The organism is Agrococcus lahaulensis DSM 17612 (assembly GCF_000425105.1).
GTDB lineage: Bacteria > Actinomycetota > Actinomycetes > Actinomycetales > Microbacteriaceae > Agrococcus > Agrococcus lahaulensis.
Genome location: NZ_KE384303.1, coordinates 282,727 through 338,012, shown reverse-complemented (window position 1 = coordinate 338,012; position 55,286 = coordinate 282,727). Strand labels below are relative to the sequence as shown.

59 protein-coding genes (2 of these 59 only partly in view) are annotated in these 55,286 nt (G+C 72.8%); 7 read left to right on the top strand and 52 right to left on the bottom strand.

Going from position 1 to position 55,286, the window contains the following annotated elements; translation table 11 throughout:
• The 10 genes from pheT to infC form a co-directional block, all read right to left on the bottom strand.
• Positions 1-1,358: the 5' portion of a phenylalanine--tRNA ligase subunit beta gene (pheT, locus tag H508_RS0111030; protein WP_026374098.1), read on the bottom strand. 1,126 nt of this gene lie to the left of the window's left edge; the window shows 1,358 of its 2,484 coding nt (coding positions 1-1,358); its start codon is at positions 1,356-1,358; its stop codon lies off the left edge, out of view.
• Entirely contained in the window at positions 1,358-2,404 is a 1,047-nt protein-coding gene (gene pheS, locus H508_RS0111025) for a phenylalanine--tRNA ligase subunit alpha (RefSeq protein WP_051223291.1), read from the bottom strand. Before pheS ends, pheT begins: the two co-directional genes overlap by 1 nt.
• A 43-nt stretch (positions 2,405-2,447) precedes the next feature.
• Positions 2,448-3,386, bottom strand: a complete 939-nt coding sequence (locus H508_RS15995) for an amino acid ABC transporter permease (RefSeq protein WP_051223289.1) — start codon at positions 3,384-3,386, stop codon at positions 2,448-2,450.
• Entirely contained in the window at positions 3,383-4,030 is a 648-nt protein-coding gene (locus tag H508_RS0111015) for an amino acid ABC transporter permease (RefSeq protein ID WP_026374096.1), read from the bottom strand. The genes H508_RS15995 and H508_RS0111015 overlap by 4 nt, the downstream gene beginning before the upstream one ends.
• Positions 4,031-4,093: 63 nt before the next feature.
• The gene (locus H508_RS0111010) at positions 4,094-5,023 is read right to left on the bottom strand and encodes a glutamate ABC transporter substrate-binding protein (RefSeq protein WP_026374095.1); all 930 of its coding nucleotides are present in this window, start codon (positions 5,021-5,023) and stop codon (positions 4,094-4,096) included.
• Between the two features lie 38 nt (positions 5,024-5,061).
• Entirely contained in the window at positions 5,062-5,799 is a 738-nt protein-coding gene (locus H508_RS0111005) for an amino acid ABC transporter ATP-binding protein (protein ID WP_026374094.1), read from the bottom strand.
• A 64-nt stretch (positions 5,800-5,863) separates the two neighbouring features.
• Positions 5,864-6,673 carry a TrmH family RNA methyltransferase gene (locus H508_RS0111000; protein WP_026374093.1) on the bottom strand — a complete coding sequence of 270 codons (810 nt, stop codon included), beginning with the start codon at positions 6,671-6,673 and terminating at the stop codon, positions 5,864-5,866.
• A 1-nt stretch (position 6,674) separates the two neighbouring features.
• Positions 6,675-7,061 carry a 50S ribosomal protein L20 gene (gene rplT / locus H508_RS0110995; RefSeq protein ID WP_026374092.1) on the bottom strand — a complete coding sequence of 129 codons (387 nt, stop codon included), beginning with the start codon at positions 7,059-7,061 and terminating at the stop codon, positions 6,675-6,677.
• A gap of 39 nt (positions 7,062-7,100) precedes the next feature.
• Positions 7,101-7,295: a 50S ribosomal protein L35 gene (gene rpmI, locus H508_RS0110990; protein WP_021011813.1), complete on the bottom strand. Its 195-nt coding sequence runs from the start codon at positions 7,293-7,295 to the stop codon at positions 7,101-7,103.
• A gap of 9 nt (positions 7,296-7,304) precedes the next feature.
• Entirely contained in the window at positions 7,305-8,321 is a 1,017-nt protein-coding gene (infC, locus tag H508_RS0110985) for a translation initiation factor IF-3 (protein ID WP_245569524.1), read from the bottom strand.
• Between the two features lie 284 nt (positions 8,322-8,605).
• Between infC and H508_RS0110980 the strand changes: the two genes are divergently transcribed.
• Positions 8,606-8,965 carry a DUF1844 domain-containing protein gene (locus H508_RS0110980; protein WP_026374090.1) on the top strand — a complete coding sequence of 120 codons (360 nt, stop codon included), beginning with the start codon at positions 8,606-8,608 and terminating at the stop codon, positions 8,963-8,965.
• A gap of 12 nt (positions 8,966-8,977) precedes the next feature.
• Here the strand turns inward: H508_RS0110980 and H508_RS15990 are convergent, their stop codons facing one another.
• The 6 genes from H508_RS15990 to H508_RS0110950 all read right to left on the bottom strand — a co-directional run bounded on the left by H508_RS15990 (position 8,978) and on the right by H508_RS0110950 (position 13,378).
• A complete protein-coding gene (locus H508_RS15990; RefSeq protein WP_051223287.1) occupies positions 8,978-9,811 on the bottom strand; it encodes an SseB family protein in 834 nt (277 codons plus the stop codon).
• A gap of 3 nt (positions 9,812-9,814) precedes the next feature.
• Positions 9,815-10,564 carry a bifunctional 1-(5-phosphoribosyl)-5-((5-phosphoribosylamino)methylideneamino)imidazole-4-carboxamide isomerase/phosphoribosylanthranilate isomerase PriA gene (priA, locus tag H508_RS0110970; protein ID WP_021011810.1) on the bottom strand — a complete coding sequence of 250 codons (750 nt, stop codon included), beginning with the start codon at positions 10,562-10,564 and terminating at the stop codon, positions 9,815-9,817.
• A gap of 59 nt (positions 10,565-10,623) precedes the next feature.
• Entirely contained in the window at positions 10,624-11,262 is a 639-nt protein-coding gene (gene hisH / locus H508_RS0110965; protein ID WP_026374089.1) for an imidazole glycerol phosphate synthase subunit HisH, read from the bottom strand.
• Complete coding sequence (hisB, locus tag H508_RS0110960) at positions 11,259-11,858, bottom strand: imidazoleglycerol-phosphate dehydratase HisB (RefSeq protein WP_026374088.1); 600 nt, start codon at positions 11,856-11,858, stop codon at positions 11,259-11,261. Before hisB ends, hisH begins: the two co-directional genes overlap by 4 nt.
• Before the next feature lie 9 nt (positions 11,859-11,867).
• Positions 11,868-12,947: a histidinol-phosphate transaminase gene (locus H508_RS0110955; protein WP_026374087.1), complete on the bottom strand. Its 1,080-nt coding sequence runs from the start codon at positions 12,945-12,947 to the stop codon at positions 11,868-11,870.
• A 65-nt stretch (positions 12,948-13,012) separates the two neighbouring features.
• Positions 13,013-13,378, bottom strand: coding sequence for a hypothetical protein (locus H508_RS0110950; protein ID WP_026374086.1), 366 nt, complete (start codon positions 13,376-13,378; stop codon positions 13,013-13,015).
• A 239-nt stretch (positions 13,379-13,617) separates the two neighbouring features.
• On the opposite strand from H508_RS0110950, the gene lexA reads away from it, so the two are divergent.
• Positions 13,618-14,241, top strand: coding sequence for a transcriptional repressor LexA (gene lexA, locus H508_RS0110945; RefSeq protein WP_051223285.1), 624 nt, complete (start codon positions 13,618-13,620; stop codon positions 14,239-14,241).
• A gap of 89 nt (positions 14,242-14,330) precedes the next feature.
• On the opposite strand, the gene hflX is transcribed toward lexA, so the two are convergent.
• Positions 14,331-15,791: a GTPase HflX gene (hflX, locus tag H508_RS0110940; protein ID WP_245569523.1), complete on the bottom strand. Its 1,461-nt coding sequence runs from the start codon at positions 15,789-15,791 to the stop codon at positions 14,331-14,333.
• A gap of 68 nt (positions 15,792-15,859) precedes the next feature.
• Here hflX and H508_RS0110935 point away from each other — a divergent pair, with 68 nt between their 5' ends.
• The gene (locus H508_RS0110935) at positions 15,860-16,465 is read left to right on the top strand and encodes a class I SAM-dependent methyltransferase (RefSeq protein WP_026374083.1); all 606 of its coding nucleotides are present in this window, start codon (positions 15,860-15,862) and stop codon (positions 16,463-16,465) included.
• Here H508_RS0110935 and dapF read toward each other — a convergent pair.
• The 20 genes from dapF to dapB form a co-directional block, all read right to left on the bottom strand.
• Positions 16,449-17,306, bottom strand: coding sequence for a diaminopimelate epimerase (gene dapF, locus H508_RS0110930; protein WP_026374082.1), 858 nt, complete (start codon positions 17,304-17,306; stop codon positions 16,449-16,451). The genes H508_RS0110935 and dapF overlap by 17 nt on opposite strands.
• A 2-nt stretch (positions 17,307-17,308) precedes the next feature.
• Positions 17,309-18,217, bottom strand: a complete 909-nt coding sequence (gene miaA, locus H508_RS0110925; protein WP_026374081.1) for a tRNA (adenosine(37)-N6)-dimethylallyltransferase MiaA — start codon at positions 18,215-18,217, stop codon at positions 17,309-17,311.
• On the bottom strand, positions 18,214-19,698 hold the full coding sequence (gene miaB / locus H508_RS0110920; RefSeq protein ID WP_026374080.1) for a tRNA (N6-isopentenyl adenosine(37)-C2)-methylthiotransferase MiaB: 1,485 nt from the start codon (positions 19,696-19,698) through the stop codon (positions 18,214-18,216). The genes miaA and miaB overlap by 4 nt, the downstream gene beginning before the upstream one ends.
• Before the next feature lie 37 nt (positions 19,699-19,735).
• The gene (locus H508_RS0110915) at positions 19,736-20,179 is read right to left on the bottom strand and encodes a hypothetical protein (protein ID WP_026374079.1); all 444 of its coding nucleotides are present in this window, start codon (positions 20,177-20,179) and stop codon (positions 19,736-19,738) included.
• 68 nt (positions 20,180-20,247) lie between these two features.
• Positions 20,248-20,901 (bottom strand): regulatory protein RecX, encoded by a 654-nt coding sequence (locus tag H508_RS15985; protein ID WP_051223280.1) that lies wholly within the window; start codon positions 20,899-20,901, stop codon positions 20,248-20,250.
• Complete coding sequence (gene recA / locus H508_RS0110905; RefSeq protein WP_026374078.1) at positions 20,898-21,956, bottom strand: recombinase RecA; 1,059 nt, start codon at positions 21,954-21,956, stop codon at positions 20,898-20,900. The genes H508_RS15985 and recA overlap by 4 nt, the downstream gene beginning before the upstream one ends.
• 158 nt (positions 21,957-22,114) lie before the next feature.
• Positions 22,115-22,336 (bottom strand): DUF3046 domain-containing protein, encoded by a 222-nt coding sequence (locus tag H508_RS0110900; RefSeq protein WP_026374077.1) that lies wholly within the window; start codon positions 22,334-22,336, stop codon positions 22,115-22,117.
• A 10-nt stretch (positions 22,337-22,346) separates the two neighbouring features.
• Positions 22,347-22,676 (bottom strand): helix-turn-helix domain-containing protein, encoded by a 330-nt coding sequence (locus H508_RS0110895; protein WP_021011796.1) that lies wholly within the window; start codon positions 22,674-22,676, stop codon positions 22,347-22,349.
• Between the two features lie 116 nt (positions 22,677-22,792).
• Positions 22,793-23,329, bottom strand: a complete 537-nt coding sequence (locus tag H508_RS15980; protein ID WP_084155289.1) for a CinA family protein — start codon at positions 23,327-23,329, stop codon at positions 22,793-22,795.
• Positions 23,329-23,928, bottom strand: coding sequence for a CDP-diacylglycerol--glycerol-3-phosphate 3-phosphatidyltransferase (gene pgsA, locus H508_RS0110885; RefSeq protein WP_026374076.1), 600 nt, complete (start codon positions 23,926-23,928; stop codon positions 23,329-23,331). The genes H508_RS15980 and pgsA overlap by 1 nt, the downstream gene beginning before the upstream one ends.
• 43 nt (positions 23,929-23,971) lie before the next feature.
• Complete coding sequence (locus tag H508_RS0110880; protein WP_026374075.1) at positions 23,972-26,794, bottom strand: FtsK/SpoIIIE family DNA translocase; 2,823 nt, start codon at positions 26,792-26,794, stop codon at positions 23,972-23,974.
• 49 nt (positions 26,795-26,843) lie between these two features.
• On the bottom strand, positions 26,844-28,049 hold the full coding sequence (locus H508_RS0110875) for an ABC transporter permease (protein ID WP_026374074.1): 1,206 nt from the start codon (positions 28,047-28,049) through the stop codon (positions 26,844-26,846).
• Complete coding sequence (locus H508_RS15975; protein ID WP_031224426.1) at positions 28,046-28,753, bottom strand: ABC transporter ATP-binding protein; 708 nt, start codon at positions 28,751-28,753, stop codon at positions 28,046-28,048. The genes H508_RS0110875 and H508_RS15975 overlap by 4 nt, the downstream gene beginning before the upstream one ends.
• 2 nt (positions 28,754-28,755) lie before the next feature.
• Positions 28,756-29,934 (bottom strand): efflux RND transporter periplasmic adaptor subunit, encoded by a 1,179-nt coding sequence (locus tag H508_RS15970; RefSeq protein ID WP_051223278.1) that lies wholly within the window; start codon positions 29,932-29,934, stop codon positions 28,756-28,758.
• 113 nt (positions 29,935-30,047) lie between these two features.
• Positions 30,048-31,721 (bottom strand): ribonuclease J, encoded by a 1,674-nt coding sequence (locus H508_RS0110860; RefSeq protein WP_021011789.1) that lies wholly within the window; start codon positions 31,719-31,721, stop codon positions 30,048-30,050.
• Between the two features lie 103 nt (positions 31,722-31,824).
• On the bottom strand, positions 31,825-32,796 hold the full coding sequence (dapA, locus tag H508_RS0110855) for a 4-hydroxy-tetrahydrodipicolinate synthase (RefSeq protein WP_035254761.1): 972 nt from the start codon (positions 32,794-32,796) through the stop codon (positions 31,825-31,827).
• The gene (locus tag H508_RS15965) at positions 32,793-33,320 is read right to left on the bottom strand and encodes a dihydrofolate reductase (protein WP_035254895.1); all 528 of its coding nucleotides are present in this window, start codon (positions 33,318-33,320) and stop codon (positions 32,793-32,795) included. Before H508_RS15965 ends, dapA begins: the two co-directional genes overlap by 4 nt.
• 9 nt (positions 33,321-33,329) lie before the next feature.
• Positions 33,330-34,145, bottom strand: a complete 816-nt coding sequence (locus H508_RS0110845) for a thymidylate synthase (protein WP_026374072.1) — start codon at positions 34,143-34,145, stop codon at positions 33,330-33,332.
• Positions 34,142-34,621 (bottom strand): hypothetical protein, encoded by a 480-nt coding sequence (locus H508_RS0110840; protein ID WP_245569510.1) that lies wholly within the window; start codon positions 34,619-34,621, stop codon positions 34,142-34,144. Before H508_RS0110840 ends, H508_RS0110845 begins: the two co-directional genes overlap by 4 nt.
• The gene (dapB, locus tag H508_RS0110835) at positions 34,618-35,322 is read right to left on the bottom strand and encodes a 4-hydroxy-tetrahydrodipicolinate reductase (protein WP_026374070.1); all 705 of its coding nucleotides are present in this window, start codon (positions 35,320-35,322) and stop codon (positions 34,618-34,620) included. The genes H508_RS0110840 and dapB overlap by 4 nt, the downstream gene beginning before the upstream one ends.
• A 65-nt stretch (positions 35,323-35,387) precedes the next feature.
• Here dapB and H508_RS15960 point away from each other — a divergent pair, with 65 nt between their 5' ends.
• Complete coding sequence (locus H508_RS15960; RefSeq protein ID WP_245569509.1) at positions 35,388-35,861, top strand: GNAT family N-acetyltransferase; 474 nt, start codon at positions 35,388-35,390, stop codon at positions 35,859-35,861.
• Positions 35,862-35,999: 138 nt separating this feature from the next.
• Here the strand turns inward: H508_RS15960 and H508_RS0110825 are convergent, their stop codons facing one another.
• The 6 genes from H508_RS0110825 to H508_RS15945 form a co-directional block, all read right to left on the bottom strand.
• A complete protein-coding gene (locus H508_RS0110825; protein WP_026374069.1) occupies positions 36,000-36,602 on the bottom strand; it encodes a histidine phosphatase family protein in 603 nt (200 codons plus the stop codon).
• A 67-nt stretch (positions 36,603-36,669) separates the two neighbouring features.
• The gene (locus H508_RS15955; protein WP_021011781.1) at positions 36,670-38,043 is read right to left on the bottom strand and encodes a M16 family metallopeptidase; all 1,374 of its coding nucleotides are present in this window, start codon (positions 38,041-38,043) and stop codon (positions 36,670-36,672) included.
• A 74-nt stretch (positions 38,044-38,117) separates the two neighbouring features.
• Positions 38,118-40,409: a polyribonucleotide nucleotidyltransferase gene (locus H508_RS0110815; RefSeq protein WP_026374068.1), complete on the bottom strand. Its 2,292-nt coding sequence runs from the start codon at positions 40,407-40,409 to the stop codon at positions 38,118-38,120.
• 268 nt (positions 40,410-40,677) lie between these two features.
• Positions 40,678-40,947 carry a 30S ribosomal protein S15 gene (gene rpsO, locus H508_RS0110810; protein WP_021011779.1) on the bottom strand — a complete coding sequence of 90 codons (270 nt, stop codon included), beginning with the start codon at positions 40,945-40,947 and terminating at the stop codon, positions 40,678-40,680.
• Positions 40,948-41,044: 97 nt separating this feature from the next.
• Entirely contained in the window at positions 41,045-42,295 is a 1,251-nt protein-coding gene (locus H508_RS15950; RefSeq protein ID WP_051223274.1) for a PrsW family intramembrane metalloprotease, read from the bottom strand.
• A 48-nt stretch (positions 42,296-42,343) separates the two neighbouring features.
• A complete protein-coding gene (locus H508_RS15945; protein WP_051223361.1) occupies positions 42,344-43,825 on the bottom strand; it encodes an aspartate ammonia-lyase in 1,482 nt (493 codons plus the stop codon).
• A 131-nt stretch (positions 43,826-43,956) separates the two neighbouring features.
• Here H508_RS15945 and H508_RS0110795 point away from each other — a divergent pair, with 131 nt between their 5' ends.
• On the top strand, positions 43,957-44,577 hold the full coding sequence (locus H508_RS0110795) for a hypothetical protein (protein WP_026374067.1): 621 nt from the start codon (positions 43,957-43,959) through the stop codon (positions 44,575-44,577).
• On the opposite strand, the gene H508_RS0110790 is transcribed toward H508_RS0110795, so the two are convergent.
• The 3 genes from H508_RS0110790 to H508_RS0110780 are packed head-to-tail and all read right to left on the bottom strand — an operon-like array spanning position 44,574 to position 47,709.
• Positions 44,574-45,818, bottom strand: a complete 1,245-nt coding sequence (locus H508_RS0110790) for a kynureninase (protein WP_026374066.1) — start codon at positions 45,816-45,818, stop codon at positions 44,574-44,576. The genes H508_RS0110795 and H508_RS0110790 overlap by 4 nt on opposite strands.
• Complete coding sequence (locus H508_RS15940; RefSeq protein WP_051223272.1) at positions 45,815-46,846, bottom strand: amidohydrolase family protein; 1,032 nt, start codon at positions 46,844-46,846, stop codon at positions 45,815-45,817. The genes H508_RS0110790 and H508_RS15940 overlap by 4 nt, the downstream gene beginning before the upstream one ends.
• Positions 46,843-47,709, bottom strand: a complete 867-nt coding sequence (locus H508_RS0110780; RefSeq protein ID WP_026374065.1) for a tryptophan 2,3-dioxygenase — start codon at positions 47,707-47,709, stop codon at positions 46,843-46,845. Before H508_RS0110780 ends, H508_RS15940 begins: the two co-directional genes overlap by 4 nt.
• 73 nt (positions 47,710-47,782) lie before the next feature.
• Here H508_RS0110780 and H508_RS0110775 point away from each other — a divergent pair, with 73 nt between their 5' ends.
• On the top strand, positions 47,783-49,078 hold the full coding sequence (locus tag H508_RS0110775; RefSeq protein ID WP_245569508.1) for a M20/M25/M40 family metallo-hydrolase: 1,296 nt from the start codon (positions 47,783-47,785) through the stop codon (positions 49,076-49,078).
• Positions 49,078-49,494, top strand: a complete 417-nt coding sequence (locus H508_RS15935) for a hypothetical protein (protein WP_051223270.1) — start codon at positions 49,078-49,080, stop codon at positions 49,492-49,494. Before H508_RS0110775 ends, H508_RS15935 begins: the two co-directional genes overlap by 1 nt.
• Positions 49,495-49,673: 179 nt before the next feature.
• Here H508_RS15935 and H508_RS0110765 read toward each other — a convergent pair whose 3' ends face one another.
• The 6 genes from H508_RS0110765 to H508_RS0110740 form a co-directional block, all read right to left on the bottom strand.
• On the bottom strand, positions 49,674-50,603 hold the full coding sequence (locus H508_RS0110765; RefSeq protein ID WP_026374063.1) for a cation diffusion facilitator family transporter: 930 nt from the start codon (positions 50,601-50,603) through the stop codon (positions 49,674-49,676).
• 8 nt (positions 50,604-50,611) lie between these two features.
• Complete coding sequence (locus H508_RS0110760) at positions 50,612-51,487, bottom strand: aldehyde dehydrogenase family protein (RefSeq protein WP_035254758.1); 876 nt, start codon at positions 51,485-51,487, stop codon at positions 50,612-50,614.
• On the bottom strand, positions 51,484-52,926 hold the full coding sequence (locus tag H508_RS0110755; RefSeq protein ID WP_026374061.1) for an aldehyde dehydrogenase family protein: 1,443 nt from the start codon (positions 52,924-52,926) through the stop codon (positions 51,484-51,486). Before H508_RS0110755 ends, H508_RS0110760 begins: the two co-directional genes overlap by 4 nt.
• 7 nt (positions 52,927-52,933) lie before the next feature.
• Complete coding sequence (gene deoC / locus H508_RS0110750; protein ID WP_026374060.1) at positions 52,934-53,944, bottom strand: deoxyribose-phosphate aldolase; 1,011 nt, start codon at positions 53,942-53,944, stop codon at positions 52,934-52,936.
• A 112-nt stretch (positions 53,945-54,056) separates the two neighbouring features.
• Positions 54,057-55,007 (bottom strand): bifunctional riboflavin kinase/FAD synthetase, encoded by a 951-nt coding sequence (locus H508_RS15930; protein WP_245569507.1) that lies wholly within the window; start codon positions 55,005-55,007, stop codon positions 54,057-54,059.
• Positions 55,004-55,286, bottom strand: the 3' portion of a protein-coding gene (locus H508_RS0110740) for a hypothetical protein (protein ID WP_245569522.1). It continues 56 nt past the right edge of the window; the window shows 283 of its 339 coding nt (coding positions 57-339); its start codon lies off the right edge, out of view — the gene reads right to left on this strand; the stop codon is at positions 55,004-55,006. The genes H508_RS15930 and H508_RS0110740 overlap by 4 nt, the downstream gene beginning before the upstream one ends.

The window sequence follows — 55,286 nt, the reverse complement described above, 5'->3', positions numbered from 1 at the left end:
TCGATCGTCGCACCGACGCTCTCGAGCGCGGCGCGCGCCTCGTCGTCGGCGTAGTCGCCGCCGAGCAGCGCGCTCCAGTAGCCGACCGGGATCGTGATGGGCTCCATCGACGCGACCTCGCCGACCTCGGTGCCGAGCTCGTCGAGCGTGCCGCCCGCGAGCTCGACGAGCAGCTGCGCGACGCGCGCGGCGGCGGCGTCGGCGACCGCGGGGTCGACGCCCCGCTCGTAGCGCTTCGACGCCTCCGAGAACAGCTTGTGCCGACGCGCGGTGCGGCTGATCGAGACGGGGTCGAACGTCGCGGCCTCGATGAGCACGTCGGTCGTCGACGCATCCATCTCGGTCTCGGCGCCGCCCATGACGCCCGCGAGGCCGATCGCGCCGCGGTCGTCGGTGATGAGCAGGTCCTCGGGGTCGAGCGTCCGCTCCACGTCGTCGAGGGTCACGAGCGTCTCCCCCGGCTCCGCGCGGCGCACGCGGATGCCGCCGCGCAGCTTCGCGAGGTCGTAGCCGTGGATCGGCTGGCCGAGCTCGAGCATGACGTAGTTCGTGATGTCGACCGGCAGCGAGATCGAGCGGATGCCCGCGAGCCGGAGGCGCGAGGCGAGCCACGCGGGGCTCGGGCGCGTCGGGTCGATGCCGCGCACGACGCGCACGACGAAGCGCGAGCAGCCGGCGCGGCCGCGGATCGGCGCGTCGTCGGCGAGCGTGACGGAGAAGCCGGATGCCTCCGGCCCGGCGTCGCGGGCGAGCGCGGTCTCGGCGGGGTCGGTGAACGCCTGACCGGTCGCGGCGGCGACCTCGCGCGCGATGCCGCGGAGCGAGAGCGCGTAGCCGCGGTCGGGGGTCACGTTGATCTCGACCGCCTGGTCGTCGAGGCCCAGGATCGCCAGCGCATCCGCCCCGACCTCGCCCTCGATGCCGAGCTCGTCGAGGCGCATGATGCCGTCGTGGTCGTCGCCGAGACCGAGCTCGCGCTCGGAGGCGATCATGCCGTCGGAGACGTGGCCGTAGGTCTTCCGAGCGGCGATCTCGAAGCCGCCCGGCAGCGCCGAGCCCGGCAGCGTCACGACGACCCGGTCGCCCTCGACGAAGTTGAGCGCGCCGCAGACGATGCCGCGCACGCCGCCGTTCGCCTCGCCGACGTCGACCTGACACCAGCGGATGGTCTTGCCGTTCTTCTGCGGCTCCTCCTCGATCGAGAGCACGCGGCCGACGACGATCGGGCCGCGCAGCTCGCCCCCGTGCACCGCCTCCTCCTCGAAGCCGACGCGCACGAGCGTCGCGTGCAGCCACTCGGCTGCGCCCTCGGCGGGCAGCTCGACGTGCTCCGCGAGCCATGACAGCGGAATCCGCATCAGATCACCATCCCGAACTGCTCGGTGAAGCGCACGTCGCCCTCGATCATGTCGCGCATGTCGTCGAGCTGGTACCGGAACTGGAGCGTGCGCTCGACGCCCATGCCGAACGCGAAGCCCGAGTAGACCTCGGGGTCGACGCCCGTCGCGCGCAGCACGTTGGGGTTGACCATGCCGCAGCCGCCCCACTCGACCCACCGCGGTCCGCCGCGCATGCCTGGGTGCCACACGTCCATCTCGGCGCTCGGCTCGGTGAACGGGAAGTAGTTGGGGCGCAGGCGGATCTTCGCCTCCTCGCCGAACATGATGCGGGCGAGGTGCTCGAGCGTGCCGCGGAGGTGCGCCATCGTGAGCCCCTTGTCGATCGCGAGCCCCTCCATCTGCGTGAAGACGGGCAGGTGGGTCGCGTCGATGTCGTCGGTGCGGTAGACGCGGCCGGGCGCGACGATGTAGATCGGCAGCTCGCGCGTGAGCATCGAGCGCGCCTGCACGGGGCTCGTCTGCGTGCGCAGCACGAGGTGCCGCTCGGCGGGCGCGACGTAGAACGTGTCCGACTCGCCGCGAGCGGGGTGGTCGGGGTCGACGTTGAGGGCGTCGAAGTTGTACCACTCGTGCTCGAGCTCGGGGCCCTCCGCGACCTCCCAGCCCATGCCGACGAAGACATCCGTCATCTCGTCCGCGAGCATCGAGAGCGGGTGCCGGCCGCCGGGCGCGCGCAGGCGCGGGAGCGCGGTCACGTCGACGCGCTCGGCCTCGAGCTGCGCTGCCTCCTCGGCCGCGGCGAGCTCGCCCTGGCGCGCGGCGATCGCCTCGGCGACGCGAGCGCGGCCGGCGCCGATCGTCTGGCCGGCGGCCTTGCGCTCCTCGGGCGCGATGTCGCGGAGGGATGCGTTGAGGCCGGCGAGCTCGGAGCCCTGCCCGTTGTGGGCGGACTTCGCGGCCTGCAGCTCGGCGGTCGTCGAGGCGGCGTCGATCGCGGCGAGCGCGGCCTCGACGGCCGCGTCGACGCGCGCGCTCAGGTCGGGGGATGCGTCGGGTTGGGGCACCGGACGATCCTACCGGCGCGCTCGGCGCGCGCCGGGCCGCCTGCTAGCCCTGGCCGCCCATCCCGGCGCCGGGGAGCCGTGTGATCTCTGCCTGCGGGTCCTTCACCTCGCGCATCGCTTGGGTCGAGACCGGGATCGCCTCGGTCTTCGTGCCGTCGAGGTTCGGTCCGCCGCGGCGCGGCTGCGCCATGCGGCGCGCGAGCACGCGCACGAGCCACGAGAGCGTGATGTTGATCGCGAGGAAGATCGCGAGCATGACGAAGAACATCGACAGCGCGTACGGGCCGCCCTGGCGGTCGTAGAAGTCGACGAGCTGGCGACCGATGCGGATGATCTCGGGCGAGCCGACGATGTAGCCGAGCGAGGTGTCCTTCAGCAGCACGATGAGCTGCGCCAGGATGATCGGCAGCATGATGCGGAACGCCTGCGGCAGCTCGATCAAGAGCGTGGTGCGGAGCGGCGTGAGGCCGATCGCGAGCCCGCTCTCGCGCTGCCCCTTCGGGAGCGACTTCATGCCGGCGCGGAGCGCCTCGCCGATGATCGCGCCGTTGTAGACGATGAGGGCCCAGACGACCGCCCAGTAGGCGCCGGTCGAGAAGACGATGAGGATGAAGAGCATCATCAGCAGCACGGGCATGCCGCGGAAGAACTCCAGGACGATCGTCACCGGCACCCGCACCCACTTCGAGGGGGCGCTGCGGAGGATCGAGAAGATCACGCCGAGGATGAGCGCGCCGACGGCGCCGATCGCGGCGATCGTGAGCGTCGTGCGGAGGCCCACCATGAGACCGCGCGCGCCGAACCAGAGCTCGGGCGTGAGGAAGATGTCCCAGCGGTCCTGGTAGAACGCGCCGCCGAGCCAGAGCTGGTAGATGCCGAGGCCGAGCGCCGCGACCGCTGCGACGGCGAAGACGATCGAGAGGATGCGCGAGCGCCGGATGGCGTTCGGGCCCGGGGCGTCGAAGAGGACGGAGCCGCTCATCGCTGCACGCTCCACTTGCGCTCGAGGTGGTCGACCAGCTGGCCGAGCGGCACCGTGAGGATCAGGTAGCTGAAGGCGATGCCGACGAAGATCTGCAGCGCCTGGTCGCCGTACGTGTTCGAGAGCCGGTGCGCGACCGAGACGAGCACGAAGACGAAGAAGCCCATCGCGACGGACGAGTTCTTGATGAGCGCGATGACGACGTTGATGAGGGGCGGCAGCACGCTGCGGAACGCCTGCGGCAGCACGACGAGGCTCATCGTCTGGCCGAAGGTCAGGCCGATCGAGCGCGACGCCTCGGCCTGGCCGATCGGCACGGAGTTGATGCCCGACCGCACGGCCTCGGCGAAGAACGCGCTCGTGTAGTAGGTGAGCGCGATGATCGCGCCGATCTGGAAGTCGAGGATGAGGCCGAGCTTCGGGAGCACGAAGGCCGTGAAGAAGAACACGAGCGTGAGCGGCGTGTTCCGCGCGACCTCCGTCCACACCGTCGCCACGACGCGCAGCGCCGCGACGGGCGAGACGCGCATGCCGGCGAGCAGGATGCCGATCGGCAGCCCGAACAGCGTGGTGGCGCCGGTGAGCAGCAGGGTCATCCACATGCCCTGCAGCCACAGCGGCCAGTTCTCGAGTAGTGCTTGCATCAGTCCCTCATCCGAGCACCGGGTGCGGGAGGAGGTCCTCCCGCACCCGGCGCCGTGGATCGATCAGTAGCGGTCGACCGCCGGGAACTCCGGCGTGGGCAGCACGGTGCCGGCCGTCTGCTCCCACAGCGAGTCCATCGTGCCGTCGGCCTGGGCCTCCTCGAGGACGTCGTTGATCCAGTCGCGGAAGGCGTCGTCGCCCTTCGTGAGGCCGATGCCGTAGGGCTCGGACGTGAAGGTCTCGCCCTCGTTGACGAGCTCGAACTCGCCCGCGTTCTGGTCGACGAAGCCGGCGAGGATGACGTTGTCGGTCGTCACCGCGACGACCTGGCCGTTGCGCAGCGGGTCGAGGCAGTTCGAGTAGGTGTCGGTCGCCTGGAGGTTGGCGCCGTACTCGTCGACGATGCGCGCCGCGGGCGTCGAGCCCTCGACCGAGCAGACCGAGAGGCCCGCGACGTCGTCGGGGCCCGTGATGCCCTCGGGGTTGCCCGCCTGCACCATGAGCGCCTGACCGGCCTCGTAGTAGGGGCCGGCGAAGTCGACCTTCTCCTTGCGCGCGTCGTTGATCGTGTACGTCGCGACGACGAGGTCGACGGTGCCGTTCTCGATGAACGTCTCGCGGTTGGCGGAGACCGTCTCCTCCCACTGGATGTCCTCGAACGCGATGCCGAGCTCGGCCGCGATGAGCGAGCCGACCGCGACGTCGAAGCCCTCGGGCGCGCCGTCGGGACCGACGAGGCCGAAGAGCGGCTGGTCGAACTTCGTGCCGATCGTGATGGTGCCCGCCTCGGCGAACTCCGCCATCGACGTGCCTGCCTCGAACTCGGGCGACTCCGCGACCTCGAGGCCGTAGGGGTGGTCGGACGTCGTGGCCGAGCCGGTGTCGGTCGGCTCCTCCGGCGCCTCGGACGAGGTCGTGCCGGCGGGGCCGCCGCACGCGGTGAGCGCGAGGACCGCGAACGCGGCCACGCCGAGCGTGAGCTTGCTGCGCATGGTGCTTCTCCTTCTTCGGGGTTGCTGGGACTTGCGGATCAGTGCGTGAGGATCTTCGAGAGGAAGTCCTTGGCGCGAGCCGACCGGGGGTTCGAGAAGAACGACTCGGGCGTCGAGTCCTCGACGACCCTGCCGTCGGCCATGAAGAGCACGCGGTCAGCCGCCTTGCGGGCGAAGCCCATCTCGTGCGTGACGGTGATCATCGTCATGCCGCCGTGGGCGAGCTCGACCATGACGTCGAGCACCTCGTTGATCATCTCGGGGTCGAGCGCGCTCGTCGGCTCGTCGAAGAGCATGAGCTTCGGCTCCATCGCGAGCGAGCGCGCGATCGCGACGCGCTGCTGCTGCCCGCCCGAGAGCTGGGCGGGCATCTTGTGCGCCTGGTTGGCGATGCCGACGCGCTCGAGCAGGTGCATCGCGCGCTCCTCGGCGTCCTTGCGCTTCAGGCCGCGCACCTTGATGGGCCCGAGCGTGACGTTCTCGAGGATGGACTTGTGCGAGAAGAGGTTGAACGACTGGAAGACCATGCCGACGTCGGCGCGCAGCTGCGCGAGCGCCTTGCCCTCCTTCGGCAGCGGCACCCCGTCGATGCGGATCTCGCCGGAGTCGATCGTCTCGAGCCGGTTGATCGCGCGGCAGAAGGTCGACTTGCCCGAGCCCGAGGGGCCGATCACGACGACGACCTGGCCCTTGGGGATCGAGACGTCGATGTCGTTCAGGACGTGGAGGTCGCCGTAGTGCTTGTTGACGTGGTCGAGCTCGACGAGGGGCTGCATGCGCTCATCAAAGCACGGCGCGAGCGGTCGATCCGGCCGCGCGCGCCCGATCGCAATGGAATGGTTACACGCCGCGCTGGGCGAAGGCGCTCTGGTACAGGCACACGGAGGCGGCGGTCGCGAGGTTGAGCGACTCCGCGCGGCCGTAGATCGGCAGCCGCGCCGCGCGATCGGCGAGCGCGAGCGTCGCCTCGTCGAGGCCGCGTGCCTCGTTGCCGAACAGCCACGCGGTCGGGCCCGACAGCATCCCTTCGCCCTGGAGCGCGACGAGGTCGTCGCCCGAGACGTCGGCGGCGAGCACGGTGAGGCCCGCCGCCTGCGCGGCCGCGACGGCATCCGCGGTCGAGGCACCGACCGAGACGTCGAGGTGGAAGAGCGAGCCGGTCGTCGAGCGCACGACCTTCGGTGAGAAGGCATCGACGGAGTTCGCGGTCACGATGACGGCGGATGCGCCGGCCGCGTCGGCGGCGCGGAGGATCGTGCCGAGGTTCCCCGGGTCGCGCACCTCGTGGAGGATCGCGATGAGCGGGTGGTCCGCCGCCGCTGCCCGCTCGATCGCGGTCTCGAGGGCGACGGGCGACTGCTTCGCGACGGCGACGATGCCCTGCGGCCGCACGGTGTCGGTCATGGCCTTCAGGGCGCGGTCGGAGACCGCGGTGAGCTGCCGCGCGTCGACGCGGCCGAGCAGCTCGGCGTGGCGCTCGCGCGCCTCGTCGGTCGCGAAGACCTCGACGAGCGACGCGGGCGCGAAGCGCAGCGCCTCGTCGAGCGCGGCCGGTCCCTCCAACAGGAACAGCCCGGTCTCGGACCGGGCTGTTCGCTGCTGGAGCTTGGCAGCCGCTCGCACGCGAGGCGCGCGGGGGCTGTCGAGCACGTCAGGCCGCGCTCTGCGGAGCCGACGTGTCGGTGGGCAGGGCGGCCTTGGCCGACTCGACGAGCGCGGCGAAGGTCGCGGGCTCGTTGACCGCGAGCTCGGCGAGCATGCGGCGGTCGACCTCGATGCCCGCGAGGCCGAGGCCCTGGATGAGGCGGTTGTACGTCAGGCCGTTCGCGCGCGACGCGGCGTTGATGCGCTGGATCCACAGGCGGCGGAAGTCGCCCTTCTTCGCCTTGCGGTCGCGGAACGCGTAGACGTGCGAGTGGAGCAGCTGCTCCTTCGCCTTGCGGTACAGCCGCGAGCGCTGCCCGCGGTAGCCCTCGGCCTGCTCGAGGATGACGCGGCGCTTCTTGGCGGCGTTGACGGCCCTCTTGACACGTGCCATGAGTGGTTCTCTCTCTTCGTCTCTACTTCGTCGCGCGCGTCAGCGGGCGAGCAGCTTCTTGATGGTCTTGGCGTCGGCGGGCGCGAGCACCTTGTCCTTGTTGAGGCGGCGCGTCTGGACCGACGACTTGACCTCGAGGTTGTGGCGCATGCCGGCCTGCTGCTTGCGGATCTTGCCGGTGCCGGTCACCTTGAAGCGCTTCTTGGCACCGGAGTGCGTCTTCTGCTTGGGCATTCTTCTCTCCTACTCGGATGCTGGCTTGTCCGCGGGCTTGCCTGCGGGCTTGGCCTTGGGTGCCGCGGGCTTGGCCGCCGAGGGCGCCGCGGGCTTGGCCCCGGGCTTCGGGGCCGCGGGCGTCGCAGCGGGCTTGGGCGCTGCGGGTGCAGCGGGGGTGCCTGCCGCGGGCGCGGCAGCGGGCTTGGGCATCGACGCCGGGCGCGGCGCGTTGGCCGGCGTGGGCGCGATGGTGCGGGGCGCCTGACGCGGCCGCGAGTCGCTCGAGCGCTCGGAGCCGCGCTCCGACGACGGGCGCGACGGGCGGTCGCTCGAGGAGCGGTCGCTCGACGGGCGCGACGAGCGGTCCGGGCGCGACGAGCGATCCGACTCGGTGCGCGGCACGCGCAGCGGCTCGCCGCTCGGCGGCGCGGGCGTGCGCGCCGGTGCCGGCCGGGGCGCGGGGCGCGATGCCTCGAGCTCGGCCTGGCGCTGGGCCTTCCGCTCCGACTCCTGACGACGCTTCTCCTGCGCGGCCTTGCGCTGCTCGGAGCGCACGGCGTTCTGCTCGGTCTTCGCGTCGGCCTTCGAGCGCAGCGGGCCCACGACCATCGTCATGTTGCGGCCATCGAGCGTCGGCGACGACTCGACGACGCCGTACTCGCGGATGTCCTCGGCGAAGCGCTGCAGCAGCTTGGCGCCCATCTCCGGTCGCGACTGCTCGCGGCCGCGGAAGAGGATCATCGCCTTGACCTTGTCGCCGCCCTCGAGGAACCCCTGCGCGCGCTTGCGCTTCGTCTCGTAGTCGTGCTCGTCGATCTTGAGGCGGAATCGGACCTCCTTGAGGACCGTGTTCGCCTGGTTGCGACGAGCATCCTTCGCCTTCTGCGCCTGCTCGTACTTGAACTTGCCGTAGTCCATGATCTTGACCACGGGCGGCCGCGCGGCGGGAGCGACCTCGACGAGGTCGAGCTCTGCCTCGCGGGCGAGGCGAAGGGCATCCTCGACCCTCACGACGCCGACCTGCTCGCCGCCGGGGCCGACCAGTCGTACTTCTGGGACGCGGATGCGCTCGTTGATGCGGGGATCGCTGATCGCGGGCTCCTTCTCGTTGCTGCTGTGTGCTGGTGCACGGCGAACGAGGAGCCGGATACGCGCGATGTGCCACGTGGCTCAGCACGAGCCCCGGCGCATCGAGTGACGCGCGACGCCGTGCCGCTGACCCGTTAGCCTGGAACGGCTGCGGGTGGGATTGCTCCTCTTTCACCTCCGGGCGAGAGCCCGAAACCTGCAGAACTCTACCAGAGCCCAGCCTTCAGGAGAAGAGCGCGATGACCGACGCGATCGAGCACGACCACGATGACGACCGCCTCGACGAGGTGCGCGACATCGCCGACGTCCCCGCGGTGGAGCTCATCAACACCGTCGCGATCCACCTGCTGAGCGCCGCGGCGGTCAAGGTCGGCCTCGCCGACGACCCCGAGCAGCAGATCGACCTCGACGAGGCGCGGAAGCTCATCAACGCGCTCGCGGGGCTCGTCACGGCGGCGGCGCCCGAGGTCGGCAGCGTCCACGCCGCGCCGCTGCGCGACGGGCTGCGCTCGGTGCAGCTCGCGTTCCGCGAGGCGAGCGCCTTCCCCGACGCGCCCGGCAAGGGCCCCGGCGAGAAGTACACCGGCTCGGTCGTCTAGCGGCCGGTCGGCTCAGGGCCGCTCGGCGCGGGTGACCGCCGCGAGCGGCGGCGCCGAGAGCGGCAGCCGCGAGGCTCCGCCGTCCCAGCGGTGCACGCGCAGCGCGAGGCTCTCGACCCCCGCGCGCAGCACCTCGGCCTCGCCGAGCGCGCGCGCCGCGCGGCCGACCTGCTCGGCGGCATCCGCCGAGCCGTCGACGAGCGCGTGCACCTCGAGGTCGGCGCCCGCGAGCCGGCACAGCGGGTCGCCGGTCGCGAGCACGACGCCCTGCACCGCGGGCTGCGCGAAGAGCGCGTCGAGGACGGCCTCGTGCACGGCGGGATCCTCCGCGCCCCACGACCACGGCGCATCCGTCAGCATCGCCTCGAGCATCGTGCGGCCGAGCACGAACTCGCTCGCCGAGCCCGGGTCGAGCACGATGCGCGCGGGCCCGTCGAGGGCGGCGGCCGCGGCGCGCTGCACGCTCGAGGGCACCGGCCGCGCGGCGGCGTTCCACGACTGCATCGCCTGCACGTGCGAGAACATCGGCAGGATCGGCGCGCCGTCGGGGCCCTGCACGGTCACGATCGAGAGCTCCTGCGTCTTGTCGACCGTGCGACCGCGCTCGTCGACGCCCGTCTCCCCCGCCGCCGCGAGCAGCGGCACGAGCACGCGCTGCCCGCGGAGCGCCGCGACGACCGCGCCGCGGGCCCCGCTCCCCTCGACGAGCGCGCGCACCGCCTCGAGGTAGCCCTCGGGCGCCGAGCCGTCGTCGCCCGCGTAGGTCGAGTGGTGGTGGTGGAACGAGCGCCCCGCCCAGGGGCGGCCGGCCGAGTCGGCGTCGCGGCCGGGCGTCGGGCCCGGCATCGGCTACTGGCCCGCGACGTCGAGCGCCGCCGCGAGCGTGAACGCGCCCGCGTAGAGCGCCTTGCCGACGATCGCGCCCTCGACCCCGTGCGGCACGAGCTCGCGAAGCGCCGCGATGTCGTCGAGGCTCGCGACGCCGCCGGAGGCGACGATCGGCTTCTGCGTGCGCTCGCCGACCTGCCGCAGCAGCTCGAGGTTCGGCCCCTTGAGGGTGCCGTCCTTCGTCACGTCGGTGACGACGTAGCGGCTGCAGCCGGCGGCCTCGAGCCGGTCGAGCACGTGCCACAGGTCGCCGCCGTCCTCGGTCCAGCCGCGCGCGGCGAGCGTCGTGCCGCGCACGTCGAGCCCGACGGCGATCTGGTCGCCGTACTCGGCGATGACGGATGCGGTCCACTCGGGGTTCTCGAGCGCCGCGGTGCCGAGGTTGATGCGCTTGACGCCGGTCGCGAGGGCCGCCTCGAGCGAGGCCTCGTCGCGGATGCCGCCGGAGAGCTCGACGTTGACGCGGCCCTTCGCCGCCTTGATGACCTTGCGGATCACGGCGCGGTTGTCGCCGCGGCCGAATGCCGCGTCGAGGTCGACGAGGTGCAGCCACTCCGCGCCCTGCCGGATCCAGTCCTCCGCGGCGTCGACGGGGCTCCCGAACGAGGTCTCGGTGCCCGCCTTGCCCTGCGTGAGCCGCACCGCCTTGCCGCCGGCGACGTCGATCGCGGGCAGCAGCTGCAGCTTGGGCGACTGGTTGAAGTCGGTCATGGGATGCGTTGCCTTCCGGACGGTGGCCGCGGCGCGGTCGCGCCGGCGGCCGGGGTGGATCAGAGCCCGCGGACCCAGTTCTCGAGCAGGCGCACGCCTGCCTCGCCCGACTTCTCGGGGTGGAACTGCGTCGCCGCGAGCGGGCCGTTCTCGACGGCGGCGATGAACCGCTCGCCGTGCTCGGCCCACGTGACGGCGGGCTGGCGCATGCGCGGTTCGGGGTCGAGCCCCCACTCGGTGACGCCGTAGGAGTGGACGAAGTAGAAGCGCTCGTCGGCGAGGCCGGCGAAGAGCTGGGAGTGCTCCGGCGCCTCGACCTGCGCCCAGCCCATGTGCGGCAGCACGTCGGCGCGCAGGCGGCGCACGGTGCCCGGCCACTCGTCGAGGCCGCGGGTGTCGCCGCCGCCCTCCTCGCCCGAGGAGAACAGCACCTGCATGCCCACGCAGATGCCGAGCACGGGCCGGCTGCCCGCGAGCCGTCGGCCGATGAGCTCGCCGCCGTGGATCGCCTGGATGCCCTCCATGCACGCGGCCATCGAGCCGACGCCGGGCACGACGAGGCCGTCGGCCTCCATGATCGCGGTGCGGTCGGCCGTCAGGCGCACGTCGGCGCCGGCCGCCTCGAGCGCCTTCGCGGCCGAGTGGACGTTGCCGAGCCCGTAGTCGAGCAGCGCGACGCGCTTGCGCTGGGCGGTCACAGTGCGCCCTTCGTCGACGGGACGCCGGTCACGCGCGGGTCGGGCTCGACCGCGACGCGCATCGCGCGCGCGAAGGCCTTGAACTCCGCCTCAGCGATGTGGTGCGGGTCGCGGCCCGCGAGCACCTCGACGTGCGCGGTCAGCCGCGCGTTGAGCGCGATGGCCTCGAACGCGTGGCGCACGAGGGAGCCCGTGAAGTGCCCGCCGATGCGGTGCAGCTCGAAGCCCGCGGGCTCGCCGGAGTGCACGAGGAACGGCCGGCCCGAGAGGTCGACGACCGCGCGCGCGAGCGCCTCGTCGAGCGGCACGGTCGCGTCGCCGTAGCGGCGCACGCCCCGCTTGTCGCCGAGCGCCTCGCCGAGGGCGAGGCCGAGCGCGATCGCGGTGTCCTCGACCGTGTGGTGCGCGTCGATGTCGGTGTCGCCGCTCGCCTCGACCGTCAGGTCGATGAGCGAGTGCTTCGAGAACGCGGTCAGCATGTGGTCGTAGAAGGGCACCGTCGTCGAGATCGAGGAGGCGCCCGTGCCGTCGAGGTCGACGCTCAGGCGGATGCTCGACTCGCTCGTCGTGCGCTCGATGGTTGCGGTGCGGGGCATCCTTCGATCCTACTCGGGCCGCAGCTCGGCCATCGCGGCCAGCAGCGCGCTCGTCTCGGCCCTCGTGCCGGCGGTGATGCGGAGCGTGCCGGGCAGCCCGACGTCGCGCACGAGGATGCCGCGGTCGAGCAGGGCGCGGAAGGTCGCCTGCGGCTCGTCGACGCCGGCGACGAGCACGAAGTTCGCGTCCGAGGGGTAGGGGCGGTAGCCGAGCCGGGAGAGCTCCTCGACCATGCGGTCGCGCTGGGCGCGCAGGTCGTCGACGCGCGAGAGCATGACGTCGCTGTGGCGCAGTGCCGCCACGGCCGCAGCCTGCGTGATCGCCGAGAGGTGGTACGGCAGCCGCACGAGGCGGAGCGCGTCGATGACCGCGGGGTGCGCGGCGAGATAGCCGACCCGCATGCCGGCGAACGCGAACGCCTTGCTCATCGTGCGGGAGACAAGCAGCCGCGGGTGCCGGTCGAGCAGCGTGAGCGCCGTGCGGTCGCGATCCCGGGCGAACTCGGCGTAGGCCTCGTCGACGAGCACGATGCCGCGCGCCGCCTCGGCGGCCGCCTCGATCGTCTCGAGGTCGATCGCCGTGCCGGTCGGGTTGTTCGGCGAGCAGAGGAAGACGATGTCGGGGTCGTGCTCCGCGATCGCCGCGCGGACGGTCTCGAGGCCGACAGTGAAGCCCTCGTCCCTCGGCACCGGGACCCACCGCATCCCCACGCCCTGCGCGAGCAGCGGATACATCGAGTAGGTAGGCGTGAACGACAGCAGGGTGCGACCCGGCCCGCCGAAGGCCTGCAGCACGTGCTGGAGCACCTCGTTCGAGCCGTTGCCCGCCCAGATCTGCTCGGGCGTCACGCCGTGCCCGAGGTAGCGCGCGAAGGAGCGGCGCAGCTCGTCGAACTCGCGGTCGGGGTAGCGGTTCGCGTCGGGCAGCGCGCGCGCGACCTCCTGGACGATGTCGAGCGCGACCTCCTCGGGCACCCGGTAGGCGTTCTCGTTGACGTTGAGCCGCACGGGCACCTCGAGCTGCGGTGCGCCGTAGGGCGTCAGGCCGCGGAGGTCGTCGCGGATCGGGAGGTCATCGAGGCTCGTCACCGATCCAGCCTAGGACTTCGGCGGATGCCGTCGCCCGCGCGAGCCAGCCGGTCCGGGCGTGCTGGTCAGTCGGCGTACCGCGCGGGGATCGCGAGCCGCTCGCCGGGCTGGATCGCGCCCGCGATGCCGTTGAGGAGCTCGATCTCGGCGATGACGTCGCGCGGGTCGGCCTCGGGCGCGATGGCCTCGGCGATCTGCCACAGCGACTGGCCGGGCACGACGGTGATGTGCTCGAAGTCGGCGGTCGAGGTCGAGGAGGAGGCGACGGCACCGGTGACGGCATCGCCGATGAGGCCGGCGCCCGCGAGCGCGCCGACGGCGAGCACGGGTGCGGCGACGAGCATGGCGAGGGCGCGGCGGCCGCGCGCGGTCATGCGCAGGCGCGGCATCGGTGCGGCGCCAGCGGTGGTGGCGGTGGCGATGGCGGTCATGAGTGCCTCCTCTCGATCCAGTCCGAGGACTGGGATCCGCAGCCGGCGCTCGGCCGGGAGCACCGGCTGCGGATCTCTGTTTCGAATGTAGTTTCGAACTGCCGCACGCGTCAACCCCGTCTTGCAGATTTCTCCACGACTCGCTCGAACGTGCGTTTGATCCGGGCGCCCTCTCGGATACGCTTTCGAACCACCAGGAGTCCATCAGGCACCACTGACACGCGGGGATCGGGGCAACGATGACGAGGCAGCTCACCGAGAAGCAGCAGGCGATCCTGCAGGTGATCCAGCGCGCCGTGAAGCAGCGCGGGTATCCGCCGAGCTACCGCGAGATCGGCGACGCGGTGGGCCTCTCCTCGCTCTCGAGCGTCACGCACCAGCTCGGGCAGCTCGAGCTCGCAGGCTGCATCCGCCGCGACCCGGCCAGGCCTCGCACGATCGAGGTGCTCGTCGACGATGACGTCGACGAGTCGGTCGGCTCGATCCAGCAGGCCGCCTTCGTGCCGCTCGTCGGCCGCATCGCCGCGGGCATCCCGATCACGGCCGAGGAGCAGGTCGACGACGTGTTCCCGCTCCCGAAGCAGCTCGTCGGCTCCGGCGAGCTCTTCATGCTGCAGGTCGTCGGCGACTCGATGATCGACGCGGCCATCTGCGACGGCGACTGGGTCGTCGTGCGCCAGCAGCGCGACGCGGTGAACGGCGACATCGTCGCGGCGATGCTCGACGGCGAGGCGACCGTCAAGGTGTTCAAGCAGCGCGACGGCCACACGTGGCTGCTGCCGCGCAACTCGGCGTTCGAGCCGATCCTCGGCGACGAGGCCGAGGTGCTCGGCCGCGTCGTCGCGGTGCTCCGCGCGGTGTAGTTGCGCCCGAAGGACTCAATGCCGCGCAGCGGCGTTGAGTCCGAAGGGCGCAAGATGGAGTAGGCGGCCGCAGGCCGCCGCATCGAGATCTAGGCGACCACGAACTCCGCGAGCTGCCCGACGGCAGCCTCGCTCACCATCGCCTCGACGCGCGTGCCCTCGGCCTCGTAGTCCTCGCGCAGCACCTCGAAGCGGTCGTGCAGCATCGCGATGATGTCGCCCCGATCGAACGGCACGAGCAGCGAGACGGCGACGTCGGGCCGCGGCAGCAGCTCGGCGATGCGCTCGAGAATCTCGTCGACGCCCTCGCCCGTGCGGGCGGAGGCGAAGACGGCGTCGGGCTGCAGACCCCGCAGCACGAGCCGCTCGTCGTCGCTCACGAGATCGGCCTTGTTGAACACGACGATCTCGGGGATCGAGCGGGCGCCCGTCTCCCCCAGCACGTCCCGCACGGTCGCGATCTGCGACGCGGGGTCCGGGTGGCTCGCGTCGACGACGTGCACGATCACGTCCGACTCCGCGACCTCCTCGAGCGTCGAGCGGAACGCCTCGACGAGCTGGTGCGGCAGGTCGCGCACGAAGCCGACGGTGTCGGCGATCGTGAACTCGCGGCCGTCGGGCGTCTCCGCTCGGCGCACGGTCGCGTCGAGCGTCGCGAACAGCGCGTTCTCGACGAGCACGCCCGCGCCGGTGATGCGGTTGAGCAGGCTCGACTTCCCGGCGTTCGTGTAGCCGGCGATCGCGACGCTCGGCACCTCGTTGCGGTCGCGGTTGGCCCGCTTGGCCTGGCGCGCGGGAGCGAAGCCCTTGATCTGCTTGCGCAGCCGTGCCATGCGCGAGTGGATGCGCCGGCGATCGAGCTCGATCTTCGTCTCACCGGGACCGCGCGAGCCCATGCCTGCGCCCTGCCCGCCCACCTGTCCTCCGGCCTGGCGCGACATCGACTCGCCCCAGCCGCGCAGGCGCGGGAGCAGGTACTCGAGCTGCGCGAGCTCGACCTGCGCCTTGCCCTCCCGGCTCTTCGCGTGCTGGCTGAAGATGTCGAGGATGACGGCGGTGCGGTCGATGACCTTGACCTTCACGCGGTCCTCGAGCGCGCGCCGCTGGCTCGGCGAGAGCTCGCTGTCGGCGACGACCGTGTCGGCGCCGAGCTCCTTCACCATCGCGGCGAGCTCCTCCGCCTTGCCGCGGCCCACGTACGTCGCCGGGTCGGGGTTCGGGCGCCGCTGGAGGACGCCGTCGAGCACGCGAGCGCCTGCCGTCTCGGCGAGCGCCGCGAGCTCGCGCAGCGAGTTCTCGGCGTCCTCCGCATTGCCGCTGTAGACGCCCACGAGCACGACGTTCTCGAGCCGCAGCTGCCGGTACTCGACCTCGGTGACGTCCTCGAGCTCGGTGCGCAGGCCGTCGACGCGCCGGAGCGCCGCGCGCTCCTCGCGGTCGAGCTGATCGCCGTCGAGGTCGCTCGGCGCGTCATCGTCCTGCAGCGCCTGCGCGCGCGCCGAGAGCAGCTCGCTCTCGCCGGGCTCGGCCCACGCGAGGATGCGCTCCATCGCGCGCCCGCTCTCGGTGCCGTCCTGGGCTTCTGCCATGCGTTGCTTCCTTCTGTACTGTCGGATCCGTGTCGGACCACTACTTCTCGCCCGATCCTGCCGCGCCCGAGTCGGTCCGGACGCTCCGGGTGCCGATCGCGGGTCGAGAGCGGGAGATGGTGACCGCCGCCGGCGTCTTCTCCGGCGACCGCCTCGACGTCGGCACCGCGGTGCTGCTCGACGCCGTGCCCGCGCCGCCCGCGACGGGCGAGCTGCTCGACCTCGGCTGCGGGTGGGGGCCGATCGCCGCGACGCTCGCGCTCCGCTCCCCCGATGCCCGTGTCTGGGCCGTCGATGTCAACGCCCGAGCGCTCTCGCTCGTGGAGCGGAATGCCGAGCTGCTCAGTCTATCGAACATCGTGCCGTCGATGCCAGAGCGCGTTCCTGCCGATGTGCGCTTCGACGCGATCTGGTCGAACCCGCCGATCCGCATCGGCAAGCAGCAGCTGCACGAGCTGCTCGAGGCGTGGATCCCGCGGCTCGTGCCGGGCGCGACGGCGTGGCTCGTCGTGCAGAAGCACCTCGGCGCCGACTCGCTGTTGCGCTGGCTGCAGGAGCGCTTCGCCGGCTTCGACGTCGAGCGCGCCGACTCCAGGAAGACGTACCGCATCATCGCCGTCACGGCGCCGGACTGAGCGCCTCCCCGCGGAAGACGATCTCCGCGGGCCCCGTGAGCCATGCGTGGCCGCGGGCGTCGACGTCGACCTCGAGCCGCCCGCCCGGCACGTCGACGATCCAGCGGTCGGCGGCCCCGCCCGACCAGTGCCGGGTCGCGAGGGCCGCGGCGACGGCACCCGTGCCGCACGAGAGGGTCTCCCCCACGCCCCGCTCGTGCACGCGCATCCGGATCGAGCCGATGCCGTCGGCGATGACGCCGGGGACGACGAACTCGACGTTCGCACCGTCCTCGGCGACGGGGTCGAGCGAGGGAGGCCGGTGCAGGTCGAGCGCGTCGAGCTCGGCCGCGTCGGCGAGGGCGACGACGACGTGCGGGTTGCCGGTCGAGACGTCGAGGCCGGGCCTCGCGACGTCGAGGCCGTCTGCGGCCACGAGCCGCGTGCCGCCGAGCTCGAACGGGCCGAGGTCGACCGCGAGCAGGCTGCCGTGCCGCACGACTCGCTTCACGCCGGCGCGCGTCGCCACGTCGATCGAGCCGCCGTCCGGCAGCTCGGCGAGCCCCTGCTCGAGCAGGAACCGCACGAACACGCGCACGCCGTTGCCGCACATCTCGCTCGCGCTGCCGTCGGCGTTCCAGTAGTCCATCGCCCACGTGCCCTCGGGCGCGGCGTCGAGCACCGCGTCGCCGGTGCGGCCCGCCGGCACAGCGCGGATGACCCCGTCGCCCCCGATGCCGAAGCGCCGGTCGGCGAGCGCGCGCACCTCGCCCGGCAGCAGCGGGCGCTCGCCACCCGGGTCGGCGACGAGCACGAAGTCGTTGCCCGTGCCGTGGCCCTTCGCGAATCCGGTGGCGTGCATCGTCATCCCCCCAGGCTAGCGACCGCGCGCTGTGCGAGCTCGGCCGCGTCTGCGGACGGCGCGGCCGGGTAGCGCTGGAACCACGACACCTGTCGACGCGCGTAGCGGCGGGTGAGTGCCTGCGTGCGCTCGATGGCCTCGACCGCCGTGATCCGGCCGTCGAGCTGGTCGAGGGCCTGGCGGTAGCCGATCGCCTGCTGGGCGGTCGTGCCGCGCTCGATGCCTGCCTCCCGGAGCGCTCGCGCCTCGTCGACGATGCCGAGCCGCCACATCCCGAGCACCCGTTCGTCGAGCCGCGCGACGAGCTCGGCCCGGTCGACGCGCTCGTGCTGGATGATCGTTGGCCGCGCGAGCGAGCGCTCGTCGGGCAGGCCGACGCGGAACGGCTCGCCCGTGAGCGTCACCGCTTCGAGCGCGCGCACGAGCCGGCGGCCGTTGTGCGGCCCGATGGCCTCGGCGGCCGCCGGGTCGAGCGCGCGCAGGCGCTCGTGCATCGCCGCGGCACCCGCGGCCTCGAGCTCCGCCTCGAGCCGTGCTCGGAGCTCGGCGTCGGTCGCCGGGAACTCGAAGGCGTAGAGCACGCTCGAGGCGTACAGCCCGCTGCCGCCCACGAGGATCGGCACGGCGCCGCGGGCCTCGATGCCGGCGATGACGCGCGCCGCCTCGTCGCGGTAGGCGGCGACGGCGGCGTCCTGCCATGGCTCGAGCACGTCGAGCAGGTGGTGCGGGTGCACTCGTCGCTCCTCGGCGGTCGCCTTCGCGGTGCCGATGTCCATCCCGCGGTAGAGCTGCATCGCGTCGCAGTTGACGATCTCGGCGCGGGCGCCGAGCGCGACCACCGCGTCGGCGATCGCGAGCGACCTCGCCGTCTTGCCGGTGCCGGTGGCGCCGACGACGGCGATGAGGGTCACGTGCCGATGCGCAGCGTCGGCAGGCCGAGGGAGACCGGGCGACCCGTCCCAGCGCCGGCGCCCACGGTCGTCGGCACGCCGCACGAGTCGGCCTGGCTGCGATCCCACGCGTCCCCGGCGCGCGTGCGGCGCACGGCGATCGGCCCCTCGTCGGCGAGCAGGTGGAACGGCGCGGCGTGCGTGATGCGCGCGGTGACGATGTCGCCAGGGCGCGGCGATCCGGCACCGGGCGCGAAGTGCACGAGCCGGTTGTCCTCGGCGCGGCCCGAGAGGCGATGCGTCTCCGCATCCTTCTTGCCCTCGCCGACCGAGACGAGCACGTCGACCGTGCGGCCGACCTGCGCGCGGTTCTCCTCGAACGAGATGCGGTCCTGCAGCGTGACGAGCCGCTCGAAGCGCTCCTGCACGACGTCTTTCGGCACCTGGTCGGGCATCGTCGCCGCGGGCGTGCCGGGGCGGATGGAGTACTGGAACGTGAAGGCGGAGGCGAAGCGCGAGGCCTCGACGACGCGCATGGTCTCCTCGAAGTCCTCGTCGGTCTCGCCCGGGAAGCCGACGATGATGTCGGTCGTGATGGCGGCGTGCGGGATGCGCTCGCGCACGCGGTCGAGGATGCCGAGGAAGCGCGCGGAGCGGTAGGAGCGCCGCATGGCGCGCAGCACGCGGTCGGAGCCCGACTGCAGCGGCATGTGCAGCTGCGGCATGACGGCCTCGGTCTCGGCCATCGCGTCGATGACGTCGTCGGTGAAGGCGGCGGGGTGCGGGCTCGTGAAGCGGATGCGCTCGAGGCCGTCGATCTCGCCCGCGGCGCGCAGCAGCTTGCCGAACGCGAGCCGGTCGCCGAACTCGACGCCGTAGGAGTTGACGTTCTGGCCGAGCAGCGTCACCTCGAGCGCGCCGTCGTCGACGAGCGCCTGCACCTCGGCGAGGATCTCGCCAGGGCGCCGGTCGCGCTCCTTGCCGCGCAGCGACGGCACGATGCAGAACGTGCACGTGTTGTTGCAGCCGACCGAGATCGAGACCCACCCCGCGTAGGTGGACTCGCGCTTGGTCGGGAGGGTCGAGGGGAAGACCTCGAGCGCCTCGAGGATCTCGACCTCGGCCTCGCCGTTGTGCCGGCTCCGCTCGAGCAGGGTCGGGAGCGAGCCGATGTTGTGGGTGCCGAAGACGACGTCGACCCACGGTGCGCGATCGACGATCGTGGCGCGGTCCTTCTGCGCGAGGCAGCCGCCCACGGCGATCTGGAACCCGGGGCGCTCGCGCTTCGTCTTCGCGAGGTGCCCGAGGTGGCCGTAGAGCTTCTGGTCGGCGTTCTCGCGCACCGCGCACGTGTTGATGACGATGACGTCGGGGCGGCCGTCGACGGCCTCGGCGTACCCGGCCTCCTCGAGCGAGCCGCGGAGGCGCTCGGAGTCGTGCACGTTCATCTGGCACCCGAAGGTCTTCACCTCGTAGGTGCGCAGCGCGGAGGTCGTGGACATGCCCTCCAGCGTACCGAGCGGCGGCCGCCCCGACGCGTCAGTCCTGCGTGGCGGTGAGGGTGTAGCTCTCGCCGTTCGTGCCCTCGCCCGAGAGGTCCATCTGGCCATCCGTGGCGCTGCCGGTGACCGTCAGGTCGAACGCGCCCTCCTCGAGCCCAGTGATGGTGACGGTGAGGTCGGAGGAGTCGCCCTCCCAGACGTCCTGCGGGGAGTCGTACTGCTGATCGGTGTCGCCCCACTGCGTGATGTCGACGGTGCCGTCGGCGTTGAGCGTGAAGCCGAAGGGCGCGACGACGCCGTCGATGCCACCGGTCCAGGAGGTGCCCTCGAGGCCATCGGCTGCGGAGCTGCCCGAGCCGTTCCCGCTGTCGGTGCCCGTGTCGTTGCCAGGCGCGGCGGGCGGCATCTGGATGCAACCGGTGAGGGCGAGGAGGGAAGCAGCGGCGAGCGCGGGGACGGCGATGAGCTTGGTGGTCTTCATGCCCTCAACCTATCGCTCAGCCATGAGCCGCATCCTGTGGCCGGGCCCGGGAGCGGCCCGGCCGAGCGTCAGCGGAACCGCGGCCCGCGCGGGCGGGAGCGCTCGATGGCGATGCGGACCGCGCCGCCGCTGAACCCGCGCCGCTGGAGCCAGCCGGCGAGCCGCCGCTCTGCGGTCTCGTCGTCGAGCGCGCCCATGCGGCGGCGCCGGTCGGCGGCGGCATCGATCGCGCGCTGGAGCTCGTCGTCGCGGTCCGGCTCGTCGAGCACGGCCGGGTCGAGACCGCGCTGGCGCAGCGCCGCGGCGATGCCGCGCTCGCCGAGCTGCTTGCGCTCGCGGAGCCGCTCGGCCTCGTCGCGCGCGAGCTGCTCGTCGTCGAGGTAGCGCTCCTCGACGAGCCGGTCGAGCACCGCGGCGCGCACGTCGGGCCCGACATCGCGCTTCGCGAGGGCGCGATCGAGCTCGAATCGACTCGCTCCGCGCCGGCCGAGCGCTCGCAGCGCGATCGAGCGCGCCGCCTCCTCGTCGATCGGCTCGAGCGGCGCCCCCTCGTCATCCCGCTCGGCGCCTCGGCCGCGCGAGCCGACGCCGGAGCGCCCGCGCGTGCCGCTCCGCGGCGCGCCGGGCTCGGGCGCCTCGGGCTGGTCGCCGGTGCGCTCGTCGCGTCCGGCGATCCAGCTCGAGAGCTCGGTGACCCCGGCGAGCCGGTCGGGCTCGCTCACGCGCCCTGGCGCTCCTGCCGGCGGGCGTCGAGCGACTCGACGCCCGCTTCGGGCGCGGCGGCGCCGATGCCGAGCTTGCCGAGGATCTGCCGCTCGATCGCGCCGGCGATGTCGGGGTTGTCGAGAAGGAACTGGCGTGCCTTCTCCTTGCCCTGGCCGAGCTGGTCGCCGTCGTAGGTGTACCAGGCGCCGGACTTCCGCACGATGCCGTGCTCGACGCCGAAGTCGATGAGGCTGCCCTCGCGGGAGATGCCGACGCCGTAGAGGATGTCGAACTCGGCCTGCTTGAAGGGCGGCGCCATCTTGTTCTTCACGACCTTGACGCGCGTGCGGTTGCCGACCGCGTCGGCGCCGTCCTTGAGCGTCTCGATGCGGCGGATGTCGAGGCGCACGGAGGCGTAGAACTTGAGCGCCTTGCCGCCCGCGGTCGTCTCGGGGCTGCCGAAGAAGACGCCGATCTTCTCGCGCAGCTGGTTGATGAAGATCATCGTCGTGCCGGTCTGGTTGAGACCGCCCGTGAGCTTGCGGAGCGCCTGGGACATGAGGCGGGCCTGGAGGCCGACGTGGCTGTCGCCCATCTCGCCCTCGATCTCGGCGCGCGGCACGAGGGCCGCGACGGAGTCGATGACGATGATGTCGATCGAGCCGGAGCGGATGAGCATGTCGGCGATCTCGAGCGCCTGCTCACCGGTGTCGGGCTGCGAGACGAGCAGCGAGTCGATGTCGACGCCGAGCTTCTTGGCGTACTCGGGGTCGAGCGCGTGCTCGGCGTCGATGAACGCCGCGATGCCGCCGTTGCGCTGGGCGTTGGCGATCGCGTGGAGCGTGAGCGTCGTCTTGCCCGACGACTCGGGGCCGTAGATCTCGATGATGCGGCCGCGGGGCAGCCCGCCGATGCCGAGCGCGGCGTCGAGCGCGATCGAGCCGGTCGGGATGACCTCGACGGGCGCGCGCTCCTCGCTGCCGAGGCGCATGACGGATCCCTTGCCGAACTGCCGGTCGATCTGCGCGAGCGCCGCCTCGAGCGACTTGTCGCGGTCTGCGGGTGTGGGCATGTGCTTGCCTTCCGTGTCGGTGATGGCGCTCACGCTACGTCGGGCCGCTGACATGCGTGCGGCCCCGGGCCCGGCCTGTGGACAGTCCCGTCGAGCACGACCAGCCTACGGGCGGATCGAACGGATCTTCGAACGATCCGGCGGCGTGTCGCGACGCGTCAGCGACGCGCTTCGCGCACCCCGCGGCCGTGGCGGCGGGAGACCGGCACGTCCTTCGCGTCGCAGATCGCCTGCCACACTTGCCGCGGCGGCACGCCCTCGGCGAGCGCGACCGCGCCGGTGCGCCCGCCGAGGCTCGAGAGCGTCGTGTCCTCCATCAGCACGGCTCCGAGCGAGCCGAACTCCTCCTCGAGCGCGAGCTGCAGCTCGCTCGCCCGCATCCGCAGGCTCTCAGCGCACCGCGGAGTCGAACTCCGCGACGAGGTCGTCGGGCAGCGTGTCGGGCACGCTCGCGCCGATGCGGTCGAGCTCGTGGTAGCCGAGGCCCTCGAGCACCGCGAGGCGGTCGCCCACCTCGTGCAGCACGCTCGAGAGCGGCACGTCGAGCGCTTCGGCGACCGACGCGAGGATCTCGCTCGAGGCCTCCTTCTGGCCGCGCTCGACCTCGCTGAGGTATCCGAGGGCGACGGAGGCGCGGGAGGCGACCTGGCGCAGGGTGCGGCCCTGGCGCAGGCGCACGTCGCGCAGCACGTCGCCGATCTCCTGTCGAACCAGCACCATGGTCTCCCCCTTCACCGTGGATGCATCATGCTAGCCGCAGCCTGCCTGCGACCCGCTCGATGCCTACGACCTGTGACAACGCAAGGCTCCCACCGCGCATTCCGAGCCAGCACTCCTCATCCCTTGGATTCGCTGTGCATCACGAGGTCGGTGCGCTCGAGCGCGGCGTCGAGCTCGCGCAGCGCCGCGAGCAGCGCCGCCTCCCGCACCTGCTCGCGCTCGCCCGGCTCGAAGTGCGAGGAGGCGTGCGAGACGAGCCCGTCGACCGTCTCGAGCTCGATCCCGATGTGGAACTCCCCCGGCGCGTGGTCGTCCTGCGCGCCGGGACCCGCGACGCCCGTCGTCGCGACGCCGATCGTGCAGGCGCTCCGGTCGAGCGCGGCGAGATGGCGCACGCCGCGCGCCATCCAGATCGCGACGTCGGGGTCGACGGGTCCGCGCTCCTCGAGCAGGTCGGTCGGCACGTGCAGCACCTGCTCCTTCATCTCGGTCGCGTACGCGACGACGCCGAGCCGCAGCACGCCCGACGCGCCGGGCGTCCGCACGAGCGTCTCGGCGACGAGGCCGCCCGTGAGCGATTCCGCGACCGCGATCGAGATCCCCCGCGCCGCGGCTCGCGCGACGATCCTGCCCGACAGCTCCATCGCATCCATCACCGGCTCCTCCACGTCTGCCACACGAACTCCAGTCCCGAGTAGATGGTGAGGGCGACCGCGATCGTCATCGTGACGACGCACGCCCACACGCCCCAGTCGCCGACCCACGCCTGCAGCGGCAGCAGCGCGAGCGGCAGCGCGATCGCCTGCGCCATGGTCTTGGCCTTGCCGGCCCAGTCGGCGGCGATCACGGTGCGGCTCGAGACGACGAGCCGGTAGAGCGTGATGCCCCACTCGCGCACGAGCACGACGATCGTGATCCACCACGGCAGCTCGCCGAGCACCGAGAGCACGACGAAGGCGCTCGAGGTGATCGCCTTGTCGGCGATCGGGTCGATGAGCTTGCCGAAGTCGGTCACGAGCCCGCGGCCCCGAGCGATGCGCCCGTCGACGAAGTCGGTCGCGATGAGCACGGTGAAGAGCACCGCCGCGAGCGTGCGGGCGAGGCCCGGCTCGGGGTTCGAGAGCGCGACGACGACGAAGACCGGGGTGAGCAGGATGCGCACGACCGAGATGAGGTTCGGCACGCTCGCGACGCTCGCGGGCTCATCGCCCCTGCGCCACACGCGCCCGCGCCACGGGCTCAGGATCGGCATGCTGCGAGGCTACCCGGCGCGCCTGGAGGTGCGCCTCGGCGGCTCAGTCGCGCCCGGTGAGCGACCACGCGTCGTCGTCGCCGCCCTCAGCCTCGACCACCTCGAGCCCGTCGCGGTTCGCCTCGTCGAAGGAGTCGCTGTAGCGGTCGTCGGTCTCGACCCACGCGCCCTCGTCGTCGTCGGATGCGTCGGGCTCGGCGGGCGCGCTCGGCGCGGGCCGCTCGTCGGCCGCGGGCGCCGCGGCCGCGGGCGACGAGCCGGCGGCGGGCGCCGGTCCCTCGCCGCGGAGCGACGCCAGCACGGCCGCGAGCCCCTCCGGCGGCACGAGCACGTCGCGCGCCTTCGACCCCTCCGAGGGCCCGACGATCTCGCGCGACTCCATGAGGTCCATGAGCCGGCCGGCCTTCGCGAAGCCGACGCGGAGCTTGCGCTGCAGCATCGAGGTCGAGCCGAACTGGGTCGAGATGACGAGCTCGGCCGCGGCGCACAGGTCTTCGAGGTCGTCGCCGATGTCGGCGTCGATCTCGCGCTTCTGCGCGGTCTCCTCGACGTCGTCGCGGTACTCGGGGCGGGCCTGGCCCGTCACGTGCTGCACGACGCGCTGGATCTCGGCCTCGTCGACCCACGCGCCCTGCACGCGCATCGCCTTGTTGGCTCCCATCGGCAGGAAGAGCCCGTCGCCCTGGCCGATGAGCTTGTCGGCGCCCGGCTGGTCGAGGATGACGCGCGAGTCGGTGACGCTCGAGACGGCGAACGCGAAGCGGCTCGGCACGTTGGCCTTGATGAGGCCCGTGACGACGTCGACCGACGGCCGCTGGGTCGCGAGCACGAGGTGGATGCCCGCGGCGCGCGCGAGCTGGGTGATGCGCACGATCGAGTCCTCGACGTCGCGCGGGGCGACCATCATGAGGTCGGCGAGCTCGTCGACGACGACGAGCAGGTACGGGTAGGGCTTGAGCGTGCGCTGGCTGCCGGCGGGCAGCACGATCTCGTCGGCGCGCACGGCCTTGTTGAAGTCGTCGATGTGCTTGTAGCCGAACGACGCGAGGTCGTCGTACCGCATGTCCATCTCCTTCACGACCCACTGCAGCGCCTCGGCGGCCTTCTTGGGGTTCGTGATGATGGGGGTGATGAGGTGCGGCACCCCCTGGTAGGCGGTGAGCTCGACGCGCTTCGGGTCGACGAGCACCATGCGCACCTCGGCGGGCGTCGCCCGCATGAGCAGGCTCGTGATCATCGAGTTGACGAACGACGACTTGCCCGAGCCGGTCGAGCCGGCCACGAGCAGGTGGGGCATCTTCGCGAGGTTCGCGACGACGTAGCCGCCCTCGACGTCCTTGCCGATGCCGATCGTCATCGGGTGCTTCGAGTCGGCCGCCGCGCGCGAGCGCAGCACGTCGCCGAGCTTGACCGTCTCGCGGTCGGGGTTCGGGATCTCGATGCCGATCGCGGACTTGCCGGGGATGGGCGAGAGGATGCGCACCTCGTTCGAGGCGACGGCGTAGGAGATGTTCTTCGACAGCGCCGTCACGCGCTCGACCTTGACGCCCGGTGCGACCTCGATCTCGTAGCGCGTGACGGTCGGGCCGCGCGAGAAGCCGGTGACCTTCGCGTCGACGTTGAACGAGCCGAGCACCTGGGTGATCGCGGCGACGATCTCGTCGTTCGCCGCCGAGCGCGCCTTGGGCGGGTCTCCCTGCGCGAGCGAGGCGATGGACGGCAGCCGGTAGGGGCGCTGGGCGACGGCGGGGGCCGCGGCGGCGGGCTCGGCCGGCGCGTCGACCGCGACCTCGCCCGTGTGCTTCCGCATGGCCGCCTCGGCCTGCTCGAGCGACTCGAGCACCGCGGTCGCGTACTCCTCGTGCTCGTCGTCGGCGACCTCCGGCAGCGGCTCGGGGGTCGTGGCGGGCACGGCGACCGCCGCGGCGTCGACGCGCGTCGTCGGCTGCTCTCGGTCGATCATGACGGGGGTGTCGTAGGCGGGGTCGACCTCGCGGCCGGTCGCGTTGCGGCGCCAGAACGGCAGCGATCCGGTGTCGCCCTCGATCGGCTCCTCCTCGGCCGCCTCGGCGGCCTCGGCCTTCGCGAGCTCCTTGGCCTCGCGGCGGGCGCGGCGGGCCTCCTCGCGCTCCTCAGGGGTGCCGGTCTCGACGCCGAAGAGGTAGCCGTAGAGGTCGGCGAGCCGCTCGGGGATGCGGGTCGGCGGCGTGCGGGTGATGATGAGCACCGCGAGCGCGGCGACGAGGCCGCACACGATGCCCGCGCCGATCGGGGTGAGGAGCGCGGCGAGCGGCGCGGCGGCGACCCAGCCGAGGATCCCGCCCGCGTCGGCGAGCGCGGGCATGCCGAGCGACGCATCCGGCATGCCCAGCACGACGTGGCACAGGCCCGCGACGAAGATCAGCAGCAGCGCGATGCCCACGCCGACGCGGCCGTTGTCGCTCACCGAGGCCGGGTGGCGGAACATCCACAGCGCGAGGAGCACGAAGACGACCGGGAGCGCGATCGCGACCTGGCCGAACAGCCCGCCCCACGTGTAGGCGGAGATGGCCTGCGCGACCTGGTTCGCGGGCAGGATCCACTCGACGACGGCGCCGAGCACCGCGAGGATCGTCAGCAGGAAGGGCACGCCGTCGCGGCGCTCCTCCTTCGCGAGCGACTCGCGCCCGAAGACGCGCGCCGCGCCGCCCGTCGCGTGCGCGAGGCCCATCCACGCGCGCTGCGCGAGGCCGGGGCCGTCGTCCTCGAACACCGGCTGGGCCTTCGGCTGCCGGGTCGCGCGCTGCACCTTCGTCGTCGCGGAGGTCGACGTGCCGGTCGAGCGCCCGCGCGGGGACGGCTTGGTCGACTTGGTGCTCGTGGCCATGGCCGACACCCTAGATGCCGGCGCCCACGAGCGGCCGGAGGCGCTCCGCTCAGAAGCGGATGGCCTCGATCACCTTCGAGCGGACGGCGATCGTCGCGGGCACGCTGCCGGCGAGCGCGCCGACGGCAGCCGCGACGATGAGCCCGGTCACGGCGGCCGACATCGGGAAGCCGGGCAGCACCATGCCGCCGATGCCCTGGGTGAGCGCGTCCTGCACGATCGGCAGCCGGTAGGCGAAGATGCACAGCGCGATGCCGATCGTGCCGGCGACGACCGTGCCGACGACCGACTCGAGCATGACGGCGACGAAGATGCGGGAGCGTGACGCTCCGAAGGCGCGGCGGATGCCCAGCTCGCGCACGCGCTGCCGGATCGAGACGACGGCGACGGTCACGAGCCCGAGCGCGCCGAGCAGCAGGATGACGACGGCGGTGCCGACGAGCGTGAGCTGCAGCGGCAGCAGCGGATCGTAGCCCTCGAACGCCTGCCAGTCGCTGCGGTTACCGTCGACCATCGCGCCCGGGAGCGCGCCGCGCAGGTCCTGGCGCAGCATCCGCAGCCCCTCGTCAGCCGCCTCCGCGGGGACCCACGCCTCGAGGGAGAGGGAGGAGTGCATCGCGGACGGATCGTCCCCGGCGATGCGCAGCACGTCGCGCGGCAGCATCCACGCCTGCGGCCACTCGTCGCCGAGGCCGCGGTCGACGAGGCCGACGACGACGGCCGTCGTGCCGCCGAGCTCGATCGTGCGGTGCGCGTCGAGCCCGCCGCCGCCGAGCAGCTCGAGCGTGCCGCGGTTCACGACGACTGCGGGCGCGAGCCGCGCGCGGTCGCTCTCGTTGAGGAAGCGCCCATCGGCGACGCGGAGGTGCCGCATGACGGCGAAGTCGGGGTCGACCGCCTCGATCTGCACCGATGCGCCCGCGCCGCCGAGCGCGAGGCCCGTGCTCATGCGCGCGCTCGCGTAGTCGATGCGGTAGCGGTCGACGGCCGTCTCGATCGCGTCGAGCGCGGCGACGGGGTCGCCCGGCGTGCCGTCGGCCGACGACGTCTCGACCCACAGGCTGATGGTCGCGGCCCGGCCGCCGTTGGCCTCCATCGACGAGACGAGCGTCGATCGGGCGAGGTCGCCGACGGCGACGGATGCGGTGAGCGCGGCGATCGCGACCGTCACGCCAATGAGGCTCATGAGCACGCGGCCGCGGTGGATGCGCAGCTCGGTCCACGCGTCCTGGATCGCGGCGACGACGTCGGTCACGAGAGCGCTCCCGCCGCGCTCGGCTCGAGCGCGCGGAGCCGCCCGTCGGCGAGCCGCAGCACGCGCCGCGCGCGGGCCGCGACGGCGAGGTCGTGCGTGATGGTGACGAGCGCGGCGCCGGCCTCGGTCGCGACCTCGTCGAGCAGGTCCATCGTGCGCGAGCCCGTCTCGATGTCGAGCGCGCCCGTCGGCTCGTCGGCGAGGATGAGCCGCGGCCGGCGCACGAGCGCCCTGGCGATCGCGACGCGCTGCTGCTCGCCGCCCGAGAGGTTCGTCGCCCTCGTGTCGAGCCGGTGCCCGAGCCCCACGCGGTGCAGCATCTCGCGCGCGAGGTGGGCGCGCTGCCAGTAGCGGCGGCCCGCGCCGTAGTGGAGCGGCACGGCGACGTTCTCGGCCGCCGTGAGCCCCTCGATGAGGTTGAACTGCTGGAAGACGAAGCCGACGCTCGCGCCCCGCAGCCGATCGCGAGCGCGGGCGCCCATGAGCGCGACCGGCTCGCCGTCGAGCTCGACGGCCCCGGTCGTCGGCTGGTCGACGAGTCCGAGGATGTTGAGCAGCGTCGACTTCCCCGAGCCCGAGCGGCCGACGATCGAGACGCGGTCCCCCGGCGCGACGTCGAGGTCGATGCCGCGCAGGATCTGCAGGGCCGGGCCGTCGATCGTCGCGAACTGGCGGGTCACGCCGCGCAGGCGCAGGAGCGGCACCATCAGAACCCGCACAGCATGGGATCGGCCGTCATCGGGTCGGCGCACGGGTCGGCGGCGCCCGGCACGAACTGCAGCACGGCATCCCCCTCCGAGAGCCCCGCGCGCACCTCGACCATGCGGCCGTCGCTCAGCCCGAGCTCGACCGGCACCTCCTCCGGCGCGCCGTCGGCGCCGGGCCGGTACGCGATGCCGGTCTCGGCGCTCCCGAGCACGGCGGTCGTCGGCAGCAGCAGCACGTCGCTCGCCGAGCCGGCGCTCAGCTCGACCTTCGCGGCGAGGCCGACGAAGACGCGCACGTCGCCCGGCACCGCGCACGTGAGGGTCGCGCTCGCGCCCGTCGTGATCTGCTCGCCCACCGGCTGGGCGATCGCGACCGCGCCGCACTCGAAGGGCGCCGGACCGCCGTCGATCGTGACGGTCGCCGACTCGGGCTGCGTCGTCAGCCGGTACTGCTCGGCAGCGCCGAGGCTCGCGCGCACGACGTGCTCGGGCGGCTGCACCGCGCCGGTCTCCCCCGCGACGTCGACGCTCTGGCCGACGAGCACGGCGAAGCCCGTGAGGGTGCCGGCGGCGGGCGCGACGATGCTGTGCACGCGCGCGGTGGGCGGCGGCACGGTGCCGTCCGCCGCGGGCGCGCCCTGCGTCTCGACGCGCACGGTGTAGAGCACGTCGCCCTCGGCGACCTGCGCGCCGTCGGCGGCGCTCACGCGCGCGACGGTGCCCGCGTGGGTCGAGCGCACCGGCACCGCCTCGACCGGCACGATCATGCCCTCGATCGAGACGGCGTTCTCGACCGAGCCGCGCTCGACGGTCGCGAGCGGCTCCTCGAACGCGGCGCCGGGCACGAGGCCGTCCTCGGCGCTCACCGCCTCGACGTCGGGGAAGAACGCGAGCTTCACGAGCGCGATCGCGATCGCCGCGCCCACGGCGAGCTTGAGCACGGGCAGCACCCACGTGCGCCACGCGCCGGGCCCGCGCGCGGCGCGCTCGGCCTTCCGCAGCCGCGAGCGCTCGAGCTGCTCGAGCTTCGCCTGCCGCTTCGCGGCCGCGCGCGCCTCGCGCGGCGGGGCCTGGCGGTGCGCCGACTGCTCGGCGTGCAGCGGCGCCGGGACGGCGGCCGCTCCCCCTGCCTCGACGACGGGCGGCTCGACGGGGGCGGTGTGGTCCTGCTCGGGCACGGCGGCGTCCTCTCGGGCGGGGCGGCGCGCATCCGTTGCGTGCCCTCGCTCGTCACGCTAGAGCACGCGAGCGCGCTCGCCCCTCCCCCGCGAGGATGATCTCGACGTGTCGGCTACGCCTCGATGACGACCGGCACGATCATCGGGCGGCGGCGGATGCGCGTGCCCACCCAGCGGCCCACCGTGCGGCGGACGACCTGCTGGTACTGGTGCTGGTCGCGCACGCCCTGCTCGCCCGCCTCGGCGAGCGCCTTCACGATCTTCGGGCGGATGTCGTCGAAGACCTTGTCGTCCTCGGCGAAGCCGCGCGCGTGGATCTCGGGGCCGACGATCACCTTGCCGGTCTGCGGCTCGACCGCGACGAAGATCGAGATGAAGCCCTCCTCGGCGAGGATGCGGCGGTCCTTGAGGTCGGCCTCGTCGATGCGGCCGACGGACGAGCCGTCGACGTAGACGAAGCCGATCTCGAGCTGGCCCGCGACCGTCACCTCGCCGTCCGCGAGGTCCCACACGGTGCCGTTCTCGCCGACGAACGCGCGCTCGCGCGGCACGCCCGTGTCGATCGCGAGCGAGGCCGCGGCGTGCAGGTGGCGGTACTCGCCGTGCACCGGCACGACGTTCCGCGGCTTGAGGATGTTGTAGCAGTAGAGCAGCTCGCCCGCCGAGGCGTGGCCCGAGACGTGCACCTTCGCCGAGCCCTTGTGCACGACCTTCGCGCCGAGCTGCATGAGCCCGTTGATGACGCGGAAGACGGCGTTCTCGTTGCCGGGGATGAGGCTCGAGGCGAGGATGACGGTGTCGCCCTCGCCGACCTCGATGCGGTGCTCGCCGTTGACGATGCGGCTGAGCACCGCCATCGGCTCGCCCTGCGAGCCGGTCGACATGAAGACGACCTGCTCGCGCGGCATGTTCTCGGCCTCCTTCTGGCTCACCACGACGCCGTCGGGCACCTTGAGGTAGCCGAGCTCGGCCGCGATGCCCATGTTGCGCACCATCGAGCGGCCGACGAAGGCGACCTTGCGGCCGTTCTCGTGCGCCGCGTCGAGCACTTGCTGCACGCGGTGCACGTGGCTCGAGAAGGAGGCGACGACGACGAGCCCGGAGGTCTTCGCGATCACCTGCGAGATGACGGGGCCGATCTCGCGCTCGGGAGCCGTGAACCCGGGGACGTCGGCGTTCGTGGAGTCGACCAGGAACGCATCCACGCCCTCCTCGCCGAGCCGCGCGAACGCGCGGAGGTCGGTGATGCGGTCGTCGAGCGGAAGCTGGTCCATCTTGAAGTCGCCCGTGTGGAGCACGAGGCCCGCGCTCGTGCGGATCGCGACGGCGAGCGCGTCGGGGATGGAGTGGTTGACCGCGACGAACTCGGTCTCGAACGGGCCGAGCTGCTCGACCTGGCCCTCCTTCACCGTGTGGGTGAAGGGGCGGATGCGGTGCTCCTTGAGCTTCGCCTCGACGAGCGCGAGCGTGAGCTGCGAGCCGAGCAGGGGGATGTCGGCCTTGAGCCGCAGGAGGTAGGGCACGGCGCCGATGTGGTCCTCGTGGCCGTGCGTGAGCACGACGGCGACGACGTCGTCGAGGCGATCGCGGATCGGACCGAAGTCGGGCAGCACGAGGTCGACGCCGGGCTGGTGCTCCTCGGGGAAGAGCACGCCGCAGTCGACGATGAGCAGCTTGCCGTCCTGCTCGTACACCGTCATGTTGCGGCCGACCTCGCCGAGGCCGCCGAGCGGGAAGAAGCGGAGGGTGCCCGCCGCGAGCGCGGGGGGCTGGGTGATGGCCGTCAATGGGCCTCCTTCATATGCGGCTCGCACGGGGCGAGCGGATGTGGGGTGCGCGCTCCTCGCGCGCGGGAAGATCTGGGGTGGATGCGACCACGGGCTCTCGCGCTCAGCGCGTCGTGCCGTGCACCTTCGGCAGGGCGCCGCCCGCGGCGGCGTTGCGGTCGGGGCGGAAGCGGCTCAGGTCGAGCCCGTCGACGCCCGCGACGAGCGCGAGCTCGTCCTCGATGAGGGCCGCCTCGGCGTCCTCGGGACCCACGAGCGGCAGGCGCACGCGCGGGCTGCCGATGCGGCCGAGGCCGTGCAGGATGTACTTCGTCGAGACGGTGCCGGGCACGTGCGTCATCGTCGCGCGGACGAGCGGCTCGAGCGCCTGGTGCTGCGCCATCGCGGTGCGGAGGTCGCCCGCGTTCACCGCGTCGACCATCGTCCGGTAGGGCTTCGGTGCGATGTTCGCCGTGACGCCGATGAGGCCGGCGGCGCCGATCGCGAGGTGCGGGAGCACGTTCGCGTCGTCGCCGGAGAAATAGAGCAGGTCGGTCTGGTTGAGCACGCGGCTCACCTCGGCGAAGTCGCCCTTGGCGTCCTTCACGGCGAGGATGTTCGGGTGCTTCGCGGCGCGCAGGAGCGTCTCGTAGCGGATCGGGATGCCCGAGCGGCCCGGGATGTCGTAGAGGATCACCGGCAGGTCGGTCGCGTCGGCGATGAGCCGGAAGTGCGTCAGCACGCCAGCCTGCGTCGGCTTGTTGTAGTACGGCGTGACGATCATGACGCCGTCGGCGCCGGCCCGCTCCGCCTGGCGGTAGAGGTCGATCGCGTGCGCGGTCTCGTTCGAGCCGCCGCCCTGGATGACCTTCGCGCGGTCGCCCGCGACCGCCTTCGCGACCTCGACGAGCCGGATCTTCTCCGGGTCGGTGAGCGTCGACGTCTCGCCGGTCGTGCCGGAGACGACGATGCCGTCGGCGCCGTGCGTCACGACGTCGTCGATGAGCCGCTCGACGTCGTCCCAGGCGACCTCGCCGTCGGCCGAGAACGGCGTCACGAGCGCGACGAGCACCTGGCCGAAGGGATTGGGGTTCACTCGACCAGGCTACCGTGCCGCTCGCGCGGCCTCTCCGCCCGTCGCTCGAGGGTGCGATACGCGAATCGCAGCCCGGTGCGGCTCGCGTGCCATCCCTCGGCCGGGTCGCGCATCACCACGCGCCACGACGCATCCGGCACGGGCGCCGTCGTGTCGCCGCTCGCGTCGAGCTCGATGTCGGTGATCTCGAGCCGGTCGGCGCGCGTCATCGCGTCGCGGTAGACGCGACCGCCGCCGACGATCCACACCTCGTCGTCGATCGCGAGCGCCGCGGCGAGCGCCTCGTCGAGGCTCGAGACGACGCGGGCGCCGGGTGCGACGAAGTCGTCGCTCGAGGTGATGACGATGTTCTCGCGCCCCGGCAGGGGCCGGTAGCGCGGCGGGAACGACTCCCAGGTGCGCCGGCCCATGACGACCGGGTGGCCCATCGTGATCGCCTTGAAGCGCGCCATGTCCTCGGGGAGCGACCACGGCATGTCCCCCGCGTCGCCGATCACGCCGCCGCGGGCCTGGGCCCAGATCATGCCGATCATCTAGACCGCGACCGGCGCCTTGATGCCCGGGTGGTGCCGGTAGTCGACGACCTGGAAGTCGTCGAGCTCGTAGTCGAGGATGCCCTCGGGCCGTCGGCGGATGCGCAGCGTCGGGAGCGGGTACGGCTCGCGGGAGAGCTGCCGCTCGACCTGCTCGACGTGGTTGTCGTAGACGTGGCAGTCGCCGCCGGTCCAGATGAAGTCGCCCACCTCGAGACCCGTCTGCTGCGCGATCATGTGCGTCAGGAGCGCGTAGCTCGCGATGTTGAACGGCACCCCGAGGAACATGTCGGCCGAGCGCTGGTAGAGCTGGCACGAGAGCCGGCCGTCGGTGACGTCGAACTGGAAGAGCGCGTGGCACGGGGCGAGCGCCATGTCGGGGATGTCGGCGGGGTTCCACGCCGACACGATGTGCCGGCGCGAGTCGGGGTTCGAGCGGATCGACTCGACGACCTGCGCGATCTGGTCGATCGTGCCGCCGTCTCGCGCCGGCCACGAGCGCCACTGCACCCCGTAGACCGGGCCGAGCTCCCCATCCGCGTCCGCCCACTCGTCCCAGATCGTGACGCCGCGCTCCTGCAGCCAGCGCACGTTCGACTCGCCGCGCAGGAACCACAGCAGCTCGAGCGCGAGCGACTTGAAGTGCACGCGCTTCGTGGTGATGAGCGGGAACCCCTCGGCGAGGTCGAAGCGCAGCTGCCGGCCGAACACCGACCGGGTGCCGGTGCCGGTGCGATCGCCCTTGTGCCGCCCGTTCGCCATCACGTCGGCGAGCAGCTCCTCGTAGGGGTGCGCGGTCACGGTGCCTCCACTCATGGTGCCTCCTGGGGTGCCGTCCTGCGGAGCGAGAGCGCCGTGCGCGCCGCCATGCGCGCGCGCCGACGGTCGCGCGCCGCGTCGTAGGCCATCGACAGCCGCAGCCACGACTGCCACGACTCGGGGTGCGCCTCGACGTCGGCCTTCGCGACCGGGAACGCGCCCTCGGCGGCCTCCCGGTCGGCGCGGCCCGAGGGCGTGCCGGGCAGGGGCTGCGGCATGCCGCCCGCGGCCGCGAGCTCGCGCACGGCGCGGTCGAGCTGGACGCCGAAGACGACCTCGCGCGCGAGCGCCCACGCGCCGATGAGGAAGAAGACGATGAGCGCGACGCCGACGGCGATCGCGAGCGGCTGCCCGGTCGCGATGAACTGCACGGCGCGGCTGCCGGCGAGCACGACGTAGAGCGCGAGCACGGCCGCCATCGCGAGGGCGAAGCCCTTCCGCGCGCTCGAGCGCGCCGCGGGCCGGTCGGTCACGAGAGCCCCAGCAGGTCGCCGATGCCGACCGTCACGCCCGGCTGCGCCTCGGCGCGGAGCGCGAGCAGGATGCCGGCGGCGTACGAGTCGCTCGACGTCGTGTCGTGGCGGATCGTCAGCGTCTCCCCCGTACCGCCGAAGATGACCTCCTGGCGCGCGACGACACCGGGCAGCCGCAGCGCGTGCACCGGCACGCCCGCGATCACGGTGCCGCGGCCCGGCTCGTCGGGGGTCGCGGGCGCGAAGCCGCGCACGGCGCCGATCGCCTCTGCGGTGCGCGTCGCGGTGCCGCTCGGCGCGTCGCGCTTGCGGTCGTGGTGCGCCTCGACGACCTCGACGGCGGTGAAGTGGCGCGCGGCGATCGTCGCGAGGTGCGTCTCGAGCACGCTCCCGAGCGAGAAGTTGGGGACGATGCGGATGCGCTCGGCGCCTCGGGCGCGGAGCGCCTCGATGCGCTCCTCCGTCCAGCCGCTCGTCGCGACGACGACGGGCACGCTCGCGTCGAGCGCGGCGTCGACGAGCTGCTGGCTCGCGCCCAGCACGGTCGCGTCGAAGACGACGTCGATCCCGTCGAGCTCGAGCCCTTCGCGCACGTCGAGCTCGACCGGCTCGAGGTCGCCGGCGTCGCGCACGAGCCGCAGCGCGAGCGATCCGAGCCTGCCGGTCGCGCCCGCGATCCCGATGCGCCTCGTCGATGCCATGCCCTCCAGCCTACGGCTCGGGCGATGGCCGCAGCGCGCTCGCCGCGCGCCCGTACAGTGGACCGGTGCACGCCGACATCCGCCTCGAGGACCCCGCGTCCGAGCTCGCCCAGTCGCTCCTGCAGGCCTACTTCGCCGATCGCGCGATCACGTTCGTCGGCGGCGCCTACACGCCGAAGCCCGCCGACCCGGCGACGCTCCGCGCGCCCGAGGGCGCGTTCCTCGTCGCGTGGGACGGCGACCGGGCGATCGGATGCGGTGCCCTGCGTCGGCTGAGCCCGTCGCGCTTCGAGGTCAAGCACCTCTACGTCGCCCCGGCCGGCCGCGGCCGCGGCACCGGCGCCGCGCTGCTCCAGGCGCTCGAGGCGCGCGCGGTCGAGCTCGGCGCGAGCGAGGTCGTGCTCGACACGAACGCGGCCCTCGGGCCGGCGAACCGCCTCTACGTGACGCGCGGCTACGAGTCGATCCCCGCCTACAACGACAACCCGAACGCGACGACCTGGTTCCGCAAGGCGGTTGTCGCCCCACAGGCCGGCTGAGCCGGTCCGCGCGCGTGAGCGCGCTGACCGTGTCGAAGCCGACTGCTGCGCGGCGAGGCTTCGACACGCTGTGCGCCTTCGGCGCGCAGCGGCTCAGCCAGCGGAGAGAGCGCGGACCGGCTCAGCCAGCGGTGGCGGCTAGTACGGCTGCGGGATCGGGAGGCCCGTGCGGTCCTCGGGCGGCAGGTGGCCGAGGTCGTTGTGCACGAGCAGCTGCGGCGGCTTGCCGGTGCGGCGGCGGATGATCGTGAGCCCGCAGTTCGCCTGGTTGAGCGCCATCCACTGCCAGTTCGGCGACTGCATGACCTCGCGCACGAACCAGCCGATGACGAAGTTGTGGGTGACGAGCAGCTCGTTGACGTCGCCGCGCGACGGGCGCAGCCACTGCGCCATCGCATCCTGCATCTGCGCCGAGCCCGCCTCGACCTCCGCGGGCCGGACGGCCTTGAGGAAGCCGTGGAAGCCGACGGGCGTGTCCTCCTCGAGCCCCGAGGGGATGCAGTCGAGCAGGAGCGCCGACTTCTCGAACTCCACCGCCGGCAGCCGCTCCTGCATGATCGCGGCCGTCTCGGTCGCGCGTTGCAGCGGCGACGTCCACGCCTGGTCGAAGACGACGCCCGACAGCCGCTGCGCGATCGCGTGCGCCTGCCGCACCCCCCGGCCCGAGAGCCGGCCGTCCTCGACGCCGTGCTCCGCGTCGAGCTGCTCTCCGTGCCGGACGAGGTAGAGCAGGTGCGCCATGGGGTCCTTCCGCGGGCGCAGCGTCGCGCCCAGGTCGTGCGCGGGCGCGCTGGAGCGCCCTTCGTGATCAGCGGGCGGTGGGGTCCGCCACTCCCACCGTAGCGCCATCGGGGGACACGACGAGCCGCTCGAGCCCTTCCGGAGCCTGTCCGACCGCCGAGATCGAGCGCGGTCCGCCGGCGAGCTCGGCGGCGAGCGCACGCACGTCGGCGTCGGTCACGCGCTCGATGCGCTCGAGCGTCGCGTCGATGTCGAGGAACTCGCCGAGCGTGAGCTCCGCGCGGCCGAGCCGCGACATCCGCGTGTCGGTGTCCTCGAGCGCGAGCGCCGAGCCGCCGGCGAGCTGGCCCTTCGCGCGGCGCAGCTCGTCGTCGCTCGCGCCGTCGGCGAGCCGCTCGAGCTCGCCCACCATGAGCGAGGCGACCTCGAGCGTCTTCCGGGGCGCGCACGCCGCGGCGAGGCCGACGAGCCCAGCGTCGGCGTAGCCCGAGGCGAACGAGTAGACGGAGTAGGCGAGGCCGCGCTTCTCGCGGATCTCCTGGAACAGTCGCGACGACATCCCCGCACCGAGCACCGCGTTGAGCACGGCCATCGTGCTGCGGCGGGGGTCGGATGCGGTGAGCCCGGGCATGCCGATCATGAGGTTGACCTGCTCGAGCGGCCGGGCGACGACCGTGAGCCCGCCGGTGCCGGGCGCGGCGAGCTCGCGGCTGCGGCGCTCGCGCGGCGCGGCTGCGTCGAGCGACCAGCCGTAGCGGGAGAGCGCCTCCTGCAGCTGCTCGACGGCCGTGTCGTGGTCGACGGCGCCGGCGATCGTGACGACGAGGTCGCGCGGGGCGTAGTGCTCGGCGTAGTGCTCGGCGACCCGGTCGCGCGAGACGGCGCGGATCGAGTCGGGCGTGCCGCCGATCGGGCGGCCGAGCGGCGTCTCGGCGCCGTGGACGAGCTCGCTCAGCCGCTCCCCCGCGACGTCCGCGGGGTCGTCGTCGGCCATCGCGAGCTCCTCGAGGATGACCTCGCGCTCGTGCTCGAACTCGTCGGCGTCGAGCAGCGACGACGTGAGCATGTCGGCGAGCACGTCGATCGCCATCGGCAGGTCGACGTCGCGCACCTTCGCGTAGTAGCACGTGTGCTCCTTGGCGGTGAGCGCGTTGTGCTCGCCGCCGACCTCGTCGAACGCGACCGCGATGTCGAAGGCGGAGCGCGAGCGGGTGCCCTTGAAGAGCAGGTGCTCGAGGAAGTGGGTCGAGCCGCGCGCATCGCCCGTCTCGTCGCGCGAGCCCACCGGCACCCAGTACCCGACCGTCGCGCTCAGCGCGCCCGGCATCTGCTCGGTGAGCACGCGCACGCCGCTCGGCAGCACGCTGCGGCGCACGACCGCGCCGCCTGCCGCGGCGACGGCGATCTCGGGGACGTCGAGCGGGAGGGGGACAGCAGGCATCCGGCCAGTCTACGGCCGCGGCATGCGAGAAGCCCCCGCCCCGGCAAGGGGCGAGGGCTTCTCGGGAGCGGTGACTACTCGGCCGAGACCGAGGAGACCGACGAGACGGACGAGTCGGCGTCGTCGCTCTTCGCCGCGACCGGGGCCACGGGCTCCGAGTCGTCGACGACCTCGAGCGAGAGCTTGCCGCGGTCGTCGATCTTGGTGATCTCCACCTGGATCTTCTGGCCGATCGAGACCACGTCGTCGACGTTCTCGATGCGCTTGCCGCCGTTGAGCGCCCGCATGGCGGTCACGTGCAGCAGGCCGTCGCGACCCGGCAGCAGCGAGACGAACGCGCCGAACGACGCGGTCTTCACGACCGTGCCGAGGTAGCGCTCGCCGAGCTCGGGGTTGAGCGGGTTGGCGATCGCGTTGACCGCGGCGCGCGCGGCCTCCGCCGAGGGACCGTCGACCGCGCCGATGTAGACGATGCCGGTGTCCTCGATCGAGATCTGGGCGCCCGTGTCGTCCTGGATCTGGTTGATCGTCTTGCCCTTGGGGCCGATGAGCTCGCCGATCTTGTCGATCGGGATCTGCACGCTGATGACGCGCGGCGCCGTGGGCGCCATCTCGTCGGGAGCGTCGATGGCGGCGCCCAGGACCTCGAGGATCTTCGTGCGCGCCTCCTTCGCCTGCGTGAGCGCGCCGGCCAGCACCGAGGCGGGGATGCCCGAGAGCTTCGTGTCGAGCTGGATCGCGGTGATGAAGTCGGGCGTGCCGGCGACCTTGAAGTCCATGTCGCCGAGCGCGTCCTCGGCGCCGAGGATGTCCGTGAGCGCCGCGTAGCGCGTCTCGCCGTCGACCTCGTCGGTCACGAGGCCCATCGCGATGCCCGCGACGGGCGCCTTGAGCGGCACGCCGGCGTTGAGCAGCGAGAGCGTCGAGGCGCACACCGAGCCCATCGACGTCGAGCCGTTCGAGCCGAGCGCCTCGGAGACCTGGCGGATCGCGTAGGGGAACTCCTCGCGGCTCGGCAGCACGGGCACGATCGCCCGCTCGGCGAGCGCGCCGTGGCCGATCTCGCGGCGCTTCGGGCTGCCGACGCGGCCCGTCTCGCCCGTCGAGTACGGCGGGAAGTTGTAGTTGTGCATGTAGCGCTTGCTCGTCACCGGGCTCAGCGAGTCGATCTGCTGCTCGAGCTTGAGCATGTTCAGCGTCGTGATGCCCATGATCTGCGTCTCGCCGCGCTGGAAGATCGCGGAGCCGTGCACGCGCGGCACGACCGCGACCTCGGCGTCGAGCGGACGGATGTCGGCAGGGCCGCGACCGTCGATGCGGATGCCATCGGTGAGGATGCGTCCGCGGACGACCTCCTTCGTGACCGCCTTGTAGGCGCCCGAGACCTGCGTCGCGATGACGGCCTCGAGCTCGCCGCGCTCGATGCGCTCGTTGATCTGCTGCTTGACCTGCTCCTTGAGCTGGTCGTCGGCCGCCTGGCGCTCGAGCTTGTCGGCGATGCGGTACACCTCCGCGAGGCGCTCGATCGCGAGCTCGCGGACCGCCGCGAGGGCCTCGTCCGAGTACGGCGGGAACAGCGGGTACTGCTGCGTCTCCTTGGCGGCGGTCTTCGCGACCTCCTCCTGGGCGGCGACGAGCTGCTTGATGAACGGCTTCGAGGCCTCGAGGCCCTCGGCGACGACCTCCTCGGTCGGCTTCTGCGCGCCGCCCTCGATGAGGCTCCAGGCGCTGTCGGTCGCCTCGGCCTCGACCATCATGATCGCGACGTCCTCGCTGCCGTCGGCAGCGGTGACGACGCGACCGGCGACGACCATGTTGAACACGGCCTGCTCGAGCTGCGAGTGCTTCGGGAACGCGACCCACTGGCCGTCGATGAGCGCGACGCGCACGCCGCCGATCGGGCCGTCGAACGGCAGGCCGGAGAGCTGCGTCGACATGGATGCGGCGTTGATGGCGAGCACGTCGTAGAGCTCGTCGGGCTCGATCGAGAGCACCGTGATGACGACCTGCACCTCGTTGCGGAGGCCCTCGACGAACGAGGGGCGCAGCGGCCGGTCGATGAGGCGGCACGTGAGGATCGCGTCGGTCGAGGGGCGGCCCTCGCGACGGAAGAACGAGCCGGGGATGCGGCCCGCTGCGTACATGCGCTCCTCGACGTCCACCGTGAGCGGGAAGAAGTCGAACGAGTCCTTGGGGTGCTTCGAGACGCTCGTGGCGCTCAGCAGCATCGTCTCCTCGTCGATGTACGCGACGGCCGAGCCCTGCGCCTGCTGCGCGAGGCGGCCGGTCTCGAAGCGGACGGTGCGGGTTCCGAAGCGGCCGTTGTCGATGACGGCCTCGGCGAATGTGATCTCAGGACCTTCCATGAAGGCCTCTCCTCTCCTGTGCCCTGCGGGGGCACGACATGTCAGTCGTGCGCTTCGCCTTGCGCGGAGTGGTCATCAGTGGAGAGCGTCGAAGGATGCTTCGCCGCCCTCCACCAACGACCAGCTCTGAGCGGGTGCGAATGGGCGCACGACGACCGCGACTCGCGGTCTCGCCAAGGCTACCGCACGCAACCCCCGAACGGCAGGACGCACGACGAAGGGCCGCCCCCGGTGGGGACGGCCCTGTCGTGAAGCGCTCGAAGCCGGACTAGCGGCGGAGGCCCAGTCGCTCGATCAGCGAGCGGTAGCGCTCGATGTCGACGTCCTGGAGGTAGCCGAGCAGGCGACGGCGCTGACCCACGAGCAGCAGCAGGCCACGACGCGAGTGGTGGTCGTGCTTGTGCGTCTTCAGGTGCTCGGTGAGGTCCTTGATGCGGCGCGACAGCATCGCGACCTGCACCTCGGGGCTCCCGGTGTCACCCTCGTGGGTGGCGAACTCCTCGATGATGGACTTCTTGATCTCTGCATTCAGGCCCATGCGGAACCCCTCTCTCCTCGCAGCGCGGTGCCCATGCCCGATGCATGAGCGCTCTGGATCCGCGGCCGGTCAACGGCAACCTCACGATGCTACCAGGTCAGGGGCGCGGCGGTCGAGGCGGCATGGCGCCGTAGCGCTGCACGGGCCCCTGCCCGACGGGCATCCGCTCGCCCGACGCGAGCGGCACCGGTCGGCCGACCGCCGCGCTCGCCATGGTGCGGCGGTGGTGCATGAGGTCGGCGAGCAGCGTCGCCTCGTCCGCGACGAGCCGCGATCGGGCGCGCTCGCGGCCGAGCAGCGCGTGCTGCCGGTGGTTGGCGAGCCGCGTGGCCGTCTGGATGTAGTCCCGCATCGACCTGCGCAGGCCGCGCGAGCGCGCCCACTCCCTGAGCGCCGCGCGGCCCTCGCTCGAGGCGAGCCGGTCGACCTCCTCGCTCGAGAACCAGCCGGCGCGGCCGTAGTCGTCGAGGCGCAGCCTCGTGAGCTTGATCTCCTGCCGCAGCAGCAGCCACACCGCGACCGCCGCGAGCACGCACAGCGGCACCTGCACGACGAGGTAGTAGACGAAGAAGCCCACGGTGCCGCCCGGCACCCACCAGCTCGCGGAGTTCCAGAGCGCGTGGAGCGCCGCGGAGACGAACCAGCCGGCGGGCCCCGCGACGAGGATCCACCAGCGCGAGCGCAGCCGCGCGGCGAAGCCGAGCGCGAGCCCGATGCCGACCGCGGTGAAGATCGCGTGCGTGAGCGGGCTCATGATGCCACGCAGGAAGAAGATGAAGGAGCCGTCGCCGCTCTCGGCGAGCGAGGTGCCGAAGTAGAGGATGTTCTCGGTGAAGGCGAAGCCCGCCGCCGACAGCGCCGCGATCACGACGCCGTCGACCGGGCCGTCGAAGCTGCGCCGGAAGAAGAGGAACATGATCGCGACCGGCACGCCCTTCCACAGCTCCTCCGTCACCGGCGCCTGGATGACCGTCGCGTAGAGCTCGTACTGCTCGGCGGTCCGCAGGAGGGGCGCGACGAGCGGCTCGAGCACGAAGCCGTTGAGCGCGAGGGTCAGCAGCACCGCGGCGATGCCGCCCCACAGCGCAGCGAACCACAGCGCCACGCGCGGCTCGGGCTCCCAGCGGTCGATCGCCAGCACCGCCCACAGCACGAAGCCGAGCGGCACGAGCGCCATGACGCCCGACACCGCGACGAGCAGCGGGCTGCCGATCGCGCCGCCGAGGAACCAGATGACGACGAAGGAGGCGAGCGCGAGCACGCCGATCCCGACCAGGCCGAGCACGAGCCCGGCGCTCGGGCCCTGCTTGCGTCGCAGGGGCGAGAGCGACGACGTGGTGGCGTTCACCCGGCGAGCGTACCGAGCGCTGCTGCTGACGAGGAGCGACCCTGGCGATCAGCCCTCGTCGTCGGGCAGGATCACCGGGATCGCCGCCGTCGCCGGGTGCAGTCCCGACAGTCGCGCGGGCTCGAGCAGCTTCTCGACGCGCTCGCGCTCCATGAGGCCCGCCTCGACCACGAGGTCGGCGATCGACTTGTGGCCCGTGAGCGCCTCCTTGGCGAGCTGCGCGGAGGCCGCGTAGCCGAGGTAGGGGGTGAGCGCGGTGACGACGCCGACGGAGCTGCCGACCATGAGGTCGAGCCGCTCGCGGTTCGCCTCGATGCCGTCGACGCAGTTGACGCGGAGCGTGAGGCACGCCTGCGTCATCCAGTGCAGGCTCTGCAGGATCGAGTGCGCGATGACGGGCTCGAACGCGTTGAGCTGCAGCTGCCCGCCCTCGGAGGCGGCGGTCACGGTCGCGTCGGAGCCGATGACGGCGAACGCGACCTGGTTGACGACCTCGGGGATGACGGGGTTGACCTTGCCGGGCATGATCGACGACCCGGCCTGCTTCGCGGGCAGGAAGATCTCGCCGAAGCCCGCCTGCGGGCCCGAGGAGAGCAGTCGGAGGTCGTTGCAGATCTTCGAGAGCTTGACCGCGGCGCGCTTGAGCGTGCCGGAGACGAGCATGAACACGCCCGTGTCGCTCGTCGCCTCGATGAGGTCGGCGGCCGGCACGATCGGGAGCCCCGTGAGCTCGGCGAGGTGGCGGGAGGCGGCCTCGGCGTAGCGCGGGTCGGCGGTGATGCCGGTGCCGATCGCGGTGGCGCCGAGGTTGACCTCGCCGAGCCACTTGATCGTCTCCTCGAGGCGGTCGTGGTCCTCGCGCAGCGTCACGGCGAAGCCGCGGAACTCCTGCCCGAGCGTCATCGGCACCGCGTCCTGCAGCTGCGTGCGGCCGACCTTGAGCACGTCCCGGAACTCGACCGCCTTGCGGTCGAACGCATCCGCGAGCCTCGCGAGCTCGTCGAGCAGGCGCCGGAGCGTGAACGCCATCGCGACCTTGATCGACGTCGGGTAGGTGTCGTTCGTCGACTGCGAGCGGTTGACGTCGTCGATCGGGTGGAAGTGCTCGTACTCGCCCTTCTTGCGGCCGAGCTCGACGAGGCACGCGTTCGCGATCACCTCGTTCGTGTTCATGTTCGTCGAGGTGCCCGCGCCGCCCTGGATGACGCCGACCTTGAACTGGTCGTGCAGCTCTCCGCCGCGGATGCGGATGCAGACGCGGTCGATGAGCTCCGCCTTGTCGGGGTCGAGCACGCCGATCTCGCGGTTGGCGCGCGCGCACGCCTGCTTGACGACCGCGAGCGCGTTCACGAGGTCGGAGTAGACCGAGATGGAGCGGCCCGTGATCGGGAAGTTGATGAGCGCGCGCTCGGTGTGGATGCCCCAGTACGCCTCGGCGGGCACCGGCAGCTCGCCGAGCGAGTCGCGCTCGAGGCGGGTCGGGCCGGCGTAGTGGTGCTCGCCCTGCGGAGCGGGATCGAGCTTGTACAGGGGCGTGTCGGTCACGGTGGCTCCTTTGCCGTGGCGGCGCGCCGATCGGGCGCGGTGGCGTGCGTGGGGGCGGGGTTCTCCCGACCCCGAGCCTAGCCCGCGCGCATGGGCGACGCGGGTATCGTGCTGGGGTGCATCGCCTGACCCTCCCCCTCGCCGCCCTCGCCGCGCTCGCGCTCGTCGGCTGCTCGTCGACCGCGCCGGAGCCGAGCGCCGAGCCCACGCCGGCACCGACCGCGCTCGGGCCGCTCCCGGGAGCGAGCGAGTCGCCGGTCACGGCCGAGGGCGATCCCGACGCGCCCGAGGGCTACCCCATCGCGCCGCCGACCGAGTTCCCCGAGTGCGCCGAGATCGAGGGCGCGGTTGCCGAGCTCACGAGCGGCCTCTCGTTCGACCAGGCGGCGAGCGACGCGCAGGATCAGGAGGACGTCGCGGTCGAGCGGCAGTGCGCGTGGACGGCGGGCGACGACACGCTCCGGCTCACGCTGAGCGGCATCACCTTCTCCCCCGACGAGCTCGTCGCGCTCTCGGGCTCGCGCCTCATGGTGCCCGACGCGGGTGCGAACGAGCGCGGCCTGTTCGTGATGGGCGTCGGCGAGCCGCCCGTGCTGAGCGAGCCGTTCTCGGGCACCGTCAACCTGTTCGACCAGTTCGAGACCGTCTCGGTCGGCTGGGACGGCGGCGACGCGGCGTTCACGGGCCAGCAGGCCGTCGACGCCGCCGTCGCGGTGCACGAGGTCATCCGCGGCTAGCGGCCCTCCCCCGACCGCTGCAGCGCCCGGCGCAGCTCCTCCCCAAGGGCGGCGACGCCCACCTCGACCTCCGCGAACGTCGTCGAGAGCGGCGAGAGCCCGATGCGGATGCCGTCGGGCGCGCGGAAGTCGCCGATCACGCCCCGCTCCCACAGCCTCGCGTTGACCTCCCGGAACGACGGATGCGTCACCGTCAGGTGGCTGCCGCGGTGCGGCCCGGCGGGCGGGCTCGCGAGCCGCGCGCCGAGCGGCAGCACGTGCTCGGCGAGCGCGGCCTCGGCGAAGTCGGTGAGCGCGACGGACTTCGCCCGGACGGCGTCGATGCCGACCGCCTCGACGAGCTCGACCATCGCCTCGAGCGCGACGGTCGCGAGCACCGGCGGCGTGCCGCTCAGGAAGCGGCCGAGCCCGGCGGCGGGCTCGAAGCGAGGCCCCATCGCGAACACGTCGGCCGCGCCCATCCAGCCCTGGATCGGCTGCTCGAGCCGCTCGTGCAGGTCGGCGCGCACGTAGCCGAAGGCGGGCGCGCCCGGCCCGCCGTTCAGGTACTTGTAGGTGCAGCCGACCGCGAGGTCGACGCCGTGCTCGTCGAGGCCGACGGGGATGACGCCTGCCGAGTGGCACAGGTCCCACAGCACGAGCGCGCCCGCGTCGTGCGCGGCGCGCGTGATGCCGGCGACGTCGGCGACGAAGCCCGAGCGGTAGGCGACGTGGCTCAGCAGCACGAGCGCCGTTCGCTCACCCACCGCCGCCTCGACCTGCTCGAGCGAGACGCCGGCGGCGGGGTCCGCCTCGATCCAGCGGATCGTGCAGCCTCGCTCGGCGGCGATGCCCTCGACGATGAAGCGGTCGCTCGGGAAGTTGTCGTCGTCGATGACGATCTCGGTGCGGCCGTGCTGCGCTTGCGCGTCGACGGCCGCGCGCGCGAGCTTGTAGAGCAGCACGGTCGTCGAGTCGCCGACGAACGCCTGCCCGGGGCCCGCGCCCACGAGCGCGCCGATGCGGTCCCCGAGGTCGTACGGCCGACGCATCCACTGCTCGTCCCACGAGCGGATGAGCCGCTCGCCCCAGTCGCGGGCGATGAAGTCGCCGAAGCGCTCGGGGAGCGACGCGAGCGGCCGTCCGAGCGAGTTGCCGTCGAGGTAGGCGAGGACGTCGCCGCCGCGGACGAAGCGGTCGGCGTGCTCGGCGAGCGGGTCGGCGGCGTCGAGCTCGGCGGCGCGTCGGGCGAGGTCGGTCATGCGGATGCCTCCAGGTCGAACCAGGTGTAGGGCAGCGATCGAGCGCGGTGCAGGCTGGCCAGCAGCGACTCGTCGTCGACGACGTCGGCCGCGACGATGCCGATCATCGGGCCGGGCGGGAGCAGCCGCTCCGCGAGCAGCGCGTCGACGAGCGCGCTGCCGTCGATGCCGGCCCGGCGGAGCGCGGCGACCTCGGCCGGGTCGAGGTCGAAGCGGTCGAGCCCGTTGCCGAGGTCTGTGCCGTACGCGACGGACCCGCCCGCCGCAGCGAAGCGGGCCAGGTTGTCGGTCGCGCGAGCCAGGGCTCGTCCGTCGCCGTCGCGCTCGTGCATCGCGAGCGTCGAGATCCACGTCTGCCGGGTCGCGGCCTCGCGGATCACCGCCTCGTCGAGGCGCTCGGTCCACGGCGCGTGGGCGAGCACGTCGACGCCGGCTGCGATCGCTCGCTCCACCTGCCCCGCGCCGCGCGCGTGGGCGACGACCGGGAGCCCGGCCGCGCGCGCCTCGGCGACGAGCGCGGCCAGCGCTTCGTCGCCGAGGACGGGCCCGTCGTCGCTGCTGAGCGTGATCTTGATCGCCGCTGCGCCAGCCTGCACCTGGGCGCGCACCGCGCGCACTGCCTCGGTCGGGGTCGAGAGCTCGACGACGGATCCCGGCGGTGCCCAGGAGCGATCCGACGGATAGCCGCCGACGGCCGCGTGGAACGGCCCGGCGAATCGCACCTCGACGCCCCGGTGCGCGGTCTCGACGGCGCGCTTGAGCCCCGGCAGCTCGCTCGGCGCCCAGCCGAGGTCGAGCACGCGACCGAGCGCGGTCGGCTCGCCTCGCGTCGCCGCGCAGAGCCCGACGTGCACGTGCGCGTCGGTGAGCGGCGGCAGCAGCGCACCCTCGATGCGCGCGATGCGCCGCGGCGCCCTGTCTTCCGGCACGAGCCGCATGCCGGTCGCGCTCAGCTCGACCACCGCATCCGTCACCCACCGACCGCCGATGCGCGCGTGCGCGACTCGGGCGACGACCGGTGCGGTCACGCGCCGATCCGCGTGCGGACGGCGTAGAGCTCGGGGAAGAACGTCAGGTCGAGCGCGCGGGCGAGGAAGTCGACGCCGCTCGAGCCGCCCGTGCCGGTCTTGCGGCCGATCGTGCGAGTCACGGTGCGGAGGTGCCGGAAGCGCCAGAACTGGAAGTTGTCCTCGAGGTCGACGAGCTCCTCGCACGTCTCGTAGGCGCGCCAGTCGGCCGCGCCGGGCTCGGCCGCGCCCTCGTAGATGCGCTGGAGGACCGGCACGAGCGACTCGGTGTAGACGTGCGCCCTCGTGACGTCGCGCTCGAGCACCTCGGCCGGCACGTCGTGGCCGTGGCGCGCGAGGAAGCGCAGGAACTCGTCGTAGAGGCTCGGGCGCTCGAGCTCGGCCGCGAGCGCCGCGTGCTCCTCGGGGCTCGACTCGAAGACCTGCAGCATCCGCTCGTGCTTGTTGCCGAGCGCGAACTCGACCATGCGGTACTGCGCGCTCTGGAAGCCGGACGCGCCCTCGAGCGCGCCGCGGAACTGCGCGTACTCGGTGGGCGTGAGGGTCGCGAGCACCGACCACTGCTGCGTCAGCACCTCCTGGATGTGCTTGACGCGCGCGATGCGCTTGAGCGCCGCGCCGAGGTCGTCGGCCGCGAGCAGCCGGCGCGCGTCGTCGAGCTCGTGGATGACGAGCTTCAGCCACAGCTCGGTCGTCTGGTGCTGGATGATGAAGAGCATCTCGTCGTGGTGCTCGGGGCGGCTGCGCGGGTGCTGCGACGCGAGCAGCGTGTCGAGGCCCAGGTAGGAGCCGTAGGTCATCCGCTGGCGCAGGTCGGTGACGACCCCGTCCTCGATCTCGCGGGTGTTGTGCTCGACGGACACTTCCGGCCTCCTTCGGCTCGGCCTCCACGGTAGTGGCACGCGGCGGCGTCGGTCGCGGCGATAGCCTGCCGACGTGCTGATCGCCGATGACGCCGTCGACCACCTCGTCGCGCTCGTGCGCGTGCCTACCGAGCGCCCCGAGCAGCTGCCCGCGTTCCGGGCCGCGCTCGAGGAGCGCTTCCCGCGGCTCTTCGCCGCGCTCGAGCTCGAGCTCGTCGGCGACACGATCCTCGCGCGCTGGCCGGGCCGCGGCGAGGGCCGCTCGGCGCTGCTCATGGCCCACCAGGACGTCGTGCCCGCCCCGGAAGCCGGCTGGACGCATCCGCCCTACTCCGGCCACCGCGACGGCACGCACGTGTGGGGGCGCGGCACGCTCGACGACAAGGGCTCGCTCGTCGCGATCTGCGTCGCGATCGACGCGCTGCTCGAGGCCGGCTTCGCGCCGGCGCGCGACGTGTGGCTCGTCTTCGGCGAGGACGAGGAGACGATGGGTACGGGCGCCGCGACGGCGATCGCCGAGCTCGACGCGCGCGGCGTGCGGCCCGCGTGGGCGCTCGACGAGGGCGGCGCGATCATCGAGCCGCCGATCACGGGGCTCTCGCGCGACGTCGCGGTCGTCGGAGTGGCCGAGAAGGGCTTCGCGAACATCCGGATGCGCGTGGCCCAGGTGGGCGGGCACGCGTCGACGCCGCCGCGGCTGCCGGCGACGTCGCGGCTCGCGCGCGCCATCCGGCGGCTCGACCGCTCCCCCTTCCCCCGCTCGCTGCCCGAGCCGGCGCTCCGCATGCTCGAGCTGCTCGGGGCGGATGCGCCGGGCGCGCAGGGCGCGGTGCTGCGGCGGGTGCGGCGGGCTCGGCCGCTCGTCGAGCGGATCCTCGCGCGTGGCGACGAGACGCGGGCGATGCTCGCGACCACCGCGGTCGTGACGCAGCTGCAGGGCGCGGCGGCGCCGAACGCGCTCGCCGAGGAGGCGACCGCGGTCGTGAACGCGCGCATCGCGCTCGGTTCCTCGGTCGACGAGACGCTCGAGCACGTGCGGCGCGCGATCGCCGACCCGGGCGTCGAGCTCGAAGTGCTGCACGGGCACGGGCCGAGCCCCGAGAGCCCCTCCGACGGTCCCGGCTGGGACGCGATCGAGGCCGCGATCGCTCGCGCTCGGCCCGATGTGCAGACCGTGCCGTACGTCATGCTCGGCGGCACCGACGGCCGCCACGCGCACCGCGTGACCGACCGCGTCTACCGCTTCGCGCCGTTCGAGATGACGCGCGAGGAGCGGCTGACGCTGCACGCGCGCGACGAGCGCATCCGGGTCGACACGTGGCTCGCCGGCTGCCGCTGGTACGCCGACCTCATCGAGTCGAGCTGCTGATGACCCGCTTCGCGATCGACGCACCGACGGCCCTGCGGATCGTGCGCGAGCGCGTCGACGTCGGCGAGCACTCCCTCGTCAGCACCGGGGCGTTGCGCTCGCAGGCGATGCAGCTGCTCTACGACGAGGTGCGCGCGGGCACGCTCGACGAGGCCGAGGGCCGTGCGCAGCTCGAGGCGATCGCAGCGCTCAAGGTGCGGCTGCTCGCCGACCGCGTCTCGCGGTCGGTCGCGTGGCGCATCGCCGCGCGGCTCGACTGGGCCGAGATCGGGCCGGCCGAGCTGCTCGCCGTCGCATCGCTGCAGGCCGACGTGCTCGTGACCGACGACGAGCGGCTCGCGGCGGCTGCCGACGGCGTCGTCGAGCGGATGCGGTGGGTCGACTTCGCGAGCGCGCTCCCGGCACCCGAGCGCTGACGGTACGACGCGTCGCCGGCCGACGCATGCCTACCACCCAGTCGCGACGGTGGTACCGAATCGTCGCCTTCGCCCGCGCCGAGCGACACACCGGTACCACCCAGCCGCGATGGTGGTACCGAATCGTCGCCTGCGCCCGCGGCGAGCGACACATCGGTACCACCCAGCCGCGACGGCGCTCAGGCGTGGAGGTGCGGCTCGTGGTCGGCGTGGCCGGGCGGCTCGAGCTGGAACGTCGCGTGCTCGAGCGAGAGCGGGAAGTGCTCCGCGGCGCACTCCTGCAGGAGATCGAGCACGCGCGGCGCGTGCCCGTCGGCGAAGCACGACTCCTCGACCACGACGTGCGCCGTGAGCTGGTGCAGTCCCGTGCCGAGCGTCGACGCGTGCAGGTCGTGCACCGAGATGACGTGCTCGACCTCCATGAGGTGGGCTCGCACGTCGTCGAGGTCGAGCTCCTGCGGCGTCGACTCGAGCAGGATCCGCCCGCTGTCGCGCAGCAGCGCGATCGAGCGCGGCACGATGAGCACGGCGACGAGCGCGCTCGCGATGAGGTCGGCCTGCTGGAAGCCCCACAGCCAGATAGCGACGGCCGCCGCGATGACCGCGACCGAGCCGATCGCGTCGTTCACGACCTCGAGGAACGCCGCCCGCAGGTTGAGGCTCGAGCCGCGGCCGCCCGCGAGCACCGCGAGCGCGACGAGGTTGCCCGCGAGGCCGACCGCGCCGAAGACGAGCAGCAGCGGCCCCGGCACCTCGGTCGGCTCGGCGATGCGTCGCACGCCCTCGACGACCACGACGAGCGCGACGATGAGCAGCGCCGCAGCTTGCGCGGCCGCGGCGAGCACCTCGACGCGCACGAGCCCCCACGTGCGGCGACCGCTCGCCGGCCGCTGCAGCAGCCGCTGCGCGCCGAGGGCGATGCCGAGCCCCACGACGTCGGTGAGCATGTGCACGGTGTCGACGAGCAGCGCGAGCGATCCCGTGACGATCGAGCCGACGACCTGCGCGGCGAAGAGCGCGGCCGTGATGCCGAACGCGACCGCGAGCCGGCGCGAGCCGGCCGCGGCCCCGTGGTGAGCACCGTGACCGTGCTCGTGCGAGACCGACATGCCCGCCGCTACATGCGCGACTTGGTGTGCCAGACGGTCTTCGTCTCCGTCAGGGCGAGGATGCGCTGCGGCGTCTCGGGCGCGATTCCGGGCTCGGGGCGGATGACGCGCTTGAGCGTGTCGGCCGCGGCGACCTCGAGCGCGACCCAGTCGAGGTCGCCCGCGCCCGTGAGGTCGAGCGCGTTGACGTCGGCGTGGCTCGCGAGCCACGGCGCGAGCTCGGCCGGGTCGCCCGTGAGCACGTTGACGACGCCGCCGGGCAGGTCGCTCGTCGCGAGCACCTCGGCGAGCGAGATCGCCACGAGCGGCGACGACGCCGCGGGGACGACGACGACCGCGTTGCCCATCACGAGCGCGGGCGCGACGACCGACGTGAGGCCGAGCAGGCCCTGCGACTGCGGCGCGACGATCGCGACGACGCCCGTCGGCTCGGGCACCGAGATGTTGAAGTACGGGCCGGCGACGGGGTTCGCGGAGCCCGCGACCTGCGCGATCTTGTCGGTCCAGCCGGCGTGCCACACCCACAGGTCGATCGCCTCCTCGACCTGCGCGCGAGCGCGCGCGGCCGAGAGGCCCTCCGTGCGCTGCAGCTCGTCGACGAACTGCGCCTTCCTGCCCTCGAGCACCTCGGCGACGCGGTAGAGCACCTGCCCGCGGTTGTACGCGGTCGCGCCCGCCCAGCCCGGCTGGGCCTTGCGGGCCGCGCGCACGGCCTCTCGCGCATCCTTGCGGGACGCCTTCGCGACGTTCGCGACGAAGCGGCCCTCGCCGTCGCGCACCTCGGTGACGCGTCCGGACTCGCTGCGCGGGAAGCCGCCGCCGATGAAGAGCTTGTAGGTCTTCGGCACGTCGAGGCGCGTGGTGGTCTTCGTCGTCGTGGTCATCGCTCGCCTGCCTTCAGGTACGCCTGCATGCCCTGCACGCCGCCCTCGCGGCCGTAGCCCGACTCCTTGTAGCCGCCGAAGGGGCTCGCGGGGTCGAACTTGTTGAACGTGTTCGTCCACACGACGCCCGCGCGGAGCTTGTCGGCGATCGCGAGCACGCGCGAGCCCTTGTCGCTCCAGATGCCGGCCGAGAGGCCGTAGGGCGTGTTGTTGGCCTTCGCGATCGCCTCGTCGGGCGTGCGGAAGGTCAGCACCGAGAGCACCGGCCCGAAGATCTCCTCGCGCGCGATCGTCGACGACGCCTCGACGCCGGTGATGACGGTGGGCGCGAACCAGTAGCCCTCCTGCGGCAGCTCGCACGCGGGGCTCCAGGCCTCGCCGCCCTCGGCGACGCCGCGGTCGACGAGCCGCGTGATGCGCTCGAGCTGCTCGCTCGAGTTGATCGCGCCGACGTCGGTGTTCTTGTCGAGCGGGTCACCCACCCGGAGCGTCGCCATGCGCTCCTTGAGGCGGTCCATCACGGCGTCGTGCACGTTCTCCTGCACGAGCAGCCGGCTGCCGGCGCAGCACACCTGCCCCTGGTTGAAGAAGATGCCGTCGACGATGCCCTCGATCGCCTGGTCGAGCGGCGCGTCGTCGAAGACGATGTTCGCGCCCTTCCCGCCGAGCTCGAGCGTGAGCTTCTTGCTCGTGCCCGCGAGCGCCTTCGCGATCTCGCGGCCGACGGCGGTCGAGCCCGTGAAGGCGACCTTGTCGACGTCGGGGTGGCGCACGAGCGCGGCGCCCGTCGCGCCGTCGCCCGTCACGAGGTTGACGACGCCGGCCGGGAGCCCGGCCTGCTCGCACACCTCGGCGAAGAGCATGGCGGTGAGCGGCGTCGTCTCGGCGGGCTTCAGCACGACGGTGTTGCCCGCGGCGAGGGCCGGAGCGACCTTCCACGCGAGCATGAGCAGCGGGAAGTTCCACGGGATGACCTGCGCGGCGACGCCGTGCGGCTGCGGCGCGGCGCCGAGCCCGAGGTGGTCGAGCTTGTCGGCCCAGCCGGCGCAGTGGAAGAACCACTGCGCGACGAGCGGGATGTCGGCGTCGCGCGTCTCGCGGATGGGCTTGCCGTTGTCGAGCGATTCGGCGACCGCGAGCTCGCGGGCGCGCTCCTGCAGGATGCGCGCGATGCGGAAGAGGAACTTGCCGCGGTCGCGGCCGGACATGGGGCCCCACGTGTCGCGGAAGGCGGCACGTGCGGCGCGCACCGCAGCATCGACGTCGCCCTCGTCGGCGTACGCGAAGGTCGCGATCTGCCGCTCGGTGCTCGGGGAGACGGAGGCGAACGGCTCGCCGCCGCCCGTCACCCACTCGCCGCCGATCCAGAGGCGGTAGTCCTCGCGCAGCGAGAGGATGGACGTCGACTCGGGAGCCGGCGCGTAGTCGAGGAATGCCATGGTGCCTTCAGTCGATCGTGACGTAGTCGGGGCCGGAGTAGCGGCCGGTGGTGAGCTTCTGACGCTGGAGCAGCACGTCGTTGAGCAGGCTCGAGGCGCCGAAGCGGTAGAGCTTCGGGTCGAGCCACGCCTCGCCGCACGTCTCGGCGACCGCGACGAGGTGCTTGATCGCGTCCTTCGCGGTCGAGATGCCGCCCGCGGGCTTCACGCCGATGCGCTCCCCCGTGAGCCGCTCCCAGTCGCGCACGACCTGCAGCATGAGGAGCGTCACCGGGAGCGTCGCCGCGGGCTGCACCTTGCCGGTCGAGGTCTTGATGAAGTCGCCGCCCGCGAGGATCGAAAGCCACGAGGCGCGGCGCACGTTGTCGTAGGTGAAGAGCTCGCCGGTCTCGAGGATGACCTTGAGGTGCGCGTAGGAGCCGTCGGCGCGGCGGCACGCCTCCTTCGTCAGCACGATCTCGTCGAAGACCTTGCCGTAGTTGCCCTCGAGGAACGCGCCGCGGTCGATCACCATGTCGATCTCGTCGGCGCCCGCGGCGACGGCGTCGCGGGTGTCCTGCAGCTTGACCTCGATGCTCGCGCGGCCGGCGGGGAACGCGGTCGCGACCGCGGCGACGTTGATGCCGTCGTCCTTGCCGGCGCTCCACGCGGGCCCGAGCGCCTCGACGGCGTGGCCCACCATGTCGCCGTAGACGCACACGGCCGCCGGTCGGGGCGTCGAGGGGTCGCTCGCGTCGGGCACGAGCGCCTTCGCGACGAGGGAGCGCACCTTGCCGCGCGTGTCGGCGCCCTGCAGGGTCGTGAGGTCGATCATGCGGATGGCGAGGTCGAGGGCCTGCGCCTTCGACGTCGTCTTGATCGAGCGGGTGCCGAAGCGTGCCGCGCGGGCCTCGAGGCCGACCGCGTCGACGGCGGGGAGCCCCTCGAGGTGCTGCCGGAGCGCCACCTCGGAGAGGTCGCTGCCGAGCAGCTGGACGGCGCGCTCTGCGGGCGCGAGCGCTGCGCTGGTCGATGTCACGCTGTTCCTTCTTGCCCTGGCCGGGCCGCGCCCGCGGATCGGGGCGGCGGATGGGTCACGGCAGTCTACCGACCGGGGCCCCGCGCCGCTCCGGCGCGGTCGCCACCGCTCGTCAGGCGGTCGCGGCCGTGACGAGCTCGCGCGTGCGCTCGACGTCCCGGCCCATCTGCGCGACGAGCTCGTCGAGGCTCTCGAAGCGATGCATCGAGCGCACGAAGTCGATGAGCTCCAGCTCGATCGGCCGGTCGTAGAGGTCGAGGTCGACGTCGAGCAGGTAGGCCTCGACCGTCTTCGCGGCGACGCCGTCGAACGTCGGGTTGTCGCCGATCGAGACCGCCGCGGGGAAGGCGCCCGCGTCGACGCGGGCGATCGCGGCGTAGACGCCGTCGGCGGGCACGAAGCCCTCGACGGGCGTGCCGAGGTTGGCGGTCGGGTAGCCGAGCGCGCGGCCGCGCTGGAAGCCGCGCACGACGTCGCCGCGGAGCACGTGCCGGCGGCCGAGCATCGAGTTCGCCTCCTGGATGCGGCCGAGGCTGAGCGCCTCGCGGATCCAGGTCGACGAGACCCGGCGGCCGTCGGCGAAGCAGATGTCGTCGATCGACTCGACGCGAGCGCCGCGCGGCTCGGCGTGCGCGCGCAGCATCGCCGCGTCACCCGCACCGCGGTGCCCGAAGCGGAAGTCCTCGCCGACGAGCAGCACGCGCGCGCCGAGCCCGTCGAAGAGCACTCGCTGCGAGAACTCCTCGGCCGGCTGCGCGGCCGTCTCGGCGGTGAAGGGGATGACGATGACGCGGTCGGCTCCCGCATCGCGCAGCAGCTCGACCTTGTGGCGCAGCGACACGAGCGGCAGCGGCGCGCGGTCGGGCCGCACGACCTCGAGCGGGTTGCGGTCGAAGGTGACGACGGTCGGCACGAGGCCCTCGGCCTCGGCGATCGAGCGGAGCTGCTGCAGGATGCGCCGGTGCCCGATGTGCACGCCGTCGAACTTGCCGATCGTGACGGCGCTCGGCACCGCCTCGAGCTGCTCGACCCAGCCGAGCCCGCGCTCGACGAGGTCGCTCACGCCGGCACCCGCTCGCTGCTCGCGCGCAGCCACCACAGACCGAGGAACGGCAGCACGGCCGGGATGAAGAGGTAGCCCATGCCGAAGCGGCTCCACACGGTGTCGTGCGCGAAGAGCTCGGGCGCGACGAGCGAGAGCGTGCCGACCACGAGCACGCCGACGAGCTCGAAGCAGACGGCCGCGAGCGCGACGCGACGCCACGCATCCCTCGGGCTCGCGAGCGCCACGGTCGCGACGATGTAGACGACGGCGGCGACGGCGCTCAGCGAGTACGCGAGC

What these genes read in the sequence shown, in the direction of transcription:
- H508_RS15995 (WP_051223289.1), bottom strand. Translation starts at nt 3,386, where the DNA reads ATGAGCGGCTCCGTCCTCTTCGACGCCCCGGGCCCGAACGCCATCCGG.
- H508_RS0111015 (WP_026374096.1), bottom strand. Translation starts at nt 4,030, where the DNA reads ATGCAAGCACTACTCGAGAACTGGCCGCTGTGGCTGCAGGGCATGTGG.
- H508_RS0111010 (WP_026374095.1), bottom strand. Translation starts at nt 5,023, where the DNA reads ATGCGCAGCAAGCTCACGCTCGGCGTGGCCGCGTTCGCGGTCCTCGCG.
- H508_RS0111005 (WP_026374094.1), bottom strand. Translation starts at nt 5,799, where the DNA reads ATGCAGCCCCTCGTCGAGCTCGACCACGTCAACAAGCACTACGGCGAC.
- rplT (WP_026374092.1), bottom strand. Translation starts at nt 7,061, where the DNA reads ATGGCACGTGTCAAGAGGGCCGTCAACGCCGCCAAGAAGCGCCGCGTC.
- rpmI (WP_021011813.1), bottom strand. Translation starts at nt 7,295, where the DNA reads ATGCCCAAGCAGAAGACGCACTCCGGTGCCAAGAAGCGCTTCAAGGTG.
- H508_RS0110980 (WP_026374090.1), top strand. Translation starts at nt 8,606, where the DNA reads ATGACCGACGCGATCGAGCACGACCACGATGACGACCGCCTCGACGAG.
- H508_RS15990 (WP_051223287.1), bottom strand. Translation starts at nt 9,811, where the DNA reads ATGCCGGGCCCGACGCCCGGCCGCGACGCCGACTCGGCCGGCCGCCCC.
- priA (WP_021011810.1), bottom strand. Translation starts at nt 10,564, where the DNA reads ATGACCGACTTCAACCAGTCGCCCAAGCTGCAGCTGCTGCCCGCGATC.
- hisB (WP_026374088.1), bottom strand. Translation starts at nt 11,858, where the DNA reads ATGCCCCGCACCGCAACCATCGAGCGCACGACGAGCGAGTCGAGCATC.
- H508_RS0110950 (WP_026374086.1), bottom strand. Translation starts at nt 13,378, where the DNA reads ATGACCGCCATCGCCACCGCCACCACCGCTGGCGCCGCACCGATGCCG.
- lexA (WP_051223285.1), top strand. Translation starts at nt 13,618, where the DNA reads ATGACGAGGCAGCTCACCGAGAAGCAGCAGGCGATCCTGCAGGTGATC.
- hflX (WP_245569523.1), bottom strand. Translation starts at nt 15,791, where the DNA reads ATGGAGCGCATCCTCGCGTGGGCCGAGCCCGGCGAGAGCGAGCTGCTC.
- dapF (WP_026374082.1), bottom strand. Translation starts at nt 17,306, where the DNA reads ATGCACGCCACCGGATTCGCGAAGGGCCACGGCACGGGCAACGACTTC.
- miaB (WP_026374080.1), bottom strand. Translation starts at nt 19,698, where the DNA reads ATGTCCACGACCTCCGCGCTGCGCACCTACGAGGTGAAGACCTTCGGG.
- H508_RS0110915 (WP_026374079.1), bottom strand. Translation starts at nt 20,179, where the DNA reads ATGAAGACCACCAAGCTCATCGCCGTCCCCGCGCTCGCCGCTGCTTCC.
- recA (WP_026374078.1), bottom strand. Translation starts at nt 21,956, where the DNA reads ATGCCCACACCCGCAGACCGCGACAAGTCGCTCGAGGCGGCGCTCGCG.
- H508_RS0110900 (WP_026374077.1), bottom strand. Translation starts at nt 22,336, where the DNA reads ATGCGGGCGAGCGAGCTGCAGCTCGCGCTCGAGGAGGAGTTCGGCTCG.
- H508_RS0110895 (WP_021011796.1), bottom strand. Translation starts at nt 22,676, where the DNA reads ATGGTGCTGGTTCGACAGGAGATCGGCGACGTGCTGCGCGACGTGCGC.
- H508_RS15980 (WP_084155289.1), bottom strand. Translation starts at nt 23,329, where the DNA reads ATGGATGCGATGGAGCTGTCGGGCAGGATCGTCGCGCGAGCCGCGGCG.
- pgsA (WP_026374076.1), bottom strand. Translation starts at nt 23,928, where the DNA reads ATGCCGATCCTGAGCCCGTGGCGCGGGCGCGTGTGGCGCAGGGGCGAT.
- H508_RS0110880 (WP_026374075.1), bottom strand. Translation starts at nt 26,794, where the DNA reads ATGGCCACGAGCACCAAGTCGACCAAGCCGTCCCCGCGCGGGCGCTCG.
- H508_RS15965 (WP_035254895.1), bottom strand. Translation starts at nt 33,320, where the DNA reads ATGATCTGGGCCCAGGCCCGCGGCGGCGTGATCGGCGACGCGGGGGAC.
- H508_RS0110845 (WP_026374072.1), bottom strand. Translation starts at nt 34,145, where the DNA reads ATGAGTGGAGGCACCGTGACCGCGCACCCCTACGAGGAGCTGCTCGCC.
- dapB (WP_026374070.1), bottom strand. Translation starts at nt 35,322, where the DNA reads ATGGCATCGACGAGGCGCATCGGGATCGCGGGCGCGACCGGCAGGCTC.
- H508_RS0110825 (WP_026374069.1), bottom strand. Translation starts at nt 36,602, where the DNA reads ATGGCGCACCTGCTCTACCTCGTCCGGCACGGAGAGCAGCTCGACGCG.
- H508_RS15955 (WP_021011781.1), bottom strand. Translation starts at nt 38,043, where the DNA reads ATGCCTGCTGTCCCCCTCCCGCTCGACGTCCCCGAGATCGCCGTCGCC.
- H508_RS0110815 (WP_026374068.1), bottom strand. Translation starts at nt 40,409, where the DNA reads ATGGAAGGTCCTGAGATCACATTCGCCGAGGCCGTCATCGACAACGGC.
- rpsO (WP_021011779.1), bottom strand. Translation starts at nt 40,947, where the DNA reads ATGGGCCTGAATGCAGAGATCAAGAAGTCCATCATCGAGGAGTTCGCC.
- H508_RS0110790 (WP_026374066.1), bottom strand. Translation starts at nt 45,818, where the DNA reads ATGACCGACCTCGCCCGACGCGCCGCCGAGCTCGACGCCGCCGACCCG.
- H508_RS15935 (WP_051223270.1), top strand. Translation starts at nt 49,078, where the DNA reads ATGACCCGCTTCGCGATCGACGCACCGACGGCCCTGCGGATCGTGCGC.
- H508_RS0110765 (WP_026374063.1), bottom strand. Translation starts at nt 50,603, where the DNA reads ATGTCGGTCTCGCACGAGCACGGTCACGGTGCTCACCACGGGGCCGCG.
- H508_RS0110760 (WP_035254758.1), bottom strand. Translation starts at nt 51,487, where the DNA reads ATGACCACGACGACGAAGACCACCACGCGCCTCGACGTGCCGAAGACC.
- H508_RS0110755 (WP_026374061.1), bottom strand. Translation starts at nt 52,926, where the DNA reads ATGGCATTCCTCGACTACGCGCCGGCTCCCGAGTCGACGTCCATCCTC.